40 protein-coding genes and 4 pseudogenes (2 of these 44 only partly in view) are annotated in these 57,671 nt (G+C 70.8%); 18 read left to right on the plus strand and 26 right to left on the minus strand.

All coding sequences use genetic code 11. The features are described 5' to 3' along the window. The 3 genes in view from ACQEVJ_RS35865 to ACQEVJ_RS35875 are tightly spaced (at most 26 nt apart) and all read right to left on the minus strand, a layout consistent with a single transcriptional unit that may run on beyond the window. A protein-coding gene (locus ACQEVJ_RS35865; RefSeq protein WP_433108948.1) for a sarcosine oxidase subunit beta family protein crosses the window boundary here: on the minus strand, positions 1 to 1,018 show its 5' portion. The gene continues 230 nt to the left of window position 1, outside the view; the window shows 1,018 of its 1,248 coding nt (coding positions 1-1,018); the start codon lies at positions 1,016 to 1,018; its stop codon lies off the left edge, out of view. Further along, entirely contained in the window at positions 1,015 to 2,277 is a 1,263-nt protein-coding gene (gene glyA / locus ACQEVJ_RS35870; protein ID WP_433113165.1) for a serine hydroxymethyltransferase, read from the minus strand. The genes ACQEVJ_RS35865 and glyA overlap by 4 nt, the downstream gene beginning before the upstream one ends. A gap of 26 nt (positions 2,278 to 2,303) precedes the next feature. After that, the gene (locus tag ACQEVJ_RS35875) at positions 2,304 to 4,742 is read right to left on the minus strand and encodes a GcvT family protein (RefSeq protein WP_433108950.1); all 2,439 of its coding nucleotides are present in this window, start codon (positions 4,740 to 4,742) and stop codon (positions 2,304 to 2,306) included. Between the two features lie 211 nt (positions 4,743 to 4,953). Between ACQEVJ_RS35875 and ACQEVJ_RS35880 the strand changes: the two are divergent. Beyond that, a pseudogene (locus tag ACQEVJ_RS35880) lies at positions 4,954 to 5,282 on the plus strand (formyltransferase family protein); the annotation flags it as partial. 22 nt (positions 5,283 to 5,304) lie between these two features. On the opposite strand, the gene ACQEVJ_RS35885 reads toward ACQEVJ_RS35880, so the two are convergent. From ACQEVJ_RS35885 to ACQEVJ_RS35905, 5 genes and pseudogenes are all read right to left on the minus strand, one after another. Then, positions 5,305 to 5,955 (minus strand): response regulator, encoded by a 651-nt coding sequence (locus ACQEVJ_RS35885; RefSeq protein WP_433108952.1) that lies wholly within the window; start codon positions 5,953 to 5,955, stop codon positions 5,305 to 5,307. Next, positions 5,952 to 7,202 carry a sensor histidine kinase gene (locus ACQEVJ_RS35890; RefSeq protein WP_433108954.1) on the minus strand — a complete coding sequence of 417 codons (1,251 nt, stop codon included), beginning with the start codon at positions 7,200 to 7,202 and terminating at the stop codon, positions 5,952 to 5,954. The genes ACQEVJ_RS35885 and ACQEVJ_RS35890 overlap by 4 nt, the downstream gene beginning before the upstream one ends. Before the next feature lie 22 nt (positions 7,203 to 7,224). Continuing rightward, positions 7,225 to 7,956 (minus strand): ABC transporter permease, encoded by a 732-nt coding sequence (locus ACQEVJ_RS35895; protein ID WP_433108956.1) that lies wholly within the window; start codon positions 7,954 to 7,956, stop codon positions 7,225 to 7,227. Positions 7,957 to 8,006: 50 nt separating this feature from the next. Next, a pseudogene (locus ACQEVJ_RS35900) lies at positions 8,007 to 8,669 on the minus strand (ABC transporter ATP-binding protein); the annotation flags it as partial. Further along, complete coding sequence (locus ACQEVJ_RS35905; protein WP_433108958.1) at positions 8,666 to 9,025, minus strand: hypothetical protein; 360 nt, start codon at positions 9,023 to 9,025, stop codon at positions 8,666 to 8,668. The gene ACQEVJ_RS35905 and the pseudogene ACQEVJ_RS35900, both read right to left, overlap by 4 nt. Positions 9,026 to 9,248: 223 nt before the next feature. On the opposite strand from ACQEVJ_RS35905, the gene ACQEVJ_RS35910 reads away from it, so the two are divergent. Further along, positions 9,249 to 10,037, plus strand: a complete 789-nt coding sequence (locus ACQEVJ_RS35910; RefSeq protein ID WP_433108960.1) for an IclR family transcriptional regulator — start codon at positions 9,249 to 9,251, stop codon at positions 10,035 to 10,037. On the opposite strand, the gene ACQEVJ_RS35915 is transcribed toward ACQEVJ_RS35910, so the two are convergent. From ACQEVJ_RS35915 to ACQEVJ_RS35935, 5 genes are all read right to left on the minus strand, one after another. Further along, positions 10,015 to 12,363 (minus strand): FdhF/YdeP family oxidoreductase, encoded by a 2,349-nt coding sequence (locus ACQEVJ_RS35915; protein ID WP_433108962.1) that lies wholly within the window; start codon positions 12,361 to 12,363, stop codon positions 10,015 to 10,017. The two genes, ACQEVJ_RS35910 and ACQEVJ_RS35915, sit on opposite strands and share 23 nt — an antisense overlap. An 18-nt stretch (positions 12,364 to 12,381) precedes the next feature. Next, positions 12,382 to 13,473 carry an aromatic ring-hydroxylating oxygenase subunit alpha gene (locus ACQEVJ_RS35920; RefSeq protein WP_433113168.1) on the minus strand — a complete coding sequence of 364 codons (1,092 nt, stop codon included), beginning with the start codon at positions 13,471 to 13,473 and terminating at the stop codon, positions 12,382 to 12,384. Between the two features lie 157 nt (positions 13,474 to 13,630). Continuing rightward, positions 13,631 to 14,716 carry an S-(hydroxymethyl)mycothiol dehydrogenase gene (locus ACQEVJ_RS35925; RefSeq protein WP_433108964.1) on the minus strand — a complete coding sequence of 362 codons (1,086 nt, stop codon included), beginning with the start codon at positions 14,714 to 14,716 and terminating at the stop codon, positions 13,631 to 13,633. Positions 14,717 to 14,878: 162 nt separating this feature from the next. After that, positions 14,879 to 15,460, minus strand: coding sequence for a hypothetical protein (locus tag ACQEVJ_RS35930; protein WP_433108966.1), 582 nt, complete (start codon positions 15,458 to 15,460; stop codon positions 14,879 to 14,881). Positions 15,461 to 15,469: 9 nt separating this feature from the next. After that, positions 15,470 to 17,962, minus strand: a complete 2,493-nt coding sequence (locus ACQEVJ_RS35935) for an ATP-dependent Clp protease ATP-binding subunit (RefSeq protein ID WP_433108968.1) — start codon at positions 17,960 to 17,962, stop codon at positions 15,470 to 15,472. 107 nt (positions 17,963 to 18,069) lie between these two features. Here ACQEVJ_RS35935 and ACQEVJ_RS35940 point away from each other — a divergent pair, with 107 nt between their 5' ends. Together ACQEVJ_RS35940 and pdhA are read left to right on the plus strand one after the other, a co-directional pair. Beyond that, complete coding sequence (locus ACQEVJ_RS35940) at positions 18,070 to 18,681, plus strand: TetR/AcrR family transcriptional regulator (protein ID WP_433108970.1); 612 nt, start codon at positions 18,070 to 18,072, stop codon at positions 18,679 to 18,681. Positions 18,682 to 18,855: 174 nt separating this feature from the next. Next, positions 18,856 to 19,941: a pyruvate dehydrogenase (acetyl-transferring) E1 component subunit alpha gene (gene pdhA, locus ACQEVJ_RS35945; RefSeq protein WP_433108972.1), complete on the plus strand. Its 1,086-nt coding sequence runs from the start codon at positions 18,856 to 18,858 to the stop codon at positions 19,939 to 19,941. Between the two features lie 228 nt (positions 19,942 to 20,169). Here pdhA and ACQEVJ_RS35950 read toward each other — a convergent pair. Further along, a pseudogene (locus ACQEVJ_RS35950) lies at positions 20,170 to 20,403 on the minus strand (alpha/beta fold hydrolase); the annotation flags it as partial. 551 nt (positions 20,404 to 20,954) lie between these two features. Next, on the minus strand, positions 20,955 to 22,448 hold the full coding sequence (locus ACQEVJ_RS35955) for a GMC oxidoreductase (protein ID WP_433108974.1): 1,494 nt from the start codon (positions 22,446 to 22,448) through the stop codon (positions 20,955 to 20,957). Between the two features lie 290 nt (positions 22,449 to 22,738). On the opposite strand from ACQEVJ_RS35955, the gene ACQEVJ_RS35960 reads away from it, so the two are divergent. The 5 genes from ACQEVJ_RS35960 (at position 22,739) to ACQEVJ_RS35980 (ending at position 33,539) form a co-directional block, all read left to right on the plus strand. After that, positions 22,739 to 24,586 (plus strand): HSP90 family protein, encoded by a 1,848-nt coding sequence (locus ACQEVJ_RS35960; RefSeq protein WP_433108976.1) that lies wholly within the window; start codon positions 22,739 to 22,741, stop codon positions 24,584 to 24,586. Then, entirely contained in the window at positions 24,583 to 27,294 is a 2,712-nt protein-coding gene (locus ACQEVJ_RS35965; protein ID WP_433108978.1) for a hypothetical protein, read from the plus strand. Before ACQEVJ_RS35960 ends, ACQEVJ_RS35965 begins: the two co-directional genes overlap by 4 nt. A gap of 237 nt (positions 27,295 to 27,531) precedes the next feature. Continuing rightward, positions 27,532 to 32,277 carry a ThuA domain-containing protein gene (locus ACQEVJ_RS35970; RefSeq protein WP_433108979.1) on the plus strand — a complete coding sequence of 1,582 codons (4,746 nt, stop codon included), beginning with the start codon at positions 27,532 to 27,534 and terminating at the stop codon, positions 32,275 to 32,277. Positions 32,278 to 32,374: 97 nt separating this feature from the next. Then, positions 32,375 to 33,010 carry a hypothetical protein gene (locus ACQEVJ_RS35975; protein ID WP_433108980.1) on the plus strand — a complete coding sequence of 212 codons (636 nt, stop codon included), beginning with the start codon at positions 32,375 to 32,377 and terminating at the stop codon, positions 33,008 to 33,010. 190 nt (positions 33,011 to 33,200) lie between these two features. Beyond that, the gene (locus tag ACQEVJ_RS35980) at positions 33,201 to 33,539 is read left to right on the plus strand and encodes a response regulator transcription factor (RefSeq protein WP_433108981.1); all 339 of its coding nucleotides are present in this window, start codon (positions 33,201 to 33,203) and stop codon (positions 33,537 to 33,539) included. A 38-nt stretch (positions 33,540 to 33,577) separates the two neighbouring features. Here the strand turns inward: ACQEVJ_RS35980 and ACQEVJ_RS35985 are convergent, their stop codons facing one another. Further along, positions 33,578 to 34,702, minus strand: coding sequence for a Gfo/Idh/MocA family protein (locus ACQEVJ_RS35985; RefSeq protein WP_433108982.1), 1,125 nt, complete (start codon positions 34,700 to 34,702; stop codon positions 33,578 to 33,580). Continuing rightward, the gene (locus tag ACQEVJ_RS35990; RefSeq protein ID WP_433108983.1) at positions 34,699 to 35,754 is read right to left on the minus strand and encodes an aldo/keto reductase; all 1,056 of its coding nucleotides are present in this window, start codon (positions 35,752 to 35,754) and stop codon (positions 34,699 to 34,701) included. The genes ACQEVJ_RS35985 and ACQEVJ_RS35990 overlap by 4 nt, the downstream gene beginning before the upstream one ends. A 104-nt stretch (positions 35,755 to 35,858) precedes the next feature. On the opposite strand from ACQEVJ_RS35990, the gene ACQEVJ_RS35995 reads away from it, so the two are divergent. The 3 genes from ACQEVJ_RS35995 to ACQEVJ_RS36005 all read left to right on the plus strand — a co-directional run bounded on the left by ACQEVJ_RS35995 (position 35,859) and on the right by ACQEVJ_RS36005 (position 41,875). Beyond that, positions 35,859 to 36,314 (plus strand): MarR family winged helix-turn-helix transcriptional regulator, encoded by a 456-nt coding sequence (locus tag ACQEVJ_RS35995; protein ID WP_433108984.1) that lies wholly within the window; start codon positions 35,859 to 35,861, stop codon positions 36,312 to 36,314. A 282-nt stretch (positions 36,315 to 36,596) separates the two neighbouring features. Then, entirely contained in the window at positions 36,597 to 38,369 is a 1,773-nt protein-coding gene (locus tag ACQEVJ_RS36000; protein WP_433108985.1) for a discoidin domain-containing protein, read from the plus strand. A 17-nt stretch (positions 38,370 to 38,386) separates the two neighbouring features. Beyond that, entirely contained in the window at positions 38,387 to 41,875 is a 3,489-nt protein-coding gene (locus tag ACQEVJ_RS36005) for a discoidin domain-containing protein (protein WP_433108986.1), read from the plus strand. An 8-nt stretch (positions 41,876 to 41,883) separates the two neighbouring features. On the opposite strand, the pseudogene ACQEVJ_RS36010 reads toward ACQEVJ_RS36005, so the two are convergent. The 3 genes and pseudogenes from ACQEVJ_RS36010 to ACQEVJ_RS36020 all read right to left on the minus strand — a co-directional run bounded on the left by ACQEVJ_RS36010 (position 41,884) and on the right by ACQEVJ_RS36020 (position 44,398). Continuing rightward, positions 41,884 to 42,821, minus strand: a pseudogene (locus ACQEVJ_RS36010) (MBL fold metallo-hydrolase). Positions 42,822 to 42,905: 84 nt separating this feature from the next. Then, positions 42,906 to 43,313, minus strand: a complete 408-nt coding sequence (locus ACQEVJ_RS36015; RefSeq protein ID WP_433108987.1) for a hypothetical protein — start codon at positions 43,311 to 43,313, stop codon at positions 42,906 to 42,908. A gap of 83 nt (positions 43,314 to 43,396) precedes the next feature. Then, entirely contained in the window at positions 43,397 to 44,398 is a 1,002-nt protein-coding gene (locus ACQEVJ_RS36020; protein WP_433108988.1) for a zinc-dependent alcohol dehydrogenase family protein, read from the minus strand. Positions 44,399 to 44,489: 91 nt separating this feature from the next. Here ACQEVJ_RS36020 and ACQEVJ_RS36025 point away from each other — a divergent pair, with 91 nt between their 5' ends. After that, entirely contained in the window at positions 44,490 to 44,807 is a 318-nt protein-coding gene (locus ACQEVJ_RS36025) for an ArsR/SmtB family transcription factor (RefSeq protein ID WP_433108990.1), read from the plus strand. Here the strand turns inward: ACQEVJ_RS36025 and ACQEVJ_RS36030 are convergent. Next, complete coding sequence (locus ACQEVJ_RS36030) at positions 44,786 to 45,676, minus strand: MurR/RpiR family transcriptional regulator (RefSeq protein ID WP_433108992.1); 891 nt, start codon at positions 45,674 to 45,676, stop codon at positions 44,786 to 44,788. The two genes, ACQEVJ_RS36025 and ACQEVJ_RS36030, sit on opposite strands and share 22 nt — an antisense overlap. Before the next feature lie 174 nt (positions 45,677 to 45,850). Next, on the minus strand, positions 45,851 to 47,245 hold the full coding sequence (locus ACQEVJ_RS36035) for a M14 family zinc carboxypeptidase (RefSeq protein WP_433108994.1): 1,395 nt from the start codon (positions 47,243 to 47,245) through the stop codon (positions 45,851 to 45,853). 1,005 nt (positions 47,246 to 48,250) lie between these two features. Here ACQEVJ_RS36035 and ACQEVJ_RS36040 point away from each other — a divergent pair. The 4 genes from ACQEVJ_RS36040 (at position 48,251) to ACQEVJ_RS36055 (ending at position 52,307) form a co-directional block, all read left to right on the plus strand. After that, positions 48,251 to 48,853 carry a DUF4956 domain-containing protein gene (locus ACQEVJ_RS36040; RefSeq protein WP_433108996.1) on the plus strand — a complete coding sequence of 201 codons (603 nt, stop codon included), beginning with the start codon at positions 48,251 to 48,253 and terminating at the stop codon, positions 48,851 to 48,853. Further along, positions 48,850 to 49,680, plus strand: a complete 831-nt coding sequence (locus tag ACQEVJ_RS36045) for a polyphosphate polymerase domain-containing protein (RefSeq protein WP_433108998.1) — start codon at positions 48,850 to 48,852, stop codon at positions 49,678 to 49,680. Before ACQEVJ_RS36040 ends, ACQEVJ_RS36045 begins: the two co-directional genes overlap by 4 nt. Continuing rightward, a complete protein-coding gene (locus ACQEVJ_RS36050; protein WP_433109000.1) occupies positions 49,671 to 51,812 on the plus strand; it encodes a CotH kinase family protein in 2,142 nt (713 codons plus the stop codon). Before ACQEVJ_RS36045 ends, ACQEVJ_RS36050 begins: the two co-directional genes overlap by 10 nt. Before the next feature lie 87 nt (positions 51,813 to 51,899). After that, positions 51,900 to 52,307, plus strand: coding sequence for a hypothetical protein (locus ACQEVJ_RS36055; protein WP_433109002.1), 408 nt, complete (start codon positions 51,900 to 51,902; stop codon positions 52,305 to 52,307). Positions 52,308 to 52,323: 16 nt separating this feature from the next. On the opposite strand, the gene ACQEVJ_RS36060 is transcribed toward ACQEVJ_RS36055, so the two are convergent. Then, positions 52,324 to 53,340 carry a LacI family DNA-binding transcriptional regulator gene (locus ACQEVJ_RS36060; protein ID WP_433109004.1) on the minus strand — a complete coding sequence of 339 codons (1,017 nt, stop codon included), beginning with the start codon at positions 53,338 to 53,340 and terminating at the stop codon, positions 52,324 to 52,326. Positions 53,341 to 53,823: 483 nt separating this feature from the next. Between ACQEVJ_RS36060 and ACQEVJ_RS36065 the strand changes: the two genes are divergently transcribed. Beyond that, positions 53,824 to 55,374, plus strand: a complete 1,551-nt coding sequence (locus ACQEVJ_RS36065) for a cellulase family glycosylhydrolase (RefSeq protein WP_433109006.1) — start codon at positions 53,824 to 53,826, stop codon at positions 55,372 to 55,374. Positions 55,375 to 55,460: 86 nt separating this feature from the next. On the opposite strand, the gene ACQEVJ_RS36070 is transcribed toward ACQEVJ_RS36065, so the two are convergent. The 3 genes from ACQEVJ_RS36070 to narI form a co-directional block, all read right to left on the minus strand. Beyond that, the gene (locus tag ACQEVJ_RS36070) at positions 55,461 to 56,843 is read right to left on the minus strand and encodes a nitronate monooxygenase (protein WP_433109008.1); all 1,383 of its coding nucleotides are present in this window, start codon (positions 56,841 to 56,843) and stop codon (positions 55,461 to 55,463) included. Positions 56,844 to 57,076: 233 nt separating this feature from the next. Continuing rightward, positions 57,077 to 57,262 carry a hypothetical protein gene (locus ACQEVJ_RS36075; protein ID WP_433109010.1) on the minus strand — a complete coding sequence of 62 codons (186 nt, stop codon included), beginning with the start codon at positions 57,260 to 57,262 and terminating at the stop codon, positions 57,077 to 57,079. Continuing rightward, positions 57,259 to 57,671: the 3' portion of a respiratory nitrate reductase subunit gamma gene (gene narI, locus ACQEVJ_RS36080; RefSeq protein WP_433109012.1), read on the minus strand. Its footprint extends 340 nt past the window's final position; only the last 413 of its 753 coding nucleotides appear in the window; its start codon lies off the right edge, out of view — the gene reads right to left on this strand; it ends in the stop codon at positions 57,259 to 57,261. The genes ACQEVJ_RS36075 and narI overlap by 4 nt, the downstream gene beginning before the upstream one ends.

Below are 57,671 nucleotides of genomic sequence, written 5' to 3' on the forward strand. Positions count from 1 at the left end.
CCACCACGCCGCCCCAGGTGCGCAGCACGTGCGCCCGGGCGAAGACCGGGAACAGCTCCAGCGCGGCCGACATCTGCCGTTCGATGATGTGGAACGCGCCGCGCTGGCGGTAGGAGTTGGCCGCGTCGATGCCCGCGCCCATGACCAGCTCGCCCTTGTGCGCCTGGCTCACGTACACGTGGACCGCGTTGGACATGACCACGGTGGGGTGCACCGGCTCAAGCAGCTCCGACACCAGCGCCTGCAGCGGGTAACTCTGCAGCGGCAGCGACACCCCCGCGTATCCGGCGACGACCGAGGAGTGCCCGGCGGCGGCGAGCGCGACCTTCTTGGCCGCGATCGGGCCGCGGGTGGTCTGGACGCCGGTCACCCGGCCGTCGCGCACGTCGAGGCCGGTCACCTCGCAGTGCTCGATCATGTCGACCCCGAGGTCGGCCGCCGCCTTCGCGAAGCCCCACGCCACGTAGTCGTGCTTGGCGATGCCGGCCCGGGGCTGGTAGGTGCCGCCGAGCACCGGGTAGCGCACGTCGGGTGAGACGTCGACGATCGGGCAGACCTCCTTGACCTGCTCCGGCGTCAGCCACTCGGCGTCCACGCCGTTGAGCCGGTTGGCGTTGACCCGGCGCACGCTGTCGCGCACGTCCTGCAGGCTGTGCGCCAGGTTGAGCACGCCGCGCTGGCTGAACAGCAGCGGGTAGCCGAGGTCCTCCTCCAGCCCCTCCCACAGCTTCAGCGCGTGCTCGTAGATGCCCGCGCTCTCGTCCCACAGGTAGTTGGAGCGGATGATGGTGGTGTTGCGGGCCATGTTGCCGCCCGCGAGCCAGCCGCGCTCCAGCACCGCGACGTCGGTGATCCCGTGGTTCTTGGCCAGGTAGTAGGCCGTGGCCAGACCGTGGCCGCCGCCGCCGACGATCACCACGTCGTACGCGCGCTTCGGCTCGGCCGAGCGCCACAGCCGGTCGGGATGGTCGGGCAGGTCGGCGCCCGGTGGTTCGGCGGTGCGGGTTCTGGGGCTCATCGGGCCTCCCCGATGCCCGGGTAGAGGGGGTGCTTGGCGGCGAGGGCCTCGACCCGGGCGCGCAGCGCCGTCAGGTCCGCGCCGGGACGCAGCACCTGGGCGATCACGTCGGAGACCTCCTCGAACTCCGGACGGGCGAAGCCCCGGGTGGCGAGCGCCGGGGTGCCGATCCGCAGCCCCGAGGTGACCATCGGGGGACGGGGGTCGAACGGCACCGCGTTGCGGTTGACCGTGATCCCGGCCTCGTGGAGCCGGTCCTCGCCCTGCCTGCCGTCCAGCTCGGATTCGCGCAGGTCGACCAGCACCAGGTGGACGTCCGTCCCGCCGGACAGCACCCGTACGCCCGCCTCGGCGGCGTCGGGGGCGAGCAGCCGGTCGGCGAGGATCCGCGCGCCCTCCAGCGTGCGGCGCTGCCGGTCGCGGAACCACTCGCCCGCCGCGATCTTGAACGCGACCGCCTTGGCCGCGATGACGTGCTCAAGCGGGCCGCCCTGCTGGCCCGGGAACACCGACGAGTTGATCTTCTTGGCCAGGTCCTCGGTGGACAGGATCACGCCGCCCCTGGGCCCGCCGAGCGTCTTGTGGGTGGTCGTGGTGACGATGTGCGCGTGCGGGACGGGCGACGGGTGGAGCCCCGCCGCGACCAGCCCGGCGAAGTGCGCCATGTCCACCATCAGGTAGGCCCCGACCTCGTCGGCGATGCGCCGGAAGGCGGCGAAGTCGAGGTGGCGGGGATAGGCCGACCAGCCCGCGATGATCAGCTTGGGCCGGTGCTCGCGGGCGAGCCGCTCGACCTCGTCCATGTCCACGAGGCTGTCGCTCTCGCGCACGTGGTAGGCCACGACGTTGTAGAGCCGGCCGGAGAAGTTGATCCTCATGCCGTGGGTGAGGTGGCCGCCGTGCGCGAGGTCGAGGCCGAGGATCGTGTCGCCCGGCTCCAGCAGCGCCGACATCGCCGCCGCGTTGGCCTGCGCCCCCGAGTGGGGCTGCACGTTCGCCGCCTCGGCGCCGAACAGCGTCTTGACCCGGTCGATCGCGAGCTGCTCGATCACGTCGACGTGCTCGCAGCCGCCGTAGTAACGCCTGCCGGGGTAGCCCTCGGCGTACTTGTTGGTGAGCACGGAGCCCTGCGCCTGCATCACCGAGACGGGCGCGAAGTTCTCCGAGGCGATCATCTCCAGCGTGGACCGCTGGCGGCGCGTCTCCTCGCCGATCGCCGCCGCGACCTCCGGGTCGGCCTCGGCGAGCGGCGCGTCCATCACAGATTCGTTCACTTCAGTCCTCACTAGCTGCGCAGCCGTTCCATGGCGGGGTCGAACAGGGGCTCCTCGGCGACCACGGCGGTCACCCGCCGGTCGAAGTAGCCGATCTCCAGCGTCCGTCCGGGCGTCGCGAGCTCGGCGGGTAGCCACGCGTAGGCGATGCCCTTGCCGATCGTGTAGCCGAAGGCCGCGCTGGTGACGTAGCCGACGCTCGTGTCGCCGTCGTAGACGGGCTCCCTGCCCATGACCACCTGCGTGGGGTCGTCGATGGTCAGGCAGGTGAGGCGGCGGCGCATGTTCTCCTTGCGCCGTGCCAGCGCCTCACGGCCGATGAAGTCGCCCTTGTCCATCTTCACCGCGAACCCGAGCCCGGCCTCGTACGGGTCGTGCTCGAAGGTCATGTCGGTGCCGAAGGACCGGTAGCCCTTCTCCAGCCGCAGGCTCGCGAAGGCGCCGCGCCCGCCGGCGATGATCCCGTATCGCTGCCCGGCCTCCCAGAGCGTGTCCCACAGCTTGGCGCCCAGGTCCGCGGTGGTGTAGAGCTCCCAGCCCAGCTCGCCGATGTACGACAGCCGCAGCGCGGTGACCGGCACGGTGCCGATGTACGCCTTCTTCGCCCGGAAGTAGCGGAAGCCCTGGTTGGAGAAGTCGGCGTCGGTCAGCGGCTGGACGAGGTCGCGGGCGTGAGGCCCCCAGACGCCGAGACAGCAGGTGCCGGCCGTGATGTCGCGGACCATGACCGAGCCGTCCGCGGGCAGGTGGCGGTGGAACCAGTCGAGGTCGAGGTTGCCGTTGGCGCCGACCTGGAACACGTCGCGGCCCAGCCGGGCGACGGTCACGTCGCTGCGGATGCCGCCGTCCTCGTCGAGCAGCAGGCAGTAGGTCACGGAGCCGACCGACTTGTCCATCTGGCCGGTCGTCAGCCGCTGCAGGAAGGCGAGGGCGCCGGGGCCGGCGACCTCCAGCCGCTTCAGCGCGGTCATGTCGTACACCGCGACGGACTCGCGGGACGCCTGGGCCTCCGCGCCGACGATCGGCGACCAGTAACGCGCCGCCCAGTCGTTGGGCGTGGGAATGTCGCGGCCCTCCAGCAGGCGGGCGTTCGCGCCGTACCACTGCGGCCGCTCGTAGCCGACGGCCTCCAGGAAGAAGGCGTCCAGCTCGCGCTGCCGGGTGTGGAAGGGGCTGAGGCGCACCGGCCGCGGCTCCTCCATCGGCTGGAGCGGGTGGATGATGTCGTAGACCTCGACGAAGTTCTGGCAGTCGCGGGCCAGCACGTATTCGGGCGCGAGCTGGTGCGGCTCGAACCGGTTGACGTCGCACTCGTGCAGGTCGAACGACGAGCAGTGGCCGTCGACCAGCCACTCGGCCATCGCCTTGCCGACGCCCGCGGAGTGGGTCACCCAGACCGCCTCGGCGACCCAGAAGCCCTTCACGTCGGGGGACTCGCCCATCAGCGGCATGTGGTCCTGGGTGAAGGAGAACAGCCCGTTGATGCCCTCCTCGATCTCCGCCGCGCGGGTGCCGGGCAGCAGCCGCTGGGTCTCGGTCCAGGCGTCCTCGAAGTCCTCCGGCGTGAACGTCAGCACCGACGGCATGACCGCGGCCTCGTCCACGGAAAGCAGCTCGTCGGGACTGATCGGCATCGGCCGGTGGCCGTAGTAGCCGATGCCGACGCCGTCGAACCGCTGGCGGTAGTAGAGGTCGGCGTCCTGGTGCCGCAGGATCGGCAGCGTCGCCTCCTCCTCGCGTCCGGCGAGGGCGGGCACCTGGCCGGTCCAGGCGAGCTGGTGCGCGAGCGGGGTCAGCGGCAGCGGCATGCCGACCATGCCGGCCACCTTCGGCCCCCAGATGCCGGCGCAGCAGACCACGACGTCGGCGGGGATCTCACCCTGGTCGGTCACCACGCCTGCCACCCGGCCGTCCTCGGTGCGGACGTCGAGCACCTCGTGCCGCTCCAGCACCCGTACGCCGCGCGACCGCGCCCGCCCGAGCTGCGCGTCGACCGCGCGTACGGCCTTGGCGAGGCCGTCGGTGGGGATGAACAGGCCGCCCAGCACGGTGCCGGGGTCCACCAGGGGGTGGTGCTCGGCGCACTCGGCGGGGGTGAGCAGGCGCGACTCGACGCCCCAGGACGTGGCCCAGCCGTGCCGCCGGTGCAGCTCGGCGAGCCGTTCCGGGCTGGTCGCGACCTCGAGCCCGCCGACCTGGAGGAAACAGGGCTCGCCGTCGAGGTCGAGGGAGCAGAGCTTTTCGACGGTGTAGCGCGCCATCTCGGTCATGGTCTTCGACCCGTTGATCTGGAAGACCAGTCCCGGGGCGTGCGAGGAGGAGCCCCCGGTCGCGGGCACCGGGCCCTGGTCGACCACGGTGACGTCCGTCCAGCCCCGGGCCGACAGTTCGTCGGCGAGCGCCGCACCGACGACGCCTGCTCCGATGATGACGACGCGCGGGCCCGTCATATCCACCTCCGTTGCTGCATTGTTGTTGCGCAATTCGCAACATTATGCGCTTAACGCAACAAGCGTGACGTGTCACATTGCGGGTGTCAAGCACCAAAAACACGACAAAATCGTGCCCGGTGCCGATCAGGGGGAAGATCGGCACCGGGCACGACGGTGAGGCTGTGGCTCAGCTTTGCGACGGCAGCCAGGCCTTCACCTTCCACATGACGTGGAGGAGCTCGGCACCGACCTGGTCGTGCTCGCCCGCTACATGCAGGTCCTGAGCGACGACATGTGCAAGCGCCTGGAGGGGCGGGCGATCAACGCCACGAGCGCGGCGTCAAGCTGATCGGCGCGACCCCGCACTACGTCACCGCCGACCTCGACGAGGGGCCGATCATCGAGCAGGACGTGGCGCGCGTGGACCACTCGCTCGACCCGGACGAACTCGTCACCGTGGGCCGCGACGTGGAGGCGCAGGTGCTGGCCAGGGCCGTACGCCGGCACAGCGAGAGCCGCGTGCTCCTCAACGGCGACCGCACCGTCGTCTTCCGCTGACCCCCCGCACCGTCGAGTACATTCACGGACGCTCGGGAGCACCGAGCAGGCCGCGGTTGTAACCCTCCGCGACCGCGGCCGCACGGTCGTTGACGTCGAGCTTCGCGTAAATGTTGAGCAGGTGCGTCTTGACCGTGGCCTCGGTGATGAACAGCCGGGCGGCCGCCTCCCGGTTGGTGTGCCCGGCCGCGACCAGGCGCAGCACCTCCAGCTCGCGCTGGCTCAACGGGCCGGTCGACGGCGCCGGGGTGCGCAGCCGGCTCATCAGGCGGGCGGCGACCGACGGAGAGAGCGCGACCTCGCCGCGGGCCGCCGCGCGTACGGCGCGCAGCAGCTCGTCTCGCGGCGCGTCCTTGAGCAGGTAGCCGGTGGCGCCGGCCTCGATCGCGGGCAGCACGTGGCTGTCCGTGTCGTAGGTGGTCAGCACCAGCACCCGGGCCGGTACGCCGCGCCGGGCCAGCTCGCCGATCGCGGTGACGCCGTCCATGCCGGCCATCCGCAGGTCCATCAGGATCACGTCCGGCCCGAGCGCCTCGGCCAGCCGGACCGCCTCGGCCCCGTCCGCCGCCTCGCCGACCACGGTGAACTCGGGGTCGCGGGCGAACATGCTGCTCAGCCCGTCCCGCACCACCGGGTGGTCGTCGGCGATGAGCAGCTTGATCGGGTCACTCACGAACGCACCTCCGGCGCCTCGGCGGGCAGGCAGGCCGAGATCCCCGTCCCGCCCCCCACCTCCGATTCGATCTGCAACGTGCCCGACAACGCCTCTATCCGCTGCCGCATCGCCACCAACCCGAAGCCCCCGTCGCGCTCGACCTGGGCGGCCGGGTCGAAGCCGCGGCCGTCATCGCGGACGTCGAGGGCCACCTGCTGGTCCATGTAGGAAAGGGTGAGACCGACGCGGGTGGCGGTGCCGGCATGCTTGGCGACGTTGGCCAAGGCCTCTTGGGCGACCCGTAACAGGGCGACCTCGGCCTCCGGGCGCATCGTGCGGGTTTCGCCGGTGACGGTGACCTGGGCCGGGATGCTGTGGCGGGCCGACCACTTGGCCACCACCTCGGTGATGGCGTCGGCCAGGCGGCCGGTCTCCAGCGGCTCCGGGCGCAACTCGTTCACCGAGCGCCGCGCCTCGGTCAGGCCCTCCCGGGCCAGCGCGGTCGCCGCCGCGTGGTGCCGGCGCCACGCGGCCGGGTCGTCCGCCGCGTGCTCGGCGGCCTGCAACTGGGTGACGATGCCGGTCAGGCTCTGGGCCAGCGTGTCGTGGATCTCTCGAGCCATCCGGGCCCGCTCGTCCAGGACGCCGGCCGCGCGGGCCTGCTCGACCAGCCGTTCCTGCAGCGCCGCGTTTTCGGCCAGCGCCGCGGCCAGCCGCGCGTTGGCCTCCCGGGCCTCACGCAGCGCCGCCTCCCGGGAGTCGTAGTACCGCGTGCCGATCTCGCCCATCCAGGCCACCAGGCACATCGGCGCGATGTTGATGACCAGGATCGCCAGGTACTCGAGGCGGCCGACCCAGGAGCCGGTGTCCAGGTCGGCCGACTGTGCCGTGCCGGCCACCACGGCGGCGCCGGCGATGAAGTACAGCTCGCGCGGCCAGCCGATGATCCGATACGCGTAGAAGTACAGCACCGGCGTGTAGAAGCCGAACCATGGGTTGCGCAGGACCATGACCATCCCGAACAGAATCAGGCCGGCCAGGAAGACGCCCATCACGCCGATCCGGTCGCGCCACGCCGGGTGCAGCGTGAAGAGCGCCAGGCTCCACACCGCGGCCGCCGCGCAGAGCGCGAGGTCGATGGTGAGGGAGCCCGGCTGGTCGTGCTTGAAGGCGATGGTCAGGGCGGCCATGACGGCCAGCAGCACGTACGGGACCACGGTGACCATGGGCCGGAACCGCTGCTCCCAGGCCGCCGGCCCCGCCATCTGCCAACTCTGCATCGTGTACCTACTCCCAGCGGAACAATCTAGCCGCCGCCACGGCCGCCCCGGCCGCCCACGCGAGCAACGTGACCAGAGCGAGCCAGTGCGGCCAGTGCCCGTTCGTGGCGTCCTGCAGCGCGGTGACCGCGGCACCCATCGGGGTGACCTGGCTGATGTGCCGCAGCATCGGCGGCATGACCGGGATCGGCAGGAACAGGCCGCCGAGGAAGACCAGCGGGTAGAAGACGACGGCGCCGAGCGCGTTGGCCGCCCGCCCGCCGGGTGCGGCCGCGGTGACGAGCAGGCCGACGGCCATCAGCGCGACCGCCGCCAGCAGCGTGGTCAACAGGAAGCCGGCCATCTGCCGGGGCAGCACCACCCCGAACGCGAACCGCGCGACCAGCAGCAGCGCGGACACCGCGACCACGGCGGTCAGCAGCATGACGATCAGCTGCGCGGCCAGCAGCCGGACCGGCCCGACCGGCGTGGTCCGCAGCCGCCGCAGCACCCCCTTCTCGCGGTAGCCGGCGAGCACCGGCGGCAGCACGTTCAGGGCGAGTACGGCCAGGACAAAGGCCACCAGGATGGGCACGTACGTGTCCAGCAGCCTCAGCCCGCCGAGGTTGGCCCGGTGCTCGTTGTAGAACGGCAGGTTGCCGAAGACGATCAGCAGGAGCAGCGGCAGCCCGACCCCGAAGGCCGGCCCCGACTTCTCCCGCAGGAACAGCTTCAGCTCGGTCAGCGTCAGCGTGGTCATGAGTTCCTCCCGGTCAGCGCCACGAACGCGTCCTCCAGCGTGGGTTGCCCGGCGCGCTCGATGAGTTCGGCCGGCGTACCGGTGACCAGCACCCGGCCGGCGTCGATCACCGCGATCCGGTCGCAGAGGCGTTCGGCCTCCGGCATGAAGTGGGTGACCAGCACGATCGTGACGCCACCGGCGCGGACGCCGTCGATCAGATCCCACGTGTCGCGCCGGGCGTGCGGGTCCAGCCCGGTGGTGAGCTCGTCGAGCACGGCGATCCGGGGCCGCCCGATCAACGCGAGCGCGATCGCGAGCCGCTGCTTCTGGCCGCCGGAGAGTTTCCCGTACGGTGTCCTCTCCCGCCCGGCCAGCCCGAGCTGCGCCAGCAACTCCCCCGGATCGGCCGGGTCCGGATAGAACGACTGGTAGAGCCGCATCGCCTCGCCCACCCGCAGCCGCTCGGGCAGCTGGCTGTCCTGCAGTTGCACGCCCACCCGCCGGGTCAGCTCGGCGTGGTCGCGCCGCGGGTCGCGGCCCAGCACGCGGATCCGGCCGCGGTCCGGCGCCCGCAGGCCCACGAGGCACTCCACGGTCGTGGTCTTCCCGGCGCCGTTGCGCCCGAGGATGCCGAAGATCTCCCCCTGTGTCACGGTGAACGAGACGTCATCCACGGCCACCGTGCTCCCGTAGCTCTTGTGGAGGTTCTCCACTTCGATCACCGCACTCACGGCCGGACCACCGGGCGCCGGTTGATCTGTACGACCACGGCCAGCAGGAGCAGCCCGCAGATGCCCTGCTCGAGCTTGAACCAGAGCGGGAACGTGCCGGGCAGCGCGATGATCACCACGATCGCGACCAGCATGACCGCGGTGACGACCCGCAGCCGCAGCAGCATCCTGCGGTCGCCGCGGGCCGCCCGGACCGCGAAGAAAAGCGTGAGCAGCGAGCCCGCGGCGACGATGGTGCCGCGGATCCAGACCGCGGTGGTGACCATCGTCGCGTCGTGCCGAAACATGATCATCGCCATCAGCGTCAGCAGGCTGACCGCGGCGTACCCGCTGATCAGCCAGACCACATTGCGCATGTCGGTGTGCCTCCGTCTCTCCGTTCGCCGACGGAGATCAGCGTCGCAACGGAGGCACCCCATGCGGATCGCCCGATCTCCCGAGCGGGCGGTGGAATCGGCGGCTCGCCCACGCGGTGGAGCGACTCCACCGATCGGTGGATTCAGGGGCGTGGAAGCAGGGGTCTCCTGGGAATCCCGCGACGCCCCAGCTCAGGGTTGCGTCAAGCGCTACAGTCCCGCTATGAGCAACGACGCTTCCGGTGCCAGGGCCGAGGCCAACGGCGGCGGCGTGCAGTCCGTGGACCGGGCGATCAGCATCATGGAGATCCTCGCTGGCCGCGGGGAGGCCGGGGTCACCGAGATCGCCGCCGAGATCGAGGTCCACAAGTCGACCGCCTTCCGCCTGCTGGGGGCCCTGGAGTCCCGCGGGCTCGTCGAGCAGACCGAGGATCGCGGCAAGTATCGCCTCGGCTTCGGGCTCGTCCGCCTCGCCGGCAGCGTCTCCATGCGGATGGACGTCACCCAGCAGAGCAGGCCCGTCTGCCAGCGCCTGGCGGAGGAGATCGGCGAGACGGTGAACATCGCCGTCCTGCGCTCGCACTACGCGGTCAACCTCGACCAGGTGCGCGGCCCCTCCGCCGTCACCGCCTACAACTGGGTGGGTCAGCTCACGCCCCTGCACGCGACGTCGAGCGGCAAGGTCCTGCTGGCGTACGTGGACCGGCAGCGCCGCGACGACCTGATGCGCGCCGCCGGCCTGCGGCGCTACACGCCGAACACGGTGACCGCGGGGGAGGACCTGGAGCGGCAACTGGCGGAGGTGCGCGAGCACGGCTGGGCGCTGACGCTGGAGGAGCTGGAGGTGGGCCTGAACGCGCTCGCCGCCCCCGTCCGCTCCTTCGGCGGAGAGGTCGTGGCGGCGGTCAGCGCGTCCGGGCCCGCCTACCGGTTCAGTGAGGGCCGCATGCGCGAACTGGCCCCGGTCCTCGTCAGGGGAGCCGAGGAGATCAGTCACCGCCTCGGCGGATAGCCTTCTCCCCCGCCGCGCTTCCCGCCGCACGCCGCAGCCGTACGACGACGCTCTTGGACGTGGGCGTGTTCGACGTCTCCGCCACCGAGTCCAGGGGCACCAGCACATTGGTCTCCGGGAAGTAGGCCGCGCAGCAGCCCCGCGCCGTCGGATAGGCGACGGCCCGGAATCCCTCCGCCACGCGCTCGCCGTCCGGCCACTCGCTGATGAGGTCGAGCATGTCACCGTCGGCGAGACCGCGCTCGGCCAGGTCGTCGGGATGCACGAACACCACCCGCCGCCCGTTGGCGATGCCGCGGTAACGGTCGTTCAGCCCGTAGATCGTGGTGTTGTACTGGTCGTGGCTGCGCACGGTCTGCAGCAGGAGGCGGCCCGGGGGCACGCGCAGCACCTCCAGCGGGTTGACCGTGAAGTTCGCCTTCCCCGTGGCCGTGGGGAAGCGGCGCTCGTCGCGCGGCGCGTTCGGCAGGAGGAAGCCCCCCGGCCTGCGCACTCGCGCGTTGAAGTCGCCGAACCCGGGCACCACCCGCTCGATGCGCTCCCTGATCGCGTCATACCCGGCCTCGAAGTCGGCCCACGGCACGTGGGGGTCGTCGCCGAGCAGCTCGCGGGCCAGCCGGCACACGATCGCCACCTCGGACAGCAGCGCGTCCGACGCCGGGCGCAGCCGTCCGCGCGAGGCGTGCACCGCGCCCATCGAGTCCTCGACCGTGACGAACTGCTCGCCGCCGGCCTGGACGTCCCGCTCGGTGCGGCCGAGCGTGGGCAGGATGAGCGCCTGTTCGCCGCAGACGGCGTGCGACCGGTTCAGCTTGGTCGACACCTGCACGGTGAGCCGGCAGCGGCGCAGGGCCGCCTCCGTCGCGGCGGTGTCCGGCGTCGCGGAGACGAAGTTGCCGCCCATGGCGAAGAACACCCTGGCGTCCCCGTCGCGCATGGCGCGGATGGCCTCCACGGTGTCGTGGCCGTGCTCGCGGGGCGGCGGGAAGCCGAACTCGCTCTCCAGCGCGTCGAGGAACTCCGGCCTGGGCTTCTCGTAGATGCCCATCGTCCGGTCGCCCTGCACGTTGGAGTGGCCGCGTACGGGACACACGCCCGCGCCGGGCCGTCCCACGTTGCCGCGCAGCAGCAGGAAGTTGACGATCTCCCTGATCGTCGGGACCGACTTGCGATGCTGGGTGAGGCCCATGGCCCAGCAGACCACGACCGAGCGGGCGGCCAGCACGTCGCGGGCCGTCTCCTCGATCTCGGCACGGGTCAGCCCGGTGGCCTCCAGCACCTCGGCCCAGTTCGGACCAGCACCGTCGAGCCCGCGTACGTGCTTCTCCCAGGCCTCGAACCCGTGCGTGTGCGCCTCGACGAACTCGCGGTCCACCACCGTGCCGGGCGCGGCGTCCTCGGCCTCCAGCAGGAGCAGCGACAGCGCCTGGAACAGCGCCAGGTCGCCGCCCAGGCGGATCTGCAGGAAGCGGTCGGACAGCGCCGTCCCGGTCCCGGCGAGGCCGGAGGGCCGCTGCGGGTTGCGGAAGCGCATCAGCCCCGCCTCCGGCAGCGGGTTGACCGCCACGATCCGCGCCCCGTTGCGCTTCGCGCGCTCCAGCGCGGTGAGCATGCGGGGGTGGTTGGTGCCGGGGTTCTGGCCGACCACGAAGACGAGGTCGGCCCGGTGCAGGTCCTCCAGCAGCACCGTCCCCTTGCCGATGCCGAGCGTCTCGGTCAGCGCCGAGCCGCTCGACTCGTGGCACATGTTGGAGCAGTCGGGCAGGTTGTTGGTGCCGAAGCGGCGGACGAGGAGCTGGTAGGCGAAGGCGGCCTCGTTGGAGGTGCGGCCGGAGGTGTAGAAGACGGCCTGGTCGGGGTGGTCGAGCGCGCGCAGCTCGCGCGCGACGACGCCGAAGGCGTCCTCCCACGAGATCGGCTCGTAGTGGTCCGAGCCCGCCGGCTTGTACATCGGCTCCGTGAGCCGGCCCTGCTGGCCCAGCCAGTAGTCGCTGCGCCGGGCCAGCTCGTCCACCGGGTGCTCGGCGAAGAACGCGCGGGTGACCCTGCGGACCGTCGCCTCCTCCGCCACCGCCTTCGCGCCGTTCTCGCAGAACTCGGCGGGACTGCGGTGGCCGTCGCCCTCGGGCCAGGCACATCCCGGGCAGTCGAAGCCGGACTTCTGGTTGACCCGCAGCAGGGTCAGCACCGTCCGCCCCGCGCCCATCTGCCGGTACGCCGTGCCGAGCGCATGGCCGACCGCCGGAACCCCGCCCGCCCAGGTCTTGGGCGAGCGGATCTCCAGGCCTTCGTCTCCGACGTCCTCTCGAGGCGCCTTACGCGTCACCTCGCATCTCCTCCAACCTCACTGGCCGAGCTTGCCCCGTACCCAATCATGGAACAGCCCGATGTGGTGCTCGCTCGGCACCAGCACGCCGCCCTTGGCGTACGTCCGGGAGCTCATCGAGGGCTGGGTGCGCTCGCAGGCCTCGAAGTCCTGCTCGTTGACCCGGTGGAACAGCTCCACCGACCGGCTGATGTCCTTGCCCCCGGCCACGACCTCCGGCAGGTAGAGCCAGTCGCACTCCACCACCGTGCGGTCGGCCGCGAGCGGGAACATCCGGTGGGTGATCACATGGTCGGGCACCATGTTGACGAACACCTGCGGCTTGATCGTGATCGCATAGTAGCGCCGGTCCTGGTCCTCGCTGATGGTCGGGATGCGGTCGAGCCCCTCGGAGCCGTCGACCGTGAACCCCTGGATGTCCTCGCCGAACAGCGCGCCGTGGCCCACGTAGTACTGCGCCGCGTAGCCGTCGGCGAACTCCGGCAGCACCTCGGTCAGCTCGGGGTGGATGGTCGCGCAGTGGTAGCACTCCATGAAGTTCTCGACGATGAGCTTCCAGTTCGCCTTCACGTCGTACACGATCCGGCGGCCGAGCGCCAGGTTGGCGACGTCGTAGTTGTCGAGGGAGGCCACGTCGCCGAGACGCGTGCGCACCTCGCCGAGCACGGTGTCCTCGAACGAGGGCGGCTCGTCGGCCAGGCAGACCCACACGTAGCCCAGCCACTCCCGCACCGCCACGTTGACGAGGCCGTACTCGACCCGGTCGAGGTCGGGCATCTTGGTGAGGTTGGGGGCCGCGATGAGCTTGCCCTCAAGGTCGTACGTCCAGGCGTGGTACGGGCACTGGAAGGCCCGCTTGACCTCGCCGGACTCCTCGGTGCAGATCCGGGCGCCGCGGTGGCGGCAGACGTTGTAGAACGCGCGGATCGAGTTGTCCCGCGCCCGCGTGATCAGGATGCTCTCGGTGCCGATCTGGACGGTCCTGAACGCCCCGGGCTTGGGCAGGTCGGCGGCCCGGGCCGCGCAGAACCACATCGACTCGAAGATGTGCTTCTGCTCCAACGCGAAGACCTGGGGGTCGGTGTAGTGCTCGCCCGGCAGCGTGGCCATCAGGCTGGGGGGCAGGCTGGTGGTGCTCACTTTGGCTCCTGGGGGTGTGCGCAGTGGTCCTGCGTAGCGCGTCGCGGAACTGAGATGTTCAGGGGAAAGCCGGTCACAGCGGAAAGCCGGTCAGCGTGCGGAGAGCCGGTAAGTGTCGAAGAGCCGGTCAGAGCACCACGACGGAGCGCAGCACCTCACCGTGGTGCATCTTCTCGAAGGCCGACTCGACGTCCTCGAGGGCGATCGTCTCGGTGACGAACGCGTCCAGGTCGAGCCGTCCCTGCTGGTAGAGGGAGACGAGCATGGGGAAGTCGCGGCTGGGCAGGCAGTCGCCGTACCAGGAGGACTTGAGCGCGCCGCCGCGCCCGAAGACGTCGAGCAGCGGCAGGTCGAGCGTCATCTCCGGGGTCGGCACGCCGACGAGCACGACGGTGCCGGCCAGGTCGCGGGCGTAGAAGGCCTGCTTGTACGTCTCAGGGCGGCCCACCGCCTCGATCACGACGTCGGCGCCGAAGCCGCCGGTCAGGTCGCGGATCGCCTCCACCGCGTCGGTGTCGCGGGAGTTGACGGTGTGGGTGGCGCCGAAGCGGCGGGCCCAGGCGAGCTTGGTGTCGTCCACGTCCACCGCGATGATCGTGGTCGCGCCGGCCAGGTGCGCGCCCGCGACGGCCGCGTCGCCCACGCCGCCGCAGCCGATGACGGCGACCGAGTCACCGCGGGTCACCCCGCCGGTGTTGATGGCCGCGCCGAGCCCCGCCATGACCCCGCAGCCGAGCAGGCCGACCGCGACCGGCGACGCGCTCGGGTCGACCTTGGTGCACTGTCCGGCCGCGACGAGCGTCTTGTCGGCGAACGCGCCGATCCCGAGCGCCGGGGACAGCGGGGTGCCGTCGGCCAGCGTCATCTTCTGCGTGGCGTTGTGGGTGGCGAAACAGTACTGCGGGCGTCCGCGCAGGCAGGCGCGGCAGGCGCCGCAGACCGCGCGCCAGTTGAGGATGACGAAGTCGCCGGGGGCGACGTCGGTCACCCCCTCGCCGACCGCCTCGACCACTCCGGCCGCCTCGTGCCCGAGAAGGAACGGGAAGTCGTCGTTGATGCCGCCCTCACGGTAGTGCAGGTCGGTGTGGCACACCCCGCAGGCCTGCACGGCCACGAGTGCCTCACCCGGACCCGGGTCGGGGACGACGACGGTCTCCAGGCTGACCGGCTGTCCCTTGCCCCTCGCGACGACCCCGCGGACTTCGTGCGCCATGGTCTCTCTTTCCCTCGAATCAGTCAGCGTGCATTAGTTGTGCAAGACGAAACACATAGCACTATGCGCAACAGACTGAGGCCGTGCAAGGCCACTGTCAAGAGGTGAAGTGAGGGTTGTCGCCCGCCGGTCAGGCGGCTCGCGGCCACCTGCCCGCGCCTGTTATCGGGGGCCCTGCTCCAGTTGGGCGACGACCGGGGCGAGCAGGTCGTTCAGCTCCCGTACGAGGACCGCGAGGGCGCGGTGCGCCGTCTCGGCCAGGTCGCGCGCGGGCCCGTCCGGCGTCGCGGGCAGGTCCTCGAGCGGCACCGGGGCGTCCACGAGCAGGGTGGGACGCAGATGGGGGACCTTCGCGAGGTCCTGCTCTGCGGGTTCGACGAACTGACCGAAGATCTCCGGCCAGCCCCGCCAGCCGCGGTCGCGCCACCAGCCGCGCGAGACCGTCAGCGCGGCCGGCAGCGGGGAGACGAGTGTGACGCGTGCCGTCAGCGACCCGTCCCAGCCGTTGCGCACGCAGGAGGCGGACAGGATCCGCCGGTGCCAGCGCACCAGCCCCGGCGAGGTCAGGGGTGGGGTGGCGATCCGCCAGGCCGCGCACGCGAACGCGACCGGGGCGATGTCACCCCACACCCCCTCGAACTCGCCGATGTTCTCCCACACGCGCTCGGAGTAGTGGCTGACGCCGTCACGGGCGCGTTCGCGGTCGGATCGGCCGTCGATCCAGAAGGCCTGGTGTCCGGCCATGGGGCGGGATCAGCCGTTCGACGCGGCGGTGGTCGGCGCGGCGGTGGCAGGCGCGGTCTCGCCGGCGAAGACGAACGTGGCGTTGTCGCCCTCGCCCTCGATGTCGATCTTGACGACCTGGCCGGGCCGCAGCTCGCCGTAGAGGATCTTCTCCGACAGCGTGTCCTCCAGCTCCCGCTGGATGGTCCGGCGCAGCGGACGGGCGCCCATCACCGGGTCGTACCCGCGGTCGGCGAGGACCTGCTTGGCGGCCGGAGACACCTCCAGGCCCATGTCGCGGTCCTTGAGCCGCTCGCCCACCTGGGCGAGCATCAGGTCCACGATCTGGATGATCTCCTTGGGCGTGAGCTGGTGGAAGACCACGATGTCGTCGACGCGGTTGAGGAACTCCGGCCGGAAGTGCTGCTTGAGCTCCTCCTGCACCTTGACCTTCATCCGCTCGTAGGTGCTCTCCTCGTCGTTGGCCTTCGCGAAGCCCAGCCCCACGGCCTTGGAGATGTCCCGGGTGCCGAGGTTGGTCGTCATGATGATGACGGTGTTCTTGAAGTCCACCACCCGGCCCTGGGCGTCGGTCAGGCGACCGTCCTCCAGGATCTGCAGCAGCGAGTTGAAGATGTCCCCGTGCGCCTTTTCGACCTCGTCGAACAGGACCACAGAGAACGGCTTGCGCCGCACCTTCTCGGTCAGCTGGCCGCCCTCTTCGTACCCGACGTAACCGGGCGGGGAGCCGAACAGCCGCGAGACGGTGTGCTTCTCCATGAACTCCGACATGTCCAGCATGATCAGCGCGTCTTCGTCCCCGAACAGGAACTCCGCCAGCGCCTTGGACAGCTCGGTCTTACCCACACCCGACGGGCCGGCGAAGATGAACGACCCACCCGGACGGCGCGGGTCCTTCAGACCGGCGCGGGTGCGGCGGATCGACCGGGACAGACCCTTGATCGCGTCGTCCTGACCGATGATCCGCTTGTGCAGCTCGTCTTCCATCCGGAGCAGCCGCTGCGACTCCTCCTCGGTCAGCTTGAACACCGGGATGCCGGTGGCGGTGGCCAGGACCTCGGCGATGAGCTCCTCGGTCACCTCGGCCACGACATCCATGTCGCCGGCCTTCCACTCCTTCTCCCGCCGCTCCCGCTTGAGCTGCAGCTGCTTTTCCTGATCCCGCAGCGCCGCGGCCTTCTCGAAGTCCTGCGCGTCGATCGCGGACTCCTTCTCCCGCCGCACATTCGCGATCTTCTCGTCGTACTCGCGCAGGTCCGGCGGCGCCGTCATCCGGCGAATCCGCATCCGCGACCCGGCCTCGTCGATCAGGTCGATCGCCTTGTCCGGCAGGAACCGGTCACTGATATACCGATCCGCCAACGTCGCGGCCGCCACCAGCGCGCCATCGGTGATCGACACCCGGTGATGCGCCTCGTAACGATCCCGCAGACCCTTGAGGATCTCGATCGTGTGCGACAGCGACGGCTCGGCCACCTGAATCGGCTGGAACCGCCGCTCCAACGCCGCGTCCTTCTCGACGTGCTTGCGGTACTCGTCCAGGGTCGTCGCGCCGATCGTCTGCAGCTCGCCCCTCGCGAGAGGGGGCTTCAGAATGCTCGCGGCGTCGATGGCGCCCTCGGCGGCGCCCGCGCCGACCAGCGTGTGCAGCTCGTCGATGAACAGAATGATGTCGCCCCGGGTGCGGATCTCCTTGACGACCTTCTTCAGGCGCTCTTCGAAGTCACCGCGATAGCGGGAACCGGCCACCAGCGCACCCAGGTCCAGGGTGTAGAGCTGCTTGTCCTTCAGCGTCTCGGGCACCTCACCCTTGACGATCTTCTGCGACAGCCCCTCCACCACGGCGGTCTTGCCCACACCGGGTTCACCCACCAGCACCGGGTTGTTCTTGGTCCTCCTGGACAGGACCTGCATGACCCGCTCGATCTCCTTGTCCCGGCCGATCACCGGGTCGAGCTTGCCCTCCCGCGCGGCCTGGGTCAGGTTGCGCCCGAACTGATCCAGCACAAGAGAGGTCGACGGCGCCGACTCCTGCGGCCCGCCCGCCGCCGCCGGCTCCTTGCCCTGATAGCCGTGCAGCAACTGAATGACCTGCTGACGCACCCTGTTCAGATCGGCGCCCAGCTTCACCAGCACCTGCGCCGCGACACCCTCACCCTCCCGGATCAACCCCAGAAGAATGTGCTCGGTGCCGATGTAGTTGTGCCCGAGCTGCAACGCCTCGCGCAGCGACAGCTCAAGAACCTTCTTGGCCCGCGGCGTGAAGGGGATGTGTCCCGACGGCGCCGACTGCCCCTGGCCGATGATCTCCTCGACCTGCTGGCGCACCCCCTCGAGACTGATCCCAAGGCTCTCCAGAGCCTTGGCCGCCACACCCTCACCCTCATGGATCAAGCCAAGAAGAATGTGCTCAGTACCGATGTAGTTGTGGTTGAGCATCCGGGCCTCTTCCTGGGCCAGGACGACAACCCGCCGCGCACGGTCGGTGAACCTCTCGAACATCCTGCACTCCTCGCTGCGGCGTGACCTACAATCGGAGTCTCCACTTCGGTTACAGGCTATGAACCGGCCGATCCGGATGTCAATCGAGGCGTGGGGAGAGCCGAGGAATGCCGAACGACCAGCGCGTTCCCGAGCCGGGCGTCTCCGGGGGACCGCCCAGGGCGCTGCGCGCCGACGCCCAGCGCAACCGTACGCGCATTCTGGAGGCCGCCGAGGCCGTCTTCGCGGCCAAGGGTCCCTCCGCCTCCACGGAGGAGATCGCGCAGAAGGCCGGAGTCGGGATCGGGACCGTCTTCCGGCACTTCCCCACTAAGGAGTCCCTGCTCAAGGCGATCATGAACGCGGTCGCGGTCAGGCTGGCCGAGGAGACCCGGGCGCTCGCGGCAGAGGGCGACCCCGCCTCCGCCTTCTTCACCTTCTTCACCCGCACCGTCGAGCAGGCCGCGGAGAAGAAGACCGTCGTCGACCTGCTCGCCCAGGCCGGCATCCCGGTCACCGTCGCCAAGCCGGTCCTCGCCCTGCGCGAGGCCGTCGAGGTGCTCGTCGGCAAGGCCCAACAGGCCGGGGCCGTACGTCCCGACGTCCGGGTGCCGGAGATCATGGCCCTGCTGATCGGCGTATGTCAGGCGTCCCTGCACACCCGGTGGGAGCCCGATCTGCGGGCCCGTACGCTCGCGATCGTCTTCGCGGGCCTGCGCCCCGCCGCCGCGACCGGCTGACGCCCGTCTCTCCGCGGTCGCGGAAAGCCGCAGGTCATCAGCGTGGCGGGCACGTCGTGTGAACCCTCGCGCCCCACAGCCGCAATGATTGGCTGCGCACGGTGCCGACGACCCCGTCGATGGAGACGGGTCCGATGCGCCGGCACCCGTCACTGTTGTCAGAGAGGAGACGACGTGCGGCGCCAGGACGAGGCCGAAGATCTGGTCCAGCTGCTCACGCCCGAAGGCGAGCGTGTCGCGCACCCCGAGTACGACCTGGACCTGTCGAAGAGCCAGTATCGGGGGCTGTACCGCGACATGGCGCTGGTGCGCCGGATCGACCGGGAGGCCTTCGCCCTCCAGCGCCTCGGCGAGCTGGGGATGTGGATCCCCTGCCTGGGGCAGGAGGCCGCCCAGATCGGCTCGGGCCGGGCGCTGGCTCCGGACGACCACGTGTTCCCCTCCTATCGGGAGCACGGCGTCGCCTGGTGCCGGGGCATCGCTCCCCTCACGCTCATGGGCATGTTGCGCGGCACGACGAACGGCGGCTGGGATCCCCGCGAGACGCGCTTCCACCTCTACACGATCGTCCTCGGCGCGCAGACGCTGCACGCCGTGGGGTACGCCATGGGGGTCCGCAGGGACGGCGACGACTCGGCCGTCGTGGCCTATTTCGGCGACGGCGCGGCGAGCGAGGGGGACGTCAGCGAGGCGTTCAACTTCGCGGCCGTGTTCGACGCGCCGGTGGTGTTCTTCTGCCAGAACAACCAGTGGGCCATCTCGCACCCCGTCGGGCGGCAGAGCCGGGCGCCTATCTACCAGCGCGCGCGGGGCTTCGGCTTCCCCGGCGTACGGGTGGACGGCAACGACGTGCTGGCCTGCCTCGCCGTGACGAGGGCGGCGCTGCGGCACGCGCGCGCCGGGGGCGGGCCGTTCCTCATCGAGGCGTACACCTACCGGATGGGCCCCCACACCACCTCCGACGACCCGGGCCGTTATCGGCCCGCCGAGGAGGTGGACGCGTGGCGGAAGAAGGACCCGATCGCGCGCATGCGGGCGTACCTGCTGCGGGAGGGCATGGCCGACGAGGCGTTCTTCGCGGAGGTCGACGAGGAGGGCGACCGCATGGCCCTCGAACTGCGCGACGGGGTCATCGCCATGCCGGACCCGCCGGTGGACGCCATGTTCGAGCACGTCTACGCCGACCGGCACGCGCTGGTGGAGGAGGAGCGCGCCTGGTACGCCGCCTACCTCGACCGGTTCGAGGAGCCCGGCGCCTGACGCCGCCGGTGTTTTCGGAACGGTGTTTTCGGACCGGTGTTTTCGGGTCGCCCGTCCCGCGACTCGTACGCGTCGGGGAGCGTGACTCCCAGCCGGGAGGACCTCAGCCGGCGCGGCGGGCGGTGAGGCCGTCCAGAAGGCACCGCAGGGCACCGCCTGGTAGCAGCCCGGTTCGATGAGGGTCAGCGACCGCACCGCCGCGGGCCGGCGGGCCGCGGCGAGCATGACCCCTACCGCGCCGTAGGAGTGGCCGACCAGGTGTGCGCCGTCGCCGAGCAGTTCGGTGACGTCGTCCGCGTCGGCCAGGTAGTCGCCGGCGAACCGTTCCCCGGCGTCGGGGCTGCCGCCGTACCCGCGCCGGTCGACGAGCAGCAGCCGGAAGCGGGCGGCCAGCGGCGCCTGCGCGGCGAATCCGTACACCGGGTCGTCGCCCCAGCTGGTGGAGCCGTGCACGAAGATCACCGGGGGTGCTCCGAGCTGACGCCCGAGCAGTGGCTGCGGGCCGCCGCCGACTCGGCCGGCATGCCGCCACTGGAGGCGACCGGGCGGCGGCTGCGCGCGGCCGCCACCGTCCTGCGTGAACGTGTGTGCTGGGAGGCCGGGATCCCGCTCCCCGCTCTGCGAGCGGCCGGGTTCCCCAAGCTGGTCGTCTCAGGCGCCTGGGAGAGCGGGCCCGAGCCGTACCGTGAGCGCGGCGGCGTCCCCCTCGTCGCGTGCGCGCGGGTCACCGCCGAACGGATCGGCGCGCGCCACGTGTCGATCCCCGGCACCGGCCACTACCCCCACGTCGAAGCGCCGGAGAGGCTGAACGAGATCCTCGCCGCTTTCTGGGACGAGGCCGCGGCCGTCTGACGGTGGACCGGGTGCGGCATGCCGATCCGTACGCGTACGCCGGGAGACGCGTGCACGAGTTCGGTCGGATACCTCCAGTGGATGACCGCGATGTCGGACCAGCGGTGATACATCACCGGTGATCGACCCGTCCCGACGGCATGACGACCATGCCCCGGCCTCTACCCAGGAGGCTGGAGGTCGGTCGTGATGATCTTTTCGAGGTTGCGTTCGGCGAGCGCGGTGATCGTGACGAACGGGTTGACGCCCGTGCTGCCGGGGATCAGCGAGCCGTCCACGACGTACAGGCCGGGGTAGCCGGGCAGCCGGCCGTAGGCGTCGGTGGCCTGGCCGAGCACGCAGCCGCCGAGCGGGTGGTAGGCCAGGTCGTCGCCCCACACCTTGCCGACGCCGAACAGGTCGGACCTGTAGACCGTGCCCTCCTTCCTGTTGACGGCGTCGAAGACCGTCCTGGCCGCCTCGACGGACGGGCGGTTCTGGGCGGTCTGCCAGGTCAGGCCGACGGCGCCGGTCGCCTGGTCGAACGCGAAGCGGCCCCGGTTCGGGTTCTTGGTGATCGCGAGATACAGGCTGATCCACAGCTCGACCCCGGCCGGGAACGGCGCGATCTCCGCGAACACCGGCGCGCTCGACGCCCAGTTGTCGATGCCGACGACCGGCATACCCGACTGCAGGGCGCCGGTGGGGTTCCACACGTGGCCGGCCCTGGCGACCATCACGTTGCCGTTGTTGCCCCAGCCCCGGCCGACGGCGTCGGGCAGGTCGGGCAGCCTGCCCAGGGCCTTCATCGCGACGAGCAGCTTGCTCGTGCCGACGCTCCCGGCCGCGAAGAACACCCGGTCCGCGACCACCGACTTGGTGGCGACCGTGGCGCCGGAGGTGTCGGTCTGCACCATCTCCACCCGGTATCCCCGGCCAGCCGCCGGGGCGACGCCGGTGACCGTGTGCAGCGGGCTGATGCTGAGCCTGCCGGTGGCCGCCGCCGCGGCCAGATAGGTCTTGTCGAGGGACCTCTTCCCGTGGTTGTTGCCGTAGATGACCTCGCTCGCCAGCGCGGAGCGCGGCACCCGGTTCGCCTGCTCCTGCTCCATGTAGTCGAAGTCGTAGACGTTCGGCACGAACGTGGTGGCGAAGCCGGCCCGTCGCGCGGCGTCACGGCCGGCCCGCGCGAACCGGTAGCACTCGGCGGACTCGAACCAGGCGGGATCGACCTCGTTCACGCCGAGGCCGGCGTTGGCGCGCGGGAAGTACGTCCGGTACATCTCGTCGGCGTCGACGCCGGGCAGGATCTCCTCGAAGTAGGCGCGCTTGGGGACGACGGCCATGCCGCCGTTGACGAGCGACCCGCCGCCGACGCCGCGCCCCTGGTACACCCGGACGCCGGGGAAGTCCTCCGCGTCGAGCACACCGGTGTACCTGCCGATGCCCCGGTCGGCCGGCACCCCCAGGAGGTAACCCACGGGCTGGGCCGTCCTCGTCCGCAGCCAGTAAGCGCGGCCGTCCGGATTCAGCATGTCGCAGAAGATCCGGCCGTCGGCGCCGGGCGTCGTCCAGGCCCGGCCCATCTCCACGATGTGGGTGTCCACGCCTGCCCACGTGAGCCGGAGCGCGGCCACCGCACCGCCGTACCCGCTGCCGATCACGAGCGCGGGCACGCGGTCGCCGTCGGAGAGCGCGCGGTGCGGCGCCGCCGCGGCGGCCGTCCAGCGGCCCCGCGCAGCGAGCGCACCAAGAGTGAAACCTGTTGCAGCAAGGAAGCCGCGACGGGTCAGTCCCGGCCGTAACCCTGACCGGAAAGCGGATTTCACGGAGGCTGCACCCATGCGACGCTCCCCGCCAGGACAAAAACGAGAACCTGTTACAAACAGGTGTACGCCCCCGGAGCCCGCCTGCCAAGGCCGCGAGCACCCCTTCCGTGTCGGTGCGCGACGCTACGATCATGCGCATGTCGGACGACTTAGCGGGGAACGCCCGATCCTTCCAGGTCGACCTGCGCGGACTGGTCGACCTCCTGTCCCACCACCTCTACTCCAGTCCCCGGGTGTACCTGCGCGAGCTGCTGCAGAACGCGGTGGACGCGGTCACCGCGCGGCTGGCGGTGGACCCGGCGGCGCCGACGGACATCCGGATCACCGTCGAGGAGAACGGGCTGCGGATCGACGACCCGGGGATCGGCCTGACCGAGGCCGACGTGCACCGCTTCCTCGCCACCATCGGCCGTTCCTCGAAGCGTGACGACCTCGAAGGGGCCCGGCAGGAGTTCCTCGGCCAGTTCGGCATCGGTCTGCTGGCCTGCTTCACCGTGGCCGAGCGGATCCAGGTGCTCACCCGGTCGGCCCGCGACCCCGACGCTCCGGGCGTGGAGTGGTCGGCGACCTCCGACGGGACGTACGCGGTGCGTACGCTCTCGCCGGACGAGCGTGCCGCGCTCGTCCGCACACCTGGAACGACGGTGCGCCTGCTGGCCCGGCCGGGAGCGCGGCGGTGGTTCGCCCCCGACCTCGTGGCCGACCTGGCCCGCGACTTCGGCGCGCTGCTGCCGTACGCGGTGACGGTGGAGGGAGGCGGGCGGACGGTCCGCACCACGGACAGCCCTCCGGTCTGGGACCGCCCCTACCGGTCGGCGGCCGAGCGCCGGGCTGCGCTGCTCGCGTACGGCGAGCGGGTGCTCGGCTTCGCGGCGCTCGACGTGGTCGAGCTCGACGTGGAGCTGGCCGGGGTGCGGGGGGCCGCCTACATCCTGCCGAACGCGGCCAACCCGGCCGCCGGGGGCCGCCACCGGGTCTACCTGAAGGGCATGCTGCTCGGTGACGCGGTCACCGGCCTGCTGCCCGACTGGGCCTTCTTCGCGCGGTGCGTGATCGACACCGACACCCTGCGCCCCACCGCGTCGCGGGAGGGGCTGTACGAGGACGAGACGCTGGCCGCGGTCCGCGAGGCCCTCGGCGCCCGGCTGCGCGACTGGCTGACCGGCCTGGCCGCGCAGGAACCGGGCCGCCTGGCCGCGTTCCTGTCCGTGCACGCCCTCGGCGTCAAGTCGCTGGCCAGGCACGACTCAGAACTCTTCGAGATCATGCTGCCCCACCTGCGGTTCGAGACCACCGACGGCGAGGCGACGCTCGCCGAGTTCGCCAGGAAGCACCCGGTCGTGCGGGTCACGTCGTCGGTGGAGGAGTTCCGGCAGGTCGCCGGCATCGCGGCGGCCCAGGGCCTCGGGGTGGTCAACGGCGGCTACACCTACGACGGCGAGCTGGTCGCCGCGCTTCCCGGCGTCCTGCCCGGGGTGACGGTCGAGGAGCTGGACGCGGACGCGGTCACCGCCGCTCTCGACCCGGTGGACCCCCGCGAGGAGCTGGCGCTGGCCGCCTTCCTCACCGCCGCCCGCGCGGCGCTCGACCCGCTGAACTGCGACGTGATCCTGCGCGCCTTCTACCCGGCGTCGGTGTCCGCACTCCACCTCGACTCGCGGGCGGCCCGGAGCGAGCGCGCCCGCGCGGAGACCGCCGCCGAGTCCGACGAGCTGTGGGCCGAGATCCTCGGCGCGCTCAAGTCGTCCGCGCCGCGCGCGCAGCTCGTGCTCAACCACCGCAGCCCGGTGGTGCGCAGGCTGGCGACGATCCGCGACCGCACGCTGCTCGTCACCGCCGTCGAGGCGTTGTACGCCCAGGCGCTGCTGATGACGCACCGGCCGCTGCGGCCGGTGGACGCCTCGCTGCTGAACCGGGCCTTCGACCAACTGCTCGGCTGGGCCGCGGCGAGCGTGACCGAGGCGCCGGAAGGAGACGGACAGTGAGCGGCACCGCCGCGATCCGCGCGGGCCTGGAGGAGTGCGCGGCCATGCCCGAGGGGCGGCAGAAGGCCGAGCGCCTGGAGGTGCTCGCCGCGCAGGCCCGCACGGCCGACGACCGCTCGCTGGAGGGCGAGGTCCTGCTCGCCCTCGTCGAGGCGTACCTTTACGCCGCCGAGGGCGACCGCATGCCGGTCGCCGCGGGACGGCTCCTGCGACTCCTCGACGACTTCCCGGCCGAGCTTGGCGGGCTGACCTACTCCATCCACTGGCAGCTCAAGTGGATGACGCACAGCCTGGTCAACAACCCCGCCGTGCCGCTGGAGACGACCCACCGGTGGCTCGACGAGCTCCAGAGCCGTTATCGGGAGCGCGGCTACAGCGCGCGCCCGGTGCTCGCGCTGCGCTCGCTGCTGGCGCAGGAGACCGGCGACGTGGAGGCGGCCGCCGCCGCGATGGAGGCGTCCATCGCCGCGCCGAACGACGTGATGGCCGACTGCGACGCCTGCGAGCACAACGGGTGGGGCACGTGGCGGGAGGCCTCCGGCGACGACGAGGGCGCGCTGGAGTTCTGGGCGCCGCTGCTCGACGGCGCGCTGACCTGCGCCGAGGAGCCTCATCGGGTGTTCGGGCAGGCCCTGCTTCCGCTGCTGCGGACGGGCCGCGTCGACGACGCCCGCGGCGCCCACCTGAAGGGATACCGCCTGGCCCGGCGCACGCTCTCCCTCCGGGAGGCGGTGGGGCAGCACATCGAGTTCTGCGCGCTGACCGGCAACGAGGCACGCGGGCTGGAGATCCTCACCGAGCACGTCGCCTGGCTCACCCCGCACGGCGAGGAGGTCTCGCGGCGGCTCGGCTTCGTCTGCGGCGCCGCCGTGCTGCTGCGCCGCCTGGCCGCGCTCGGGTACGACGACCTGCCGGTGGGCGACCGTACGGCGGGGGCCGCGCTCGGCGACCTGGAGCGGGAGATCGGCGACATCTGCGCCCGTTACGACGCCCGCAACGGCACCCGCGTCGTGAGCGGGCGGGTGGCGGCGCGGCTGAGCCGGGAGCCGCTGCTCGACCGGCTGCCGCTGGGCTCCCCGGCGCGGCTGCCGAGACCGGCCGAGGGGGCCGGCGTCACAGTCCCGCCCCGCCCGGCGCAGGCGTCCCTCGCATCGGTATCGCCCGCACCGGCATCGATCGAGGACCTCGTGGCGGAGGCGCGGCGGCTGTCCGCACTCCGCCACCCGCACGCGGACGAGGCGTGGGAACGGGTCGGCGCCGCCGAGACCGAGCTGCCCGAGCCGGTGGCCGCGCGGGTCGAGCTCAGGCGGGCGGGGACGGCGATGGAGCAGGACCCCGGCGCCGCGTACGCGCGGCTCCTGGCGGTCGCCGACCGGTTCGAGCGGCTCGGCGACCGGGCCGACGCGCTGGAGTCGCGCGCCGGGGCGGCCGTCGCCCTGGCCTACGCCGGTGACCGGGCCGGCGGCGAGGGCCTCGCGGAGACCGTCACCGCCGAGGCCGCCGCCGCGTACGCCCAGGGGACGCTCGACGCCGGGGAGTACCTGGCGGCCCGCAGGGCCGGGGCGTACGTCGCGGTGAGCACGCTTGCCGGGCCGGACGGGCCGGCCGAGACCGGCATCCTGGCGGCGCGCGCCCGGGTGGAGGCGGAGCTGTCCGTCGCGGAGGAGCTGGGCGGGACCGGCCGGGCCGGCACCTACCACCACATGCTGGCCCGGATCTCCCTCCTGCTCGGCGACCTCGGGGCCGCCCGCACGCACCTGACGTCCGCGCTGGACCGCTTCCGCGACGCGGGCATGCCCTGGCTCGCCGCGCGGCCCGCCGGCATGCTCGGCCAGCTCGCCCTCGATCAGGGGGACCCGGAGAGCGCCGAGGGCTACGTGTTGACGGCCCTGGAGCACGGCGGAGACCTGCTGCCCGCCGACGAGGCGGCGGAGCTGAGCTCCCTGCTCGTCGAGACACTCACCCGGCAACCTGGCCGCGAACTCGACGTGGTGGGGGCGGCGCTCGCCGCGGCCGCCCGCTGGGACGGCCTTTCCGAGCCCGACACGCTGCACAACACCTTCGCCGCCGCCCGCGCCTACCACCTTCTCGATCGGCACGGCGAGGCCGCCGCGCTGTTCGAGGAGGTGATGCCGCGCGTCGAGGTCCCGTACGAGGGCCAGGCCGTCGCGCGGACGCGGGCGCAGTACGGCCGGTCGCTGGCCGAGCTGGGCCGGCACAGGGAGGCCGCCGAGCAGTTCGTCATGGCCGCGCGGCTGGTGCAGGACGACCCCGGCGCACGGGAACTGCACGCGGAGCTGGCCTGGTCGGCCGCCGAGGCGCTGCAGTTCGCCGGGAGGGCGGACGAGGCGCTGCCCGCCTTCCAGCGGGCCGCGCGGCTGTGGGCCGATCTCGGCATGGTCGTCCCGCGCGTACGCTGCCTGCGCGCCGCCGCGTGGCTGATGGACTGGACGGGCGAGGACAGTGGCATGGCGGAGGACGGGGACACTGCGGAGGAGGGGACGACGGCGGAGCCGCCCGGCGTCACCGCGATGCGGGCCGTGCTCGCCGAGCTGGAGTCCCTGGCGGATTCCGAGCCGTCGGAGGAGGTCGCCGCCGAACTCGCCGAGACCCGCCGGCAACTCGACGCGATGCTCGACGACGCCGACCCGTTCGCCTTCGACTTCGACTTCGATGAGGACGAGGGAGAGGACCAGGGCGGGGCGTAAGACCCCAGGTGACGGGCCACGGCGGACGACGCCGGGCCTGAGTGGTCGCATGCCGCCATTCCATGAACTTTCGTCACAACCCGGCAAAAGTTCCGCCGTTTCACCAAAACTATCTTCACAAGTCCCCAAAAGACGCTTACCTTCGGGGCGAATCACCGCTATCACGGCTGGTTTGTGAAGCGAACGCGTGCCCACGACCGTGCCGGCGTACCGCACCGAGGGAAAGGAAGCCCCGCCATGCCCCCCAGGCGGCCGACCGATCGCGCCAGAAAGCGGATCGCGCAGACCTGTGCCTTACTCCTGGCCTTCACGGGCCTGACCGTGCTCACCCCGGCCGCACCCGCCCAGGCGCATGCGGCTCCCATCGACGCCGCCGACTACCAGCGCGTGGAGCTGGCCAAGGGCGTCGCCGAGATGGGCGAGCCGATGACGATGACCGTGCTGCCCGACCTGTCGGTGCTCCACACCGCTCGCGAGGGAGTCCTGCGGCGCACCGACGCGCGCGGCGACACCACCGTGGTCGGCACGCTCAACGTCTACACCCACGACGAGGAAGGGCTCCAGGGAGTCGCCGCCGACCCCGGCTTCGCGACCAACCGGTTCGTCTACCTCTACTACGCTCCCCGGCTCAACACCCCCGACGGCGACGCCCCGGCCACCGCGTCCGACTTCTCGGCCTGGAAGGGCGTGAACCGGCTGTCCAGGTTCACCGTCAAGCCCGACTGGACGCTGGACAAGGACAGCGAGGTCAAGATCCTCGACGTGCCGGCCGACCGCGGCATCTGCTGCCACGTGGGCGGCGACATGGACTTCGACGCCGCCGGCAACCTTTATCTCTCGACCGGCGACGACAGCAACCCCTTCGACTCGTCGGGCTACGCCCCGCTCGACCAGCGGCCCGACCGCAACCCGGCGTACGACGCCCAGCGCAGCTCGGGCAACACCAACGACCTGCGCGGCAAGATCCTGCGCATCAAGGTCAAGCCCGACGGGACCTACGACATCCCCGAGGGCAACCTGTTCGCGCCGGGCACCCCGGACACCCGGCCCGAGATCTACGCGATGGGCTTCCGCAACCCGTTCCGGCTGAGCGTCGACAAGGCCACCGGCGTCGTCTACGTGGGCGACTACGGCCCCGACGCCGGCACCACCGACCCCAACCGGGGGCCGAGCGGCCAGGTCGAGTTCAACCGGGTCACCCGCCCCGGCAACTACGGCTGGCCCTACTGCACGGGCACCAACACGCCGGTCGAGACCTACAACGCGTTCACCTTCCCCTCCGGTCCCTCCGGGGCGAAGTACGACTGCGCCGGCGGCCCGGTCAACAGCTCCTTCCGCAACACCGGGCAGCGCACGCTGCCGCCCGCCCAGCCCGCGTGGATCAGGTACGGCGGCGACGCCGGCTCACCGCCCGAGTTCGGCGACGGCTCCGAGTCCCCCATGGGCGGGCCGGTCTACCACTACGACGCGGCTCTCAATTCCGCGGTCAAGTTCCCGCAGGACCTGGACGGCCACTTCTTCGCCGGCGAGTTCGGCCGTAAGTGGATCAAGGCGATCGACGTGCAGGCCGACGGGACGCGCGGCGACATCGTGGACTTCCCGTGGACCGGCACGCAGGTGATGGACCTGGCGTTCGGCCCGGACGGCGCGCTGTACGTGCTCGACTACGGCACCGGCTACTTCAACGGCGACGCCAACTCGGCGCTGTACCGCTTCGAGTACATCAAGGGCCGTGACCGCTCCCCGGTCGCGGTGGCCAAGGCCGACAAGACCTCGGGCAAGACGCCTCTCACCGTCACGTTCTCCTCGGCCGGCTCCGCCGACCCCGAGGGCGCCACGCTCACCTACGCCTGGGACTTCGGCGACGGCACCACCTCCACCGAGGCGAATCCGGTCAAGACGTACGACAAGGACGGCACGTACACCGCGACGCTCACGGTGCGCGACCCCGCGGGCAACAGCGGCAGCACGAGTGTGCTCATCACGGCGGGCAACACCGCGCCGACCGTGACCATCGAGACGCCCACGGCGGGCAGCCTGTTCCAGTGGGGCGACTCCGTCCCCTTCACGATCAAGGTCACCGACCCGGAGGACGGCGACATCGACTGCGCGAAGGTCAAGATGACCTACGTGCTCGGCCACGACAGCCACGGCCACCAGATCAGCTCGAAGAACGGCTGCTCGGGAGAGCTGACCATCCCGGTTGACGGCGAGCACGACGACGCGGCGAACATCTTCGCCGTGTTCGACGCCGAGTACACCGACAAGGGCGGGCTGACCACCCACACCCAGCACATCCTGCAGCCGCGGCACCGCCAGGCCGAGCACTACGGGTCGTCGTACGGCGTCAACCCGATCAGCAAGTCGCAGGCGCACGGCGGCAAGACGGTCGGCGACATCAACAACGGCGACTGGATCTCCTTCAAGCCCTACGAGCTGAGCAAGGCCAAGGGGATCGCCGCCCGCGTCTCCTCCGGCGGGAAGGGCGGCACCATCGAGGTCCGCGCGGGATCGCCGACCGGCACCCTGCTGGGCAAGGTGAGCGTGCCCGTCACCGGAGGCTGGGAGACGTTCACCGACGTCTCCGCGCCGCTGACGAACGCCCCGGCCGGGACGACCGAGCTCTACCTGTTCTTCAAGGGCAACGATGGCGCGCTGTTCGACGTGGACGACTTCACGCTGACGGCCGAGCCGCCCACGGGCGGGAGCCCGGGACCGATCGTCAACGCCGGCGGCCTGTGCCTCGACGTCGCGGGCGCCAACGCGGCCAACGGCACCAACGTGCAGCTCTACCAGTGCAACGACACCGGGGCTCAGGTCTGGAGCGTCAACGGCTCCACGCTCCGCTCGCTCGGCAAGTGCCTCGACGTGTCCAACGGCGGCACCGCCGACGGCACGCGGGTGCAGATCTGGGACTGCGTCGCCGGCGTCAGCGCGCAGGTCTGGACCATCGGGACGGACGGCACCATCAAGAACCCGCAGTCCGGCAAGTGCCTCGACGGCTCGAACACCGGGCAGATGGTCATCAAGACCTGTGACGGCGGCAACGCGCAGAAGTGGACGACCTCGACGGCCCCGGGCGGCGGCGCCGAGGGCGAGGTCCTGGTCTTCTCCCGTACGGCCGGCTTCCGGCACGACTCGATCCCGGCGGGCATCCAGGCCATCAAGGACCTGGGCTTCAAGGTCACCGCGACCGAGGACCCCGCCGTCTTCACCGCCCAGAACCTGGCGAAGTACAAGGCCGTGGTGTTCCTCAGCACCACGGGCGACGTGCTGAACGACACCCAGCAGGCGGCCTTCGAGTCGTACGTCAAGGCGGGCGGCGGCTACGTGGGCATCCACGCGGCGGCGGACACCGAGTATGACTGGCCGTTCTACGGCGGCCTGGTCGGGGCGTGGTTCGCCTCGCACCCCGCCGTACAGAAGGCGACCGTGAAGGTGGAGGACCGGGCCCACCCGGCGACCGCCCACCTCGGGACGAGCTGGACCCGCACCGACGAGTGGTACGACTACCGCTCCAACGCCCGCACCACCGCGCACGTGCTGGCCACGCTGGACGAGAAGTCCTACTCCGGCGGCAAGATGGGCGAGGACCACCCGATCGCCTGGTGCAAGGAGTATCAGGGCGGCCGTTCGTTCTACACGGGCGGCGGGCACACGGCGGAGTCCTTCTCCGAGCCCGAGTTCCGGCAGCACCTGCTCGGCGGCATCAGGTACGCCATGGGCGACCTCAAGGCCGACTGCCGTCCCGAGACCGGCTACACGACGCTCTACAACGGCAACACCACCGGCTGGCAGCAGGCCGGGCCCGGTAGCTTCACGAACGCCGACGGCACCCTGACCTCGCAGGGCGGTCTGGGGCTGTTCTGGTACAAGGCGAAGGAGTTCCACTCCTACTCGCTCAAGCTCGACTGGAACATGCGCGGCGACGACAACTCGGGCGTCTTCGTCGGCTTCCCCGCCTCCGACGACCCGTGGTCGGCGGTCGACAACGGCTACGAGATCCAGATCGACGCCACGGACGTTCCCGAGAAGACCACCGGGTCGGTCTACGGCTTCCAGTCGGCGGACCTCAAGGCCCGTGACGCCGCCCTCAACCCGCCGGGGCAGTGGAACACCTACGAGATCCGCGTGGAGGGCGAGCGCCTGCAGATCTTCCTGAACGGCGTGAAGATCAATGACTTCACCAACACCGACCCGAAGCGGTCCCTCCAGCAGGGCTACATCGGCATCCAGAACCACGGCGACGGCGACCAGGTGGCGTTCCGGAACATCCGCATCAAGGAGCTCGACCCGGCGGAGGGCGACGTCACCATCCAGGCCGAGAGCTGGACGGAGGCGAACGGGGTCGACACCTACCCCCACGCCCCCGCGCACGGCGGCACCGTGCTCGGCTACGTCAACCCCGGCGACTGGGCGGCGTACGACGGCGTGGACCTCACCGGCGTCACTCGGTTCACGGCCCGGGTGGCCTCGCCCAACCCGAGCGGCGGCTTCGAGATCCGGACCGGTTCCCCGACCGGCCCCGTGCTCGGCAGCGTCACCGTCCCGAACACCGGCGGGTGGGAGTCGTACGCGGACGTCTCCACGGCGCTCACGAACGTCCCCTCCGGGATCGTGAAGCTCTACCTGGTGTTCACCGGGGCCGACTTCGACGTGGACGACTTCACGCTCGTCCGCGGCCCGAAGGACACGGTCAAGCTGACCGTCACCGCCGCCTCCCGCTGCATCGGCACCTCGGCGTACCTGGCGGTCACGGCCGTCAACAACGGCGATGTGCCGGCGACCGTGGAGCTGACCACTCCGTACGGTTCCAAGACCGTGGCCGACGTGGCTCCGGGCAAGCAGGCCTACCAGTCCTTCAACACCCGGGCCGGACAGATCGACGCGGGCAAGGTGACCGTGAAGGGGACCGCGACGATCGGCGGCAAGCAGGTCACCTCGTCCTACGACGCGGCCTACACCGCGGCCGGCTGCCGCTGACCGCACCGGCGGTGACCACGACGAGGACACCGCCCTAGCACAACCGGGGCCGGCCGGCCGACAAGCCGGCCGGCCCCCCCACAGATGGAGTAATCGCATGAAAATCAACAGGACCACCCAGATATTCGCCGTGTCGGTGCTCGGTGTCGCGCTCGCCGGTGTCGGCGTGGCCGGTCCCGCACTCGCGGATGACGACCCGGGCAACGGTATCGATGTGTCGGTGAACATCGAGCCCATCCGCACTCCCGGTCAGCTGTCGATGACCGTGGCCGACAACAACGGAGTGGCCCTCACGGAGAACGGCTCGGATGCCGCTGCCCGCCAGTTCACCGGCACCCTGCCGACGGTCACGGTGACCGACACCCGCCTGCCCGAGGAGATCCCCGCGGGCGAGTTCTGGGCGGTGGTCGGCCAGTCCAGCCAGTTCACCGCGACCGGAGACTCCGCCAAGACCATCGGCCCGGAGTACCTGGGATGGAAGCCGCGCCTGCTGAGCGACTCCTCCACCGGGGCGGTGTCGGCCGGTGAGCCGGTCTCCAGCGTCATCTCCGACGGCACCGGAGCCCCCACCGTGGGTCTGGAGGGCCAGGAGCTGCTCGCCTCGATCGCGAACTCCGCCGACGAGATCGGCACCTCCCAGGTCAACGCCGACCTCGCCCTGCGCACCCCGGTCGACGTCGCCGCCGGCGAGTACCACTCCACCCTGACGCTGTCGCTGTTCAACCAGTCCTGAGCCGCAGGCGGGACGCCACCGCCCGCTGTGAGCGTCCGGGACCTGTGCGAACTCGGCACACGTCCCGGACGCTCACGAGCAGACACGAGACACCTTCGTCGACCAAGGGCCGTCCGGACAAGGCGGGCAACGTCGAAGACGCCAAGACCCTGACGGTCAAGGTGCACGCGACGGCGGCGAGGCCGTACAGGTGGCCGCGAGCACCCGCCCCGATGTCGTCCCCCTGGCCGCCGGGGACGCGCTGCTGTCCCCCGGCGTCACCCGCCGCGTCATCGAGCGGTTCGCCAGGCGGCAGGACCTCGCGCCCGACGCCGGGGAGCGGCTGGCCGCCCTCACCCTCCGCGAGCTGGAAGTGGTGCGGCTCGTCGCGCTCGGCCTGTCCAACGGTGAGATCGCCGAGCGCCTGGTCATCAGCCCGCTGACCGCCAAGACCCACGTCGCCAGGGCCATCGCCAAGCTGGACGTCCGCGACCGGGTTCAGCTCGTGATCCTGGCCTACGAGAGCGGCCTGGTGCGACCCGGCGGTTGACCCGCCGCTTTGTGAGTGGCCGAGGCCCGCACGTCCGGTCAGGCTGTCGTGAGGGCGGATTCGATGCTGCGGTGCCGGGCGGCGCCGTGCGCGAAATCGGGTACGCCCGGCGTGCCGCCCTCGCGCAGGTCGTCCAGGAACCGCTGGTAGGCGTGAGCGACCGCGTAGGCCGGCGCGTCGGCTTGGGGGTCCAGTCGTGGGACGCGAACGTATGATTCCGGCACCGTCAGGGGAGCGAGTCCGGTGGATGTTCCGCGGCCGCCTTCGAGGGTGACCGGGCTGAGCTGGAGATGGCCGATCGGGGCGGTGATCACGAGGTCGCCCTCGGTGCCGTTGATCTCCCAGCGGAAGTTGACGCCCCGGGAGATGCCTCCGCGGTAGTGGAAGGTGGCCACCGCGCCGCCCGGCAGCCGTCCCGAGGCCACCACCTGGTCCGCGGCGGTCATGGGCACGGGCCGTCCGCTCCCCGTGTCGACGGCCGACGTACGCCGCGACGCCAGTTGGATCCGCAGTTCCTCGGGCTCTCCCAGGACGGACGCGAGTCCGTCGAGGGTGTGGGCGAAGGGAATGGTCAGCAGTGTCGCGCCGTTGGCGGCGTCGAGCACGTAGTGATCGCCGGGGCCGACGGTGGCGCCCCAGGCGCCGCCGGAGCCGACGACCGTCGTGGACAGCACCTCCCCCACATAGCCGTCGGCCACGAGATCCCGTGCGTAGGCGAGGGCAGGGTGCGACCGCGCCTGGAGTCCGACGACGGTCGGCACAGCGCGGCTGCGCGCTTGCCGCGCCAGGTCCGCGGCCTCCGCGAGTCCGTTGCCCAGCGGCCACTCGCACAGCACGCTCTTGCCGGCGCTCAGCGCCGTCCGCACCAGCTCCCGGTGGTGCGGCACCTTCACCGCCACGACCACGAGGTCCACCTCGTCGCAGGCGGCCAGTTCGGCCGCCGTCCCGAAGGTGCGGGACACCCCGTGCTTCTGTCCGGAGCGCTCGGCCGACTGTCTCGAACTCGTGCTCAGGGCCCTCAGCTCGTATCCCGGGACGGCGCGCAGGGCCGGCAGGTGAGAGCGCTCGGCCCAGCTTCCGTTCGCCCCGAGTCCGATGATCCCTACTCCGATCGGCTTCTCTGACCGGGCCAGCTCGGCGAGCGGTGACTCAGATGTGTTCATGATTCGCAGCCTGTTCTTTCTGTGGGCGGCACCGACGCGGACGGCTCCGGGCCGCGCTCGCTGTCCAGCAGAGCCATGAGGGGTGCGGCGTACCGGGTGCCGGCCACCGCGCCGGCCGGGATGGCCTCGTCGATCGTGCGGAGATCCGTGTCGGTCAGTGCGACGTCGGCCGCGGCCAGGGCCTCCTCGACGCGGTGTGGCCGGCGGGTGCCCAGGACGGCCACGACGGTGCCGCGCTCGCGGCTCTGGGCGATGACCCAGGCGGTGGCGAGTTGCGCGACGCTGATGCCGTGCGCGTCGGCGAGCGGCCGCAGCCGGTCGACGAGGGTGAGGTTCGTGGCGAGATTGCCGGGGTGAAAGCGGGGCAGCCAGTGGGCGCGCGGGTCACCTCCGGCGGGTTGCCGGTAGGTGCCGGTGAGCAGGCCGTGTGCGAGGACCCCGTAGGCGGTGACGCCGATCCCCAGCTCGCGGCAGGTGTCCAGGATGCCGTTGGTCTCGGGCCCACGGCTGAACAGGGAGTATTCGATCTGCACATCGCAGATCGGGTGCACGGCGTGGGCGCGGCGGATGGTCTCCGGCCCCACCTCGGAGAGCCCGATGTGGCGCACGTACCCGGCCTGGACCAGCTCGGAGACGGCGCCGATCGTGTCCTCGATCGGGGTGTCGGGGGCGAGGCGGGCGGGGCGGTAGACGTCGACGTGGTCGCTGCCGAGGCGGCGCAGCGAGTAGGCGAGCGCGTTCTTGACGTGGGCGGGCCGGCCCTCGATGCCCACGAAGGCTCCGTCGGGGCCGCGCAGACCGCCGAACTTGACGCTCAGGAGCACCTTTTCGCGATCGCCGGCGCGGAGGGCGCGGCGAATGAGGTCCTCGTTGTGGCCCATGCCGTAGAAGTCGGCGGTATCGAGGAGAGTGATGCCGGCGTCGAGGGCCGTGTGGATCGTGGCGATGGCGTCAGCCTCGTCGGCGGGGGCGGTGTGGTCGGACATGCCGGCGCAGCCCAGCGCGATAGGGGCGACCCGCGGGCCGCCGGTTCCAAGCGGTCGGGTCTGCATGGTGCCTCCTGTGGGGCGTGAAGGGTGGACGCGGCCGACAGGCCGCCACGGGTTCGGCCGTTTGTTAGCGTTGATATCTCAACACTAGGAAGAGGCATGTTGATATGTCAACACAGAATGGAGCGACCGCCGCATCGGACGAGGCCGCGACCGGCATCACGTCGGAGCCCGTCGATTTCTGGGCCTCCTTCAAGCGCGCCCACGAGGTCGTCCGAGCCCGCGTGATCGCGGACACCGCCGAGGCGGCGGGCCTGTCCGAGCCGGACCTGACGATCCTCGTCAACCTTGGCAAGGCGGGAGGCGCCCTGCGCCAGAGCGAGCTCGCCGCGTCACTCGGCTGGGATCGCACGCGCATCTCCCACCAGCTCACCCGCATGAGCGAGCGCGGACTCGTCACCCGCGAGCGCGCCCGCGGTGTCACCGTCACCCTCACCGACAACGGGCGCGCGACCATCGCCGCCGTGCATCCCGGCCTGGACGCGGCGGTACGCCGCCACCTCACGGACAAGCTGACCGCGCAGGAGATCGAAACGCTGGGCTCCCTGTTCAGCCGGTTGTAGCGGGCCGGAACGCGAAGTCGTCGAAGCCGCCGGGAACCAGGCGCCCGCAAGATCAACCGCCCGCCCCTTTCCCGTCCGGCGTCGCCAGGCGCAGGGGGAGCGGTGGGCCGGCCCGCCGTCGAGGATCACGTCCTGGTACGACCCGGCGGTTGACCCGCCGCTTCCCACGGGAGTCAAGATCATTTCTTCGCATACTAAATTCAAGTATTGACCTAAGTATCGAACGCGATCATTCTCTGGTCAGGGCTCGCCTCGTTCACCCCCCGAAGAGAGATCGCCATCATGAGAGAGCATTCGACGATCCATCCCGCGCGCCGCGCCCTGACGGCCGCGCTCAGCGCGCTGGTCCTGGTCGTGGCCTGCGTCGTCGCGGCGGCGGCCGTGTCCGCACCGGCCACGGCCGCGCCCGCGCTGTTGTCGCAGGGCAAACCCGCGACGGCCTCGTCCGCAGAGAACGCCGGCACCCCCGCCTCGGCGGCGGTGGACGGGAACACCGGCACCCGCTGGTCCAGCGCGTTCAGCGACCCGCAGTGGCTCCAGGTCGACCTCGGGACCACGGCGACGTTGAGCCAGGTCACCCTCAACTGGGAGTCCGCCTACGCCACGTCGTTCAAGATCCAGGTGTCCGACAACGCCACCACCTGGACCGACCTCTACTCCACCACCACCGGCACCGGCGGCGTACAGAACCTCACCGTCACCGGCACCGGCCGCTACGTCCGCGTGTACGGCACCGCCCGCGCCACCGCGTACGGCTACTCCCTGTGGGAGTTCCAGGTCTACGGCACGACGTCCGGCACCGCCTGCGGCACGGCCGACGCCGCCCAGGGCAGGCCGGCGACCGCCTCCTCCGCCGAGAACGCCGGGACGCCCGCGTCGGCGGCCGTGGACGGCAACAGCGCGACCCGCTGGTCCAGCGCGTTCAGCGACCCGCAGTGGCTCCAGGTGGACCTCGGCTCGGCCAAGACGATCTGCAAGGTCGTCCTGACCTGGGAGGCCGCCTACGCAACGGCCTTCAAGATCCAAGTGTCCGACAACGCCACCACCTGGACCGACCTCTACTCCACCACCACCGGCACCGGCGGCACGCAGACCCTGAACGTCACCGGCTCCGGCCGCTACGTCCGCATGTACGGCACCGCCCGCGCCACCGCCTACGGCTACTCGCTGTGGAGCTTCACGGTGAACACCACGGGCGGCTCGACCGACCCGACGACCGGCCCCACGACCCCGCCCGACGCCTTCTGGGGCGACACCTCGAACATCCCGGCGGCCAAGAACGTCGTCATGGTCAAGATCCTCAACAGGACCAACGGCCAGTATCCCGACTCGCAGGTCTACTGGAGCTACAACGGCCAGGTCCACTCGATCGCCGAGCAGCCCTACTTCGACATGCCGGCCAACACGGCGGGCCGGATGTACTTCTACCTCGGCTCCCCCAACAGCCAGTACTACGACTTCATCGAGTTCACGGTCGGGCCGTCGGTGTTCAACGGCAACACCACCCGGGTCGACGCGTTCGGCCTGAAGCTCGCGATGCGCCTGCACGCCCGCGACGGCTACGACGTGGCGGTCGGCGAGGACTACGCGACCTTCGCCGAGTCCCGTGCGGCGACGTTCCAGCGGTTCATCGACGAGGTGCCCACCGAGTTCAAGCAACTGGCCCAGGTGCAGGCGCCGTACCGCATCCCGGCTCCGGGCAGCGCATCGATCTTCCAGCCCGGCGGGGCGTACGCGAACTACTTCACCGGCTACGCCGCCCAGCAGGGCGTGACGGCCACGACCTCGCAGGTCACCGGGTGCGCCGGACCGCTCTCCGAGGCCCCGAAGATGTGCGCGGCGCTGAACCGGCACGTCGCCGGGCTGCCCGACGCCCAGCAGTCGGACCCGTCGAACTACTACAAGGCCGCCCCGGCGAACTACTACGCGAAGTTCTGGCACGACCACGCCATCGGCAAGCTCGCCTACGGCTTCCCCTACGACGACTACGCGGGCCAGTCCTCGTTCGTCTCGCACGGCGACCCGCAGTGGCTGCTGGTCGCGGTCGGCTGGTAGCGCAGGCAGGAGACGCCATGAAACACACCCTTCCGCTCCGGCGCGCGCTGCCCCTCGTCCTGGCTCTCGTCCTGGCGGTGGCGCTGGCGCTGCTCGCGAGCGTCGTCGCCGGGCCCGCGCACGCCGCGCCCGTCCTGCTGTCGCAGGGCAAGACCGCGACGGCCTCGTCCGCAGAGAACGCCGGCACCCCCGCCTCGGCGGCGGTGGACGGCGACACCGGCACCCGGTGGTCCAGCGCGTTCACCGACCCGCAGTGGCTCCAGGTCGACCTCGGGACCACGGCGACGTTGAGCCAGGTCACCCTCAACTGGGAGGCCGCCTACGCCACGTCGTTCAAGATCCAGGTGTCGGCCGACGCCACTACCTGGACCGACCTCTACTCCACCACCACCGCGACCGGCGGCGTTCAGAACCTCACCGTCACCGGCACCGGCCGCTACGTCCGCGTGTACGGCACCGCCCGCGCCACCGGCTACGGCTACTCGCTGTGGGAGTTCCAGGTCTACGGCACCACCGGCACGTCCTCGGGTTGCACCGGCCCCAACTCCGCGCTGAACCGGCCCGCGACCGCCTCGTCCACCGAGAACGCCGGGACGCCCGCGTCCGCGGCGGTGGACGGCGACCCCGGCACCCGCTGGTCCAGCGCCGCCGCCGACCCCCAGTGGCTCCAGGTGGACCTCGGCTCGGCCAAGACGATCTGCAAGGTCGTCCTGACCTGGGAGGCGGCCTACGCCACGGCCTTCAAGATCCAGGTGTCCGACAACGCCACCACCTGGACCGACCTCTACTCCACCACCACCGGCACCGGCGGCACGCAGACCCTCGACGTGACCGGCTCGGGCCGGTACGTCCGCCTGTACGGCACCGCCCGCGCCACCGGCTACGGCTACTCGCTGTGGGAGTTCGCCGTCCACACGAGCGGCGGCGGCGATGGCAACCCTCCGCCGAGCGGCACGCCGATCTCCGCGTACAAGCAGGTGACGGCCTCGTCGTGGGAGGGCGGCAACGCCCCGGCGGCGGCGCTCGACGGGCGGACGACGACCCGCTGGTCGAGCCAGTACTCCGACGACCAGTGGCTGCGGGTCGACCTCGGCGGCGCCGGGCACATCACCGGCGTCACGCTCAACTGGGAGTCCGCGTACGCCGCCGGCTACCGGATCGAGGTGTCCGCCAACGGCACGTCATGGACGCCGATCTACACGACGACCAGCGGCAGGGGCGGCGTCGAGAACCTGAACGTCACCGGCGACGGCCGCTACGTCCGCTTCGTCGGCACGGCCCGGGCGACCGGCTACGGCTACTCGCTGTGGGAGTTCCAGGTCTTCGGCACCGTGGACACGGCGGCCACGACCGCTCCCCTGCTGTCCCCGCCCACCAAGGCCCCAGCGACCACCGGCCAGTTCGCGCTGTCCGCCCCCGCCGACAAGGCCATGGTCACCGACACCCGGCGGCCCGCGCTCTCCTGGGCGGCCGTCTCCGGCGCGGTGCGCTACGAGGTCTGGCTTAACGTCAGCCGCACCGACTACGACTTCACCGCCTCGGGCAACCTGATCGACCTCTACACCAAGGTCGCCGAGCCGACCGGCACGAGCTACACGCCCACCTGGGACATCCCCGACCGGTGGACGTACAAGTGGTTCGTCGTCGCGGTGAGCGGCTCGGGCGCCAGGACGACGTCGAACATCCGCACCTTCAGCCTCTACCTGCCCGACATCGAGCAGGTCGCCGACGGCGTCCCGATCGTCAACGGCGCCCGCGACCTCAACAAGAACGGCACGATCGAGCCGTACGAGAACTGGCGGCTGCCCGTCGAAACCCGAGTCAACGACCTTCTCGGCAGGATGACCCCCGAGGAGAAGGCGTACCAGATGTTCTACAACGCCCAGACCTACCCGCTCTCGGGCTGGCACTTCGGCCCGGCGTTGCCGAACGACCTGCACGCCGTCCTGCTGGGCGCGTCAGGAACCCGGCTCGGCATCCCGCCCGTCTCGGCGGGCGACACCATCGCCGGATACCAGACCACCTACCCGCTCCAGAGCGCGCTCGCGGCGGGCAAGGACTACGCGCTCGACTACAAGCTCGGCGACATGCAGCGCCGCGAGGAGCTGGAGGTCGGGGCGCGCGGCCTGCTCGGCCCGCTCGCCGAGGTCGGCACCAAGGTCCTCTACCCCCGCATCCAGGAGGGCAACGGCGAGAACGCCGACGTCGCGGCCGCCCAGGTTCGCGCGCTGGTGGCCGGGCTCCAGGGCGGCCCCGAGCTCAACCCCGCCTCCGTGCTGGCGACCGTCAAGCACTGGCCGGGCGAGGGCGCGGGCGGCGAGGCCGGGATCACCTACGACGCGGTGACGATCAAGTACCACATGATCCCGTTCAGGGCCGCGATGGAGGCCGGCGCCGTCAACATCATGCCGGGATACGCCGGGAGCTCCTACCTCGACCCGGGCGGCTCGGGCGCGGGCGACAGCAAGCCGATCCTCGACTACCTGCGGGGCAACCTCGGCTACACCGGTCTCATCACCACCGACTGGCTGCCGTCCTCGGTCTGGGTCAAGGCCGCGAACGCCGGCTCCGACGTGATGGGCGGAGCCGACCCCGGAGCCACCGGGTTCACCATGGCGACCTTCCTCGCAAATGTCCCGATCGCGCGGATCAACGACGCGGTGACCCGGATCCTGCGCCTGAAGTTCACGCTCGGCGTGTTCGAGCACCCGTACGGCGACCCGGTGAACGGTCCCTACCGCTTCCACCAGCCGTCGTACGTCGCGCTCGCCAACCAGGCCGCCCGGGAGTCCGTCACGCTGCTCAAGAACAACGGCGTGCTGCCGCTGAAGCTCAAGGCGGGCGACAACGTGGTGGTGGCCGGTCCGCGGGCCACCGACGGAACGGCCTGCTGCATCTGGACGAGCTACTTCCACCAGGAGTACGGCTCGCAGACCCTCCTCGACGCGGTCAAGGCGCGGGCGGCGACCGCGGGCGTCAACGTCTACCAGGACACCGGGCCCTCGCCGAAGCTCGCGATCGTGGCGGTCGGCGAGCCGACCTACACGCACGCCACCGCCTGGGTGAAGGAGCAGCCCCAGATGCCCGCCGACCAGCTGGCCGTCATCCAGAACTTCAAGAACCAGGGCATTCCGGTGGTCGTCGTGCTGACCCTCCCCCGGCCCATCGTCATCACCGAGTGGAACGGCCTGGCCGACGCCATCGTGGTGACGTACCGGGGCGGTGAGGAGGTCGGCCCGGCCACGGCGAGCCTCCTGTTCGGCGACTACACGCCGCGCGGACGCCTGCCGTGGCAGCTGCCGCGCAGCCTCGACCAGATCCTCAAGCCGGGCGGCGGCGACGTGCTCGCCGACGCGGTCGAGGACTGGAACATCCCCTACGACCTGGGCGCGACCGCCGCCCAGCGGTCGGAGATCCGGGCCCGCATCGACGCGGGCCAGACCGTCCCCACCACCTACGGGAACCCCCTCTATCCCTACGCAGCGGGCCTGCAGGGCTGGTCGTGACGCCCGCTTCAGACTGAAGTGGGCAGCGGCCCGCCGTGCCAGGTCATGGCGTCGCCCAAGGCGGCGAGGAGATCCACCTCGCCGCCTTCGGCCTCGGCATAGGCACGGTGCAGATTGAGCACAAGGCGCTCGGCGTCCGCCCATCCGGCGAACTCGCCCAGGTCGGCCGCCTGCGCGGCGGCCAGCGGGGTGAGCCCGTTCTCACGTCCCGCCCGGGCGGCGTCGAGGACGAAGCGGTAGTACCGCTCGTGCGCGGCCAGAATCTCCGGCAGCTCGGAGGCGGTGGCGAGCGGCCCGTGTCCCGGCACGACGTGCTCGGGTTCGAAGGCGGCCAGCCAGTCCAGCGACCGCAACGCCCCTCGAGCGACCCCATCAGCACCAGCGGCGTGAGCCCGTTGAACAGCAGGTCCCCGGCGAACAGCACCCGTTCGCCGGGGAGCCACGCCACCACGTCCCCGGGGGTGTGGGCCGCGTGGCCGGGGTGTCGCAGTTCGACGCGGCGCGCCCCGAGATGGACGGTCAGCTCGGAGGTGAACACCACCGACGGCGGGCGGCGCGTCACGTGTCCCCAGTCGGGCACCGGCGTCCACACCGGCGGGCAGCCGTCGATGATCGGATCGGCCAGCAACGCCTCTCTCATCGCCGCGTGCCCGAAGACGACCGTTTCATCCGGGAGCAGGCTGTTGCCGTAGCAGTGATCCCCGTGCTGGTGGGTGTTCACCGCCATCCTGACCGGGGCGCCGGCCGTCGCTGCGGCGACCGCGCCGAGAAACCGCCGGGTGCGCGCCTCGGTCGCGCAGGTGTCGACGATCAGGACGCCGCCGTCGCCTGCCACGGCTCCGGCGTTGTTCAGCCACCAGGTGCCGTCCGGCTGCACCCAGGCGAAGATCCCCGGCCCCACCTCGTGCAGCCCCGCCGCGTCGGCCCGCTCCACCACGTTCACGATTCCTCTCGCCGGGTCCTACCCAGGGGACCCTACCGACGGAGGGACCCGCGGTGGGCGAGCCCACCGCGGGTCCGGGACGGCCGGTCAGTTCGGCGCGTGGATCTGGTCGGCGGAGTTCGCCGCGTAGTCCCGCGTCGCGCCCCTGACGTAGATCGCAGCGTGGTTGCCGGAGAAGTACTGCTTGATCGAGCCGGGGAACGGCGTGGCCGACGCGTTGCGGCCGTACACGTCGGTGTAGACGGTGGCCGGGCGGCTGTTGCGCACCGAGAACGTGCCCGGCCGATATTCGCGGAGCGTGCCCTTGAACGGCGAGCGCGCATCGTCCCAGGCGACCCGCTGGCCGGTCTGCTGGGTGATCTGGCGGACCTGGTCGCAGTACTGGCCGCGAATGCCGTCGTAGCAGAGGTCGACCTGGCGGGCCAGGTGGGTCGAGGTTGTGGAGTCGTAGTAGCGGGAGGGGTTGAGCACGTAGAACAGCGGGCCGATGTTCACCGTCAGCTGGGGACCGCTGATCGTGAAGTCGGAGACCGTAGTTCTATAAGCGTGCTGGGCCCGCCACGGGCGGCCTTGGAAGTTCAGCGGTCCACGGTGAGCACGATCTTGCCGATCTGGGTGCCGGACTCCATGTGCCGGTGGGCCTGCACGACCTCCTCCAGCGGGAACAGGCGGTCCACCACCGGGCGGAAGACGCCCGTACGCAGGCCCGAGGCCACGAAGGCGGCGGCGCGACGCATCCGCTCGGGGTCCTTGGTGATTTCCAGCACCGTGTACGTACGCATGTTCAGCGCGGGCATGCCCAGGTCGAACCCCGGATAGGGCGTCGGCTGCCCGCTCTGCGCACCCCATAGCACCAACGTCCCACCGGAGGCGACGACCCTGGCCAGTTCCGTCACTCCCGGTCCGGCGACGGCGTCGAAGACGTACTCGGCGCCCCTGCCGTCGGTCAGCTCCAGCACCCGCCCCGCGATGTCCTCCTCGTCGGAGACGACGACCTCGGCCGCGCCCTCCTCGATCAGCCGCTGCCTCTTGGCGCGGGTGCGGGTGACGGCGATCGGCCTGGCCCCGATGCGGTTGGCCGTGTGGATCGCGGCCAGGCCGATGCTGCTGGACGCCGCGGTGACCACCGCCACGTCGCCCGCCCGCATCCCGGCCACCTCCGCCATCGCGCCGTAGGCCGTGAGATAGGGCATCCACACCGCCGCACCGGTGACCGCGTCCATCCCGTCGGGGCGGGACAGGAGCGCCGACGCCGGCACGATCGTCCGCTCGGCGTAGACGCCGTAGTCGTTCTGCGAGAAGAAGCCCGGCAGGACGCTGACCGCCTGGCCCTCCGTGAATCCGGCCACCTCCGGGCCGACCGCCTCCACCACACCGGCCGCCTCGGTGCCGAGCGTGGCGGGCAGATGCTTCACCGGCTCGATGTACCGGTCGCGCCGGAACAGGATCTCGGCCCTGTTGACGCCGATCGCCTCCACCCGGATCCGCACCTCGCCCGGCCCCGGCTCGCCCGGCTCCAGGTCGTCCAGCCGCAGCACCTCGGGCCCGCCGGTCTCGTGGAACCGCACAGTCTTCGACATGTCGCCGTCCTCCGTTCGTCGTGATCGCGGTCCACTCTGCGGCCGAAGTACGATCGATGTCAAACTTTGATGGATGTCGTACTATGGGGCCATGGGACGTACGCCGCCGCATCCAGAGGTGTCACAGTTCGACCTCCAGCAGGTGCTGGAGGCCCTCGTCGATCCGGTACGCCGGCGCATCGTCGCGCAACTCGACGCCTCCGGCGTGGACATCCCCTGTGGGGGTTTCGACATCCCGGTCAGCAAGTCCACCGCCACCCACCACTTCAACGTGCTGCGTGAGGCGGGCCTGATCCGGCAGTACTACGTCGGGACGTCGCGGATGAACTCCCTGCGCCGCGACGAGATGGACGAGGTGTTCCCCGGCCTGCTCGACGCCCTCACGGGTCAGCCGGTGAGGAAGACCTGACGCTCCGCGGCCCTGTCGTCGAACGCCTCCAGCCGGGCCTGGCCCTCTGCGGCGAGGGTGTCCAGCATGGTGTGCAGCAGCGCGGTGCACAGGACCGTCGGGCCGGCGTGGGAGTCGAACGCGAAGCCCGAGCTCACCGGGGCCAGCAGGACCTCGTCCGCGAGGTCGGTGAGCCGGCCCACCGGCTGATCGGTGACGAGGGCGACCTTCAGCCGGACCCGCCGCGCCCAGACGAGCCCCTCCGCCAGCTCACGCGGATAGCGCGGCAGGCCGATGGCGAGCACCCATTCGGCGCCCGACTCGGCCGCCCTGCTCAGCCGGTCTTCCAGGATCGAGCCCGGCACGTCCAGTACGCGTACGTCCGGGAGCACCTTCTCGGCGAGGTAGCCGAACAGATGCGCCAAGGGCGCGCTGATCCGCAGGCCCATGACCAGGAGCGGGCTCGATCTGGCCAGCCGGCCGGCCACCCGGCGGAGCTGGCCGGGATCGGCAAGGCCGTCGCGCAGCCGTTCCAGGTCGCGGATCTCGGAGTTGACCAGCTCCTGGATCTCGTTGTAGCGGTCGCCCTTCGTGGCCGGCGGCCGTTCGCCGAACACGGACGTGCGCAGCGCCTCCCGGAACTCCGGGAACCCGCGGAACCCGAGCGCGGCGGCGAAGCGCGTGACCGACGGCTGGCTGACGCCGACGCGCTCGGCGAGGTCCGCACTGGTGAAGAAGACGGCCTCCTGCGCGTTGTCGAGCAGGTAGCGCGCGATCCGGCGTTGTGACGGCGAGAGGCGATGGCCGTCGAAGAGCGCCCGCAGGTTCGCGACGATCCGGGTGGCGTCCAGCACGGCGAGCGACCGGCCGGTCTCTGGGATGTGCCTCATCCTGGAACACTTCCCTTCTTCGTGGAGTGAGGGGACCCGGTGATCGTTCACCGCCCGGCAGCGCCGGGCCGGTCGCCTTACTCATGAATCGCGAAGCGCCTGCCGGGTGCAACGCCGCCGGGCGGCCCCTTTCGGGACCGCCCGGCTTCGCTGCGTGGTGATGATGTCGGTCGGTCAGTTCTTCGGGCCGTTGCCGTTGAACCTGGTCTTGCACTCCTGCAGGCGCACGTCGACCTGCTCGCCTCGGTCGACGGTCACGTGCACCGTCTCGAGAACCTCGCCGGTCGGGCGGGCGCAGGTGAGCGTCCAGCTCTCCTTGATGAAGTTGCCCGGCCCGGTGGCGACGACGCCCGTCTCGGTGTAGGCCGGAGCCGGCCGTACGGACGGGTTGACGTGCCAGGCGAACTTGCCGTTGGTCGGGGCGACCAGCGTCGACTCCAGGTGGGTGGGGACCCTCTGGGGTGCGTCCACGACGTTGTTCGCCTGCCGGATCGGCGCGGTCCACAGGTCGAAGTCCTTGGTGATCTTCAGGACCGCGCCCTTCGGGGCCTTGCCGGTGATGACGGAGTGCCCGGCCGGGTCGGCCGCGTACTCCAGGGCCACCATGAACGCCTCGCGGTTCGACTTGCCCTCGTAGCGACCGGTGCCCGTGTAGTCCTCGATCACCTCGGAGTAGGTGTTGTTGGTCGACTGGGTCTTCATGATCTCGAAGGTGAACCCGAGGCCGCGGGTCGCGTAGTACGACCAGTCCGGGGTCTCGCCGGTCGTCTCGTAGTCGAAGCCCGACTTCATGCCGGTGTAGCCGTTCTTGGCCGTGATCGCGTCGGTCAGGGCGGCGTAGACGGCCTCGTCCGGGGTGTCGCCCGCGCGCTTCTCCAGTGGCGGACGCAGGACGGTGTGGCCGGAGGTGTGGTTCGTGATCAGGACGGTGACCTGGTTGTTCTTGGTCAGGTCCATGATGTTCTGCACTTCGGGCTCGGAGCCGGGCCCCGGGCCGCGGGTCGTCGCGTTGGAGCCGGCGTTGCTGCCCCAGCCGAAGGGGTAGTTGCGGTTGATGTCGATGCCGGCGCTGCTCGCGCACGTCGGGGACAGTCCGCAGCTCGTACGCCTGTTGATGACGAACCCGTCGACGTTGACGACCGGGACGAAGATGACCCGCGTCTTGTCGAGCAGGCGCGTGATCTCGGGGTCCTTGCCGTCGTTGTCGATGAGGTCGTAGGCGAACTCCATCGTGTGCTCGCCGGAGGGCCACTCGTTGCCGTGGTGGACGCCCATCATGAACAGGACCGGCTTGCCGTCGGCGGCGTCGACGTCGTGGGTGACCTCGATGCCGTACACCTCCCGGCCCTGGCGGGTCTTGTGCGGCAGCGTGATGTGCTTGACGAGACCGGGGTGACGGGCGCTCAGCGCCAGCATCTCGTCGTTGTAGTCCGTGATCGTCCGGTAGGTGGTCCGCCCGCTGGGCAGGCTCGGCGCCTGCTGCTGAACGATCGCCTGGGAGTCCGACGTGGCGGCGGCGCTGGCACCGGCGGCCGGAATGCCGAGACCTCCCAGAAAGCCGACGCCCAACGCCAGCGTGATAACGCGTTTCCGGACGACAGAGGCAGTGGAGGGGGACGTGCCTCCTGAAGACATACTGAAACCTTTCTCAGCCACGGACGAGCGGGAAACGAAAACGCATCCTTTTCTCCGAGCCGTCTTTCGGCAGTACGCGACGCCCCCCGAACAGCCGCTGACTGCAAAGTTTCAGTAAGTCTGCGGGCTGAATATGAGCCTGTCAACCCTTCATGGACGGCCTCGATCCGCACATTCGGGAAGGCAGGCACGTGGTTCTTCGCACTCCGTCGTGGTCGTGGAGGTGAGGAGGACGGACAGGCCGCACCGGCACACCACGCGAGGGCCCTCCGCGAAGCGACCGCCGTCGTTGGGCGTGGCGGACGGCGGGCCGCGTGACCGGTCTCGCGCACCGGCGTCGACCGCATCCGCGGCGACGAATACCCAAGACCCAGTCGCGCTGTTTCCGGGGGAAATCATTTCTCCGTGGTCGATCAACGCAGTCGATTCTGAGGGGCAGCGCGCGAATCCGGCCGGATGCGCCGAATAATCACCCGAGCGGGCGGATGCCTTAGTCCTTGCCGCCTTCGTTTTCGCCCTGGCGTGAGGGCGCGGACGCCGCCGTCGTCCCGGCGACCAGGGACGCCCCGCACCGCCGGACGCCTTCCGGGCACGACCCTGTCCGCCCCGTCGGCCCAGCAATCCGGTAATCACATTCTCCCGATTTCCGAGCCGGGGACGGTGAAAGTTTCACACGGGTGCACCCTTCTCCGGGTCGCCCTTCGCTCTTGATGAACGACGACGTACACGCCTCTTGTAAAGGCCGACCAGGGAGCTTGTTCCGTTTCTGACACGACGGCGTATCAGATGTTCATTGACGCGACACCCGCGATTCACCTATTGTTCCGCACGGGTTCCCGAAAGTTTCTCTATACATCCGAAAGTTTCGGCGGCCGGCCCTGCTTGAAGAAGCGGGCGGTGCCCTGCCCACCCGGCAGCGACTCAGAAGGAACGACCGTGATGTCACAGCTCGTCCTGTTCGCGATCGACATCTGCGCAGTGGTGTTGCTCGTCTTCGGGCTCTACTTCCCGCGACACCGCCGACGCGACCTGGTCGTCTCCTACCTCGGGGTCAACATCGGCGTCCTCGCCGTGGCGAGCGCGCTGAGCGCCAGCAACGTCGGCGCCGGGCTCGGGCTGGGGATGGCGTTGTTCGGCGTGCTGTCGATCATCCGCCTGCGCTCGACGGAACTCGACCAGCACGAGGTCGCCTACTACTTCTCCGCCCTCGCCCTGGGAATCCTCGGCGCGGTGAGCACCAGCTCGGTGTGGCTCAGCGGCGGCATGATGGCGCTCATCCTCGCGGTGATGTTCCTCGGCGACCACCGGCGGCTGTTCCGGCACTACCGGCACCAGATCCTGGTGCTCGAATCGGCCTTCACCGACCATGTCGCGCTCGTCGCGCACCTGGAACAACTCCTCGACGCCCGGGTGCACGCCGTCACCGTCCAGCGGCTCGACCTGGTCAACGAGACCACCCTGGTCGACGTCCGGTACGCGCTGACCGACCGGGCACTGACCACCGGCCCCGAGACACCCGCACACGCCGGAGCGCACCGATGACCACGATGCCCATCGGGCCGGCCCTGGCGCGACTGGCCCCCGTCGGGCTCGACGAACTCATCGACCGGGCCGCGTTGCAGACCAGGGTGGACCGCAAGTACCTCGTCCCGGCGGAGGCGTTGCCCCGTCTGCTGGAACGGCTCATGCCGTACGCCCAGGTGCTGGACATCGACGGCGAACGCACTTTCCGCTACCAGTCGGTGTATTTCGACACCCCTCAGTTGGCCAGCTACCACTGCGCGGCCTATCGCAGGCGCCGGCGTTTCAAGGTGCGCACCCGCACCTATCTCGACTCCGCCCAAAGCTGGCTGGAGGTCAAAATCAACGGCGCGCGGGGCAGCATCACCAAACACCGGCTGCCCTACGACCCGTGCGACTGCGGCACGGTGGACCCCGGGCGCGACTTCGTCGACGAGGCACTCGCCCGCGAGTCGATCGGTCCCGCCGCCAGGAGCTCCCTCGATCCGATCCTGGTGACCGAATACCACCGCGCCACCCTGCTGCTGCCGGACACCGCGAGCCGGGTCACCGTCGACACCGCACTCGCCTGGCGGCACGGCGACTCCGCGCTGCGACTGCCCGGCCTCGCCGTGGTCGAGACCAAGACCGCCTCGGCCGCCACGCCGGTCGACCGCATGCTGTGGCGGGCGGGGATGAGACCCGCCCGCATCTCCAAGTACGCCACCGGCCTGGCCGCGCTCCGCCCCGACCTGCCCGACGCGCCGTGGCGGCGGACGCTGCGTCGCCACTTCCGCGGCACCGCGTCGCCGATGGGCCCGGCGCCGGACATCTCCCACCACCCCGAACAGGAGGCATCGTGCGTCTGACGCTCCGCAGCACCGGCGTCGCGGCGGCCCGCCGCATCACGAGGACCGCGGTCGCCGCCGTGCTCCTCACCGTGCTCCTCACCGGGCTCCTCGCCGGACCCCTCAACGCGTACCCGTCATCGGCGGGCGCCGAGTCGGCTTCCGGTGGCACCGCCGCAGCGGCCGCCGCGGCGGACGACCTGACCGGCGACATCGTCTTCTCCGTGCCGAGCGGCACCTTCCAGGGACAGGTGTCGGTGTCGCTGAGCACCGCGGTCGGCGGCGCACAGATCCGCTACACGACGGACGGGACGCCCCCCACCGCGCAGTCGGCGCTCTACGGGGGCCAGCCGCTGCAGTTCACCCGCACCACCCAGTTGCGGGCACAGGCCTTCGCCGGCGGCACGGCGTCCGGGAAGCCCGGAACGGCCGTGTACGTCGCCCGCGGCACCACCACGCCCCACGACCTGCCACTGGTCCTGATCGACTCGTACGGCAAGGGCAAGCCCGGCAGGGAGTACCTCGACGCCGCCACCATGATCTTCGAGCCGGGCAGCGGGGCGACGACGTCGCTGGCCGCGGCTCCGGCGGTCGCCACCCGCGCCGGATTCCATCTGCGGGGACAGTCGTCGGCCTCGTTCGAGAAGGCGCCCTACCGCCTCGAGTTCTGGGACAACGACAACGACGACGCCGACTACCCGGTGCTGGGGATGCCGGCCGACTCCGACTGGGTGCTGCGCGGGCCGTTCCCCGACAAGTCGCTGATCCGTGAAGCCCTGGTCTACGACCTCGGCAAGCAGATGGGGCTGCAGGTTCCCCGGTATCGGTTCGTGGAGCTCTACCTCAACACGGACGCCGGTCCGGTGGGCGCCGACGACTACATGGGTGTCTACATGATCGAAGAGACGATCAAGAACTCGAAGAACCGCCTCGACCTCAAGAAGCTGCACGAGGACGACACGACCCTGCCGAAGATCCAGGGCGGGTACATCTGGAAGTTCGAGTGGATGGCCGCGGAGGAGCCGACGCTGCCGTGCACCGGGGCGGCGGCCACCTGCTGGAACTACCTGGAAGTGGTCGATCCCTCGTCACCGCAGCCGCAGCAGAAGGACTGGCTGCGGGGCTACATCCAGGAATTCCACAACGTGCTGCACTCGCAGAACTTCGCCGACCCGAACACCGGCTACCGGGCGTACATCGACGTGGGCTCCTTCATCGACCAGATGATCATCTACGAGCTGAGCCGGAACATGGACGCGTACGTCCGCAGCGCCTATTTCTACAAGGACCGGGACACGAAGATCTTCGCCGGTCCGCTGTGGGACTACGACCTCACGTTCGGCGTGGGCGGGTACTTCCAGAACGACCAGACCGCGGGCTGGCAGTATCAGCAGACCCGGCAGCCGCTCGCCAACGACTGGTTCACCCAGCTCATGCGGGATCCGGCCTTCGTCGACCAGGTCAGGGCGCGCTGGCAGACGCTGCGCCGCGGCGTGCTCTCCGACGCCGCGCTGCAGAGCAGGGTCGACGCTCTCGCCCAGCCGCTGACCAACGCCGCGCAGCGCAACTTCCAGCGCTGGCCGAACCTCACGACGCGCACGATCGGCTTCTTCAACACCCCGACCGCGTCCACCTGGCAGGGACAGGTGCAGTACCTGCGCGACTGGATGCTGCGCCGCGCGGCCTGGCTGGACTCGACGGCGGGGTGGGGCGGTGTGATCACGTCGCCCAGCCCCAGCCCGTCGCCCAGCGTGAGCCCAAGCCGCTCGCCCAGCCCCAGCCCCTCGCCGAGCCCCTCGCCGAGCCCGTCGCCCAGCGTGAGCCCGAGCCCCTCGCCGAGCCCGAGCCCCTCGCCGTCCGGCGCATGCTCGGCGACGTTCCGGGTGGTCAACTCCTGGCCCGACGGCTTCCAGGGTGAGGTCACGGTGCGCGCGGGCAACGCGGCGATCAACGGCTGGACCGTGAACTGGACCTGGCCCGGTTCGCAGACCATCACCCAGCTGTGGGGAGGCGTGCGCTCGGGCTCCGGCTCGACTGTGACGGTACGCAACGAGTCGTGGAACGGCTCGCTCGCGGCCAACGCGACCACGACCTTCGGCTTCGTCGGCGGAGGATCCTCTGCCACCCCGGCGGCCACCTGCACCAGCCCGTGACGTGAAGCGAATCGACGAGGTCCCGCCCGTCGGACGGGACCTCGTGCTTCATTGCGCCCCGCAGCGCAGGAATCACCGTGAGCGGCAGTGGCGGTCGTATCAGGAGCGCGACCTGCTGCCGGACGGGCGGTCTCGCTCGTCCTGCTGCCGTCGGCCCGCCGCCTGCTCGACGCCGAGCGGCGGGCCACCGTGCTTGGCGCTGTCGGACGGCGGTTCGGCCTCTTCACCGTCGCGGCGTTCCTTCCCGTCCAGCTCGCCACCGGGGTCGCCATCGCCGTGCACAAGGGCGTCACCTGGGCCGCACTGGCGGAGCCGGGTTACGGGCGGATCCTGGCCGCGAAGCTCCTGCTGTTCTGCGCGGTGATGCTGGCGGCCGGGCTGCACGGCTGGGCCAGCGGCACCGGGCGTCCGGCCGTCGCGAGGGCGCTCGCCACCGCCGCGCTCGTCGGCTCGCTCGGCGTCGTGCTCCTGGCCACAGCCCTGCCGGCCACATAGCTCAAGCGCCGGTCGGTCAGGCCGGCGGTGAGGTGGTGCTCGACCGGACGACCAAACTCGCCGTGCTGACCTGTCGCGGGCCAGGGGAACGGTCGTCGATCGTGTCTGCCAACACCCGTGCGGTCTGCACGCCGTACGCCTGGATGTCCCACGAGAGCGCCGTCAGCGCCGGTCGTACCATCACGCACAGCTGCGAGTCGTCACCGGCCACGATCGACAGCTCGTCCGGCACGGCGACGCCCATTTCCTGTGCCACGTTGAGCGCGGCGGTGGCCATCACGTCGTTGTCGAACATGATCGCGGTCGGGCGGTCGCGCCGGGACAGCAGCGTCCGCGTGGCCCGCATGCCTTCCTCCCAGGTGTAGTCGGTCTCGATGACCTGTGGTTCACCGAGGCCGTGACCGAGCACGGCCCGGCGGAAGGCCGCGATGCGCACTTGGGTGTGCTCCAGTGCGGACAACCCCGCGACGCGGGCGATGCGGCGGTGTCCGAGCGCCACGAGGTAGTCGACCGCCGAGACCACGGCTGCCGCGTCGTCGGTCCAGACGGCGGGTATCTCCGTGTCCGGCCGGGGCCGGCCGACCAGAACGGCCGGGATCTGGAGTTCCTTGAGCACCGGGATCCGCGCGTCCTCTGTCCACAGGTCGGTGATGACCATGCCGTCGACACGCCGTTCTGCCCAGCAGAGCCGCATCGCGTCGATCGCAGCGCGGTGGTCCTCGACGACCTGCAGGAGCAGAGCGGTGCGCCGCCCGGACAGTTCGCGTTCCAGCCCGGCGATGAACCGCATGAAGAACGGCTCGACACCGAGCGTGTCCGCCGGGCGGGCGATGATCAGGCCGACGCTGTGCGCCCGGGATCCGGACAGGGACCTGGCCGCCACGCTCGGCCGCCAGCCGATCTCGTTGGCGATGTCGAGGATGAGTTTGCGGGTTTCCGCGGACACCCCCGGCCGTCCGTTGAGCGCGTACGACACGGCGCCGATCGAGACACCGGCCCTTGCCGCGATCTCGGCGATGGTCGGCCGCTTCACCGCATCCCCCCTCACGTCCTGACCATTTTGTTACCGCTGCCGGAAGAGGAACAGCACCGAATCGCTTTTCCCATGCCTCTCCCGGAGAGGTGGGGGCGCCCGCAAGAACAGCAAGGGCCCTTAAGCGCTTAAGGCAGCACGTCGGCGAGATGCCCATGGCGGCTGCCGAGGAACACGGCGACCGTCCGGCGTGCGGTCGACATCTGGGGACCTACTGAAACTTTCTCGGTACACGCACGTCATCGAGGACGTGAGCATCACGCGCTTCGGCCCTCGAACACTTTGGCAGCCGCTTACGGACCCGCACGTCCAGATCGGCTTCTCACGGGGTGTGACGATGAGGAACCGTTTCCGTCGCTTTCCGCGTCCGACCCGCCTCGCACCATCACAAAGAGACAGCCTTGACTTAAGCCCTTAAGTAACCCACCGTTCATCCACAGCGCTGCTCTCGACGGCCGTCCGGTTCCCAGCAAGGAGGCTTCGATGCAACTTCGTGTCAAATTCGCGGCAGCCGCCGCAGGAGTGCTGGCTGCAGCAGGCATGTCCGCGATATCCGTCCCCGCCGCGGCCGCCCCCGGCGGCTGCTCGGTGCAGTACAAGGTCGTCAGCGAGTGGCAGGGCGGCTTCCAGGGTGACGTCGCGATCACCAGCCTCGGCGGCCCGCTGACCAGCTGGACGTTGGAGTTCGACTTTCCTGCGGCTGGTCAGGGCGTGAGCAACGGCTGGAACGCCGACTGGTCGCAGTCCGGCGCGCACGTCACCGCCAAGAGCCTGAGCTGGAACGGCAACGTTCCCTCCAACGGCTCGGTGTCGATCGGCTTCATCGGCAAGTGGAGCGGAAGCAACCCGGTTCCCGCCGCGTTCACCGTCAACGGCGTCACCTGTACCGGCGCGTCCCCAAGCCCCAGCCCGTCCCCGAAACCGAGCCCATCCCCGTCCCCAAGCCCCAGCCCAAGTCCGAGCCCGTCCCCGTCTCCCAGCCCCCAGCCCGGCGGGCCGGCCCCGCAGTTGCATGTCTCGGGCAACACATTGGTGACTTCGGCCGGCAAGCCGTACCGGCTGCTGGGCGTCAACCGCTCCAGCGGTGAGTTCGCCTGCATCCAGGGCAGGGGCATGTGGGACGGCCCGGCGGATCAGGCCTCCGTCAGCGCGATGAAGCCGTGGAACATCCATGTGGTGCGGATCCCGCTGAACGAGGAGTGCTGGCTGGCGACCGGCAACGTGCCTTCGGGCGGAACCAGCGGCGCGGCCTACCAGCAGGCGGTCAAGGACTACGTGAACCTGCTGATCGCCAACGGGATCACTCCGATCGTCGAGATGCACTGGAACTACGGCCAGTACACGGGGACGGGCGCGGGCTGCTCGGATGTGGCGGCGACCTGCCAGAAGCCCATGCCCGACGCGAAGTACGCGCCGACGTTCTGGACCCAGGTGGCGAACACCTTCAAGGGCAACAACGCCGTCATCTTCGACCTGTTCAACGAGCCCTATCCGGACGCGGCCAACAACTGGACGGACGCCACCGCGGCGTGGACCTGCCTGCGTGACGGCGGCACCTGCGCCGGAATCGGCTACCAGGTCGCCGGCATGCAGGCCCTGGTCGACGCGGTCCGTGCCACCGGAGCCGCCAACGTCATCATGACGGCCGGTCTGACCTGGACCAACGACCTGAGCCAGTGGCTGAACTACAAGCCGAAGGACCCGACCGGCAACCTGATGGCCTCCTGGCACTCCTACAACTTCAACGGGTGCGTGGACACCACCTGCTGGAACAACACGATCGGCACGGTCGCCGCGAAGGTGCCCGTGGTGGCCGGTGAGATCGGCCAGAACACCTGCGCCCACGACTACATAGACAAGGTCATGAACTGGGCCGACGCGAACGGTGTCGGTTACCTCGCCTGGACCTGGAACGCCTGGGGAGCCTGCGACAGCTCGGGCAACGTCCTCATCACCGACGCCAACGGCACTCCGACCAGCACCTTCGGCGAGGGATTCAAGGCCCACCTGGTGACACAGAACCCCTACGCGTGATCCCCTGTCCCCGCCACAGGTGATTCACACGGGCCCAGCCACCCTTCGGCTGGGCCCGTCGCCGATCCACAGGATGCGGCGGACGCTCATGAGGCGCTCGCCCCCTTCAGGATGCGGTCCACCACATCGGCGGCCGAGTAGTCGTCCGGCAGCCCGTCGAGGAAGCCGGTGTCCTGGCCGAGGGTGAGCAGCGGAGGCTCCGGATAACCGTCCGCGCGGTGCTGCCCGAGGCCGATCGCGGCGAGCAGCCCGTTGCACAGGCACCGCCGCTCGGTGGTCTCCTCCTCGCGACCGCCCTTGCGGACGTAGGTCTCCACCGGTTCCGCCGGGCAGCGGTAGCCGACCCCGCCGTCCGGCTTCTGATAGGGCGTGCGCAGGTAGCCCAGGTCGCACAGCCGGGACCGCTCCGCGTAGACGCCGGCGTCGGACAGCGTGCCGGGGATATGGGCGACCTTGAAGGGGAACCCGGCAGGGGATGCGTGGGGGTCGTTGCGAACCTCCAGCGTGCCGTCGGCGGCGCCGCACAGCAGTCGCCGCCTGAGCCCGTCGTCCAGACCGGACTCCCGGCACAGTGCGAACGCCGACCCCACCTGGATCCCGGCGGCTCCCAACTCCAGCGCTCTGGCGAGCCCATCGGGCGTGCCGTACCCGCCCGCGAGCCAGAACGGCAGGCCGAGCGCCGCGACCTTGCCGGTGTCCACCTCGTCGCGCGGGCCGTACACGGGTTCGCCCGCCTCGTCCAGCCGCAACCGGCCGCGCGGCGGCGCGCTGTGGCCGCCCGCCGACGGCGACTCGATCACGAACCCGTCGGGCCTGGTGCCGGCCGAGCGCGCGAGGTAGGCGGCCAGGACGTGCGAGGAGACGATCGCCAGCAGCCGGGGCCGCGCCGGTGGCGCGAGCGACCCGCCGAGCAGCGCCACCGGGTCGAGGCCGACCGTGTGCGGCTTCTCACTGCCGGCCACGGTCACCGAGATCTCCGCCGCCCGGTGCGCCGCGAGATCGTCGAGCAGCCGCGGGATCTCCGCCGGGATACCGGCGCCCATCAGCACGTAGTCGACCCCGGCGAGCATCGCACCGTAGACCGCGGCCGGTGTGGCCATCTGGATCTTCTCCAGGTAGTTGACCCCGATCAGGCCGTCGTGCCCCTCCTTGGCGAGCAGGACCTCGGCGAAGTTGGCGACCACGGCCAGCTCGTCCGCGGCCTGACTGCGCCGCAGCCCCAGGCGCGGCACCGGCCGGTACGGCCTGCCGCTGCCGGGCCCGCCGGGAACGAAATAGCGGGCCAGGACCCGCTCCGCGATCTCGGGGACCGGGAAACGGGCCAGCGCCCGGCGCAGATGCCCTCCCGGATCCCCCTGCTGCAGCCGGCGGGCCAACATGATGTCGAGCGCCGTGCCCGACACCACACCGAGCTGGCCGGCGCTCGCCACCGCACGTGCCAGGCGCCATCCGGACACCCCCACGCCCATCCCGCCCTGTATCAGGACGGGCGGCGCCATGTCCGCGGGCCCGGTCCGCGTTACCGGGAAACCTTCCATACGGCGATCGGCGTCGGACAACCCGCATCCCCCCAAAATCCCAGGTTCTCGCCTACGCCCCGCCGACAGCAGGACGCGGCGGGGCCGATCAGGAGTCCACCACGGCCGGAGAGGGGGCTGTAGTGACAAAGGTCCCCGGCCAGGAGGGCAGGGGTCCCTCCTGCCTACCCGTCCGAGGCCGGCGCGGCGGCGGACTCCTTCTCCGGGTAGGCGATCACCTGGCCGCGAAGCTCGGCGCGGATCGCCGCCCGGGCCCTTCCGCCCTTGACCACCAGCACCGGGCCCGCGGCCGGCATCGCGATGCCCGCGCCTGCCGAAAGCGCCGCCGCCATCTCTCTGACGAACCTCATCCGTGGCTCCTCTCGTATGCCGTTCTGGGGGTCGCCTCGCGTACGGCGGCCGGTGCGAGCGGCGCGGCCGGCACGGGCCCGCGGCGCGCGCGGTAGACGACGTACGGGCGCCACAGGTAGGCGAGCGGCGCCGACCAGACGTGGACGAGCCGGGTGAAGGGCCACAACGCCAGGAACAGGAAGCCGCCGATGGCGTGCAGCTGATAGACCAGCGGCGCGCCTATCATCAGGTCGCTGCGCGGGGAGAACCAGAACACGCTGCGGAACCAGACGGCGATCGTCTCCCGGTAGTCGTACCCGTGGCCGAGCAGGTTGACGGCGACCGTGGCGGTCATGCCGAGCGCGATCATGGCCGTCAGGGCGACGTAGAGCACCTTGTCCATGGGGGTGGTCCTACGCCGGACCCGCC

Source organism: Microbispora sp. CA-102843, from assembly GCF_050936215.1.
In the GTDB taxonomy this organism is placed as follows: domain Bacteria; phylum Actinomycetota; class Actinomycetes; order Streptosporangiales; family Streptosporangiaceae; genus Microbispora.

Bases quoted from the DNA above. Each gene is read 5' to 3' on its own strand.
- glyA (WP_433113165.1), bottom strand. From the start codon at position 2,277: ATGGACGCGCCGCTCGCCGAGGCCGACCCGGAGGTCGCGGCGGCGATC.
- ACQEVJ_RS35875 (WP_433108950.1), bottom strand. From the start codon at position 4,742: ATGACGGGCCCGCGCGTCGTCATCATCGGAGCAGGCGTCGTCGGTGCG.
- ACQEVJ_RS35890 (WP_433108954.1), bottom strand. From the start codon at position 7,202: ATGGCGGGGCCGGCGGCCTGGGAGCAGCGGTTCCGGCCCATGGTCACC.
- ACQEVJ_RS35895 (WP_433108956.1), bottom strand. From the start codon at position 7,956: ATGACCACGCTGACGCTGACCGAGCTGAAGCTGTTCCTGCGGGAGAAG.
- ACQEVJ_RS35905 (WP_433108958.1), bottom strand. From the start codon at position 9,025: ATGCGCAATGTGGTCTGGCTGATCAGCGGGTACGCCGCGGTCAGCCTG.
- ACQEVJ_RS35910 (WP_433108960.1), top strand. From the start codon at position 9,249: ATGAGCAACGACGCTTCCGGTGCCAGGGCCGAGGCCAACGGCGGCGGC.
- ACQEVJ_RS35920 (WP_433113168.1), bottom strand. From the start codon at position 13,473: ATGGCCACGCTGCCGGGCGAGCACTACACCGACCCCCAGGTCTTCGCG.
- ACQEVJ_RS35925 (WP_433108964.1), bottom strand. From the start codon at position 14,716: ATGGCGCACGAAGTCCGCGGGGTCGTCGCGAGGGGCAAGGGACAGCCG.
- ACQEVJ_RS35930 (WP_433108966.1), bottom strand. From the start codon at position 15,460: ATGGCCGGACACCAGGCCTTCTGGATCGACGGCCGATCCGACCGCGAA.
- ACQEVJ_RS35935 (WP_433108968.1), bottom strand. From the start codon at position 17,962: ATGTTCGAGAGGTTCACCGACCGTGCGCGGCGGGTTGTCGTCCTGGCC.
- ACQEVJ_RS35940 (WP_433108970.1), top strand. From the start codon at position 18,070: ATGCCGAACGACCAGCGCGTTCCCGAGCCGGGCGTCTCCGGGGGACCG.
- ACQEVJ_RS35960 (WP_433108976.1), top strand. From the start codon at position 22,739: ATGTCGGACGACTTAGCGGGGAACGCCCGATCCTTCCAGGTCGACCTG.
- ACQEVJ_RS35970 (WP_433108979.1), top strand. From the start codon at position 27,532: ATGCCCCCCAGGCGGCCGACCGATCGCGCCAGAAAGCGGATCGCGCAG.
- ACQEVJ_RS35975 (WP_433108980.1), top strand. From the start codon at position 32,375: ATGAAAATCAACAGGACCACCCAGATATTCGCCGTGTCGGTGCTCGGT.
- ACQEVJ_RS35985 (WP_433108982.1), bottom strand. From the start codon at position 34,702: ATGAACACATCTGAGTCACCGCTCGCCGAGCTGGCCCGGTCAGAGAAG.
- ACQEVJ_RS35990 (WP_433108983.1), bottom strand. From the start codon at position 35,754: ATGCAGACCCGACCGCTTGGAACCGGCGGCCCGCGGGTCGCCCCTATC.
- ACQEVJ_RS35995 (WP_433108984.1), top strand. From the start codon at position 35,859: ATGTCAACACAGAATGGAGCGACCGCCGCATCGGACGAGGCCGCGACC.
- ACQEVJ_RS36000 (WP_433108985.1), top strand. From the start codon at position 36,597: ATGAGAGAGCATTCGACGATCCATCCCGCGCGCCGCGCCCTGACGGCC.
- ACQEVJ_RS36005 (WP_433108986.1), top strand. From the start codon at position 38,387: ATGAAACACACCCTTCCGCTCCGGCGCGCGCTGCCCCTCGTCCTGGCT.
- ACQEVJ_RS36020 (WP_433108988.1), bottom strand. From the start codon at position 44,398: ATGTCGAAGACTGTGCGGTTCCACGAGACCGGCGGGCCCGAGGTGCTG.
- ACQEVJ_RS36025 (WP_433108990.1), top strand. From the start codon at position 44,490: ATGGGACGTACGCCGCCGCATCCAGAGGTGTCACAGTTCGACCTCCAG.
- ACQEVJ_RS36030 (WP_433108992.1), bottom strand. From the start codon at position 45,676: ATGAGGCACATCCCAGAGACCGGCCGGTCGCTCGCCGTGCTGGACGCC.
- ACQEVJ_RS36040 (WP_433108996.1), top strand. From the start codon at position 48,251: ATGTCACAGCTCGTCCTGTTCGCGATCGACATCTGCGCAGTGGTGTTG.
- ACQEVJ_RS36045 (WP_433108998.1), top strand. From the start codon at position 48,850: ATGACCACGATGCCCATCGGGCCGGCCCTGGCGCGACTGGCCCCCGTC.
- ACQEVJ_RS36065 (WP_433109006.1), top strand. From the start codon at position 53,824: ATGCAACTTCGTGTCAAATTCGCGGCAGCCGCCGCAGGAGTGCTGGCT.
- ACQEVJ_RS36070 (WP_433109008.1), bottom strand. From the start codon at position 56,843: ATGGGCGTGGGGGTGTCCGGATGGCGCCTGGCACGTGCGGTGGCGAGC.
- ACQEVJ_RS36075 (WP_433109010.1), bottom strand. From the start codon at position 57,262: ATGAGGTTCGTCAGAGAGATGGCGGCGGCGCTTTCGGCAGGCGCGGGC.